The following is a 56,607-nucleotide window of genomic DNA, read 5'->3' as shown; positions in this document are numbered from 1 at the left end:
CGCCGGCCGCTGCCAGTTTGTTCAAGTAATCCTGCCACATGCCGTTTTGATATTTGCCGAGTTCGTGCAAATAATCCCAAGTGTACAAGCCGGTATCGTGACCATCGTCGAAGATCAGTTTGAGAGCGTATTGGCCGACGGGTTCGATGCCGGTGAGCATTACATTCTTTTTCCCGGTTTGCAGTACTTCCTGACCGGGGCCGTGACCGCGCACTTCGGCGGAGGGCGAAAAAACACGCAGAAATTCGAACGGAAGCCGATAGCGGGCGCCGTTATCGAACGCGAGTTCAAGCACGCGGGATTGCTGGTGCAAGGTAATTTCGGTCGGATTCATAGCGATCTTATTTTCTTCAAAAGTGCAGTGGTGGAGCGTTCATGCAGGAACGGGATGCTGTGCACAGCACCGCCGCGGGCCAAAACCTCATCGCTGCCGACGATATTTTCAGGTTTCCAGTCGCCGCCTTTGACCAGTATGTCGGGATGGCAGGCGAGGATCAGATTCAGCGGCGTGTCTTCATCGAAGCAGACGACGAGGCTGACCGATTGCAATGCGGCAAGCACCGCCATGCGGTCGTTCTGCTGATTGATCGGGCGATCCTCTCCCTTGCCCTGCCGTTTTACCGATGCATCGCTGTTAACGCCGACGATCAGTGATGCACCCAGTGCGCGAGCTTGCGCAAGATAAGTGACGTGGCCGCGATGCAAGACATCGAAGCAGCCGTTAGTGAATACCAGCGGGCGCGGCAATCCGGCCAGTTTTATTGCCAGCTGCTCCGCGCTGCACAGCTTACTTTCAAAGTCGGGAGCCGGATACATCAGTCAGCGTATTCGAAGAGCTCGACGACACGAGACACACCGCTGCTGCCACTAGCAACAGTACCTGCGGCGGCAGCCTCGGCACGGTTGACGATACCCATCAGGTACACCGTGCCGTTTTCAGTGACGACCTTCAGATTGTTGGCGCTGAAGCGTTTGTCGCCGACGAAGCGTGCTTTCACGTTTGTGGTGATCAGGGCGTCGTTGCTGCGCGAGGTGAAAGAGCTGTTACCGGCGATAACCAGTTCGTTGTGGATTCTCCCCACATTCTGGATGTTGGCGATGATCCGTTCAACCTGGGCTTTGGTCGCTTCGTCGGGCACTTCGCCGGTGATCAGCACCTTGCGGTTGTAGCTGGTCACGTTGACGTGCACCGTATTCTTGTATTGCTTGCCGATGCGGTCGAAGGATTTGTTTTCGATGGCCTCATCTTCAACGTAGGCGCCGCTGGTGCGGCGATCCTGCGCCATCAGTGCGCCAGCGCCAGCTCCTGCCGCAATCACCGGAAAACATCCCTGCAAGGATGCTGAAATAAGTAAAACAAACAAGATATTGCGCACGGCTATTCTCCCATCAATTGGTAGTCAATAATGTCGCAGATGCAATGCAAGACGAGCAAATGGACTTCCTGTATTCTCGCGGTGCTGCGTCCGTCCACGCAGATCGACACATCGCCTTCTTTCAAAATGCTGGCCATTTCGCCGCCATCGCGACCCGTCACGGCTACCACGCGCATATTGCGGTCGTGTGCCGCATGGATGGCCGCCACGACATTGGGCGAGTGACCGCTGGTCGATATGGCGAGCAGGCTATCGCGGGGCAGGCCCAGCGCGCGTACCTGTTTGGAAAAAATCAGACTGAAATCGTAGTCGTTGGCGATTGAGGTCAGCACCGAACTGTCTGTGGTTAGTGCAACCGCAGCTAAACCCGGGCGTTCGATTTCGAAGCGATTGAGCAATTCTGCGGCGAAGTGTTGCGCGTCGGCCGCTGAGCCGCCATTGCCGCAACATAAAATTTTGCCGTCGTTGGTGACGCAATCGAAAAACAGTTGCGCGGCGGCGGCGATAGGCGCTGCCAGCGTGTCTTTGACTTTGAGCTTGAGCTCGGCGCTGTCGGTGAAGTGTTTGATGATACGTTTATTGATGTCCATATCCGGTGCAGTATGAGTTCTGAAGTGAGATATTAACCGAATCAGGCGTCGAACGCATTTTTCAGCCATTGAACATGGTGGCCGTCGCGGTCATCAATGAGCAGCGCATCAAAGCGACAGGGCGGCATGTGGTGCAGCTGCGCCAGATAATGCTGTGCGGTGCGGATCAGCTTCTGTTGTTTGCGGGCATCGATGCTGGCAGCAGCGCCTCCGTAATCCGCCCGGCTGCGCTGCCTGACTTCGACGAAAACCAATACGCTGCCGTCCTGCATGATCAAATCGATCTCGCCAAAACGGCTGCGATAGTTATGCGCGACCAGCTGCAATCCCTGGCGCTGCAAAAATTCCGCAGCCAGCTTTTCCGCATCTGGCCCCTTCACGGTTTGAAGGTCACCGGGGCTTCCACAGACGAAGCATTTTTGAACTGATCCGGAAAGAGTTGCGCCGATTGAATCAGCGGTGCATCCGCCGCTTGTGCGTGCCCCTGATAAAACAGGGACGGTAGGGCTGTACGGGTAAAGGTTTGTCCATTCAGGTGTATCTGACCTGTCACCCCGTCGAGCGCCTGTTTTGCGCGGTTTGCGATCAGATTGTTTATCAATCGCCACGCGTCTATTCCCAGCGCGTAGAGTCGTTCCTGATCAGTGGTGAGTGGCGGATAGGCGCGCGGGAAAGCCGCCACGACGGGCAGGTCGGTTTGCATCAGCCAGGGCATGTCGACAAAACGAATGCCGTCAAAATCGAAGTTGAGCAGGGTGTCTTTGTTGCCGCTGAACAGTTGCGAAGTCGCGTAGGCGGCTAGATTGTTCGGCAGGTAGGGGCGTATGGTGCGCGATTTTTCGATATCGGTCGCAAAAAAGGCCATCGTCGAAGGGTCGGCTGCGATATCGGCAAACACCATGGTGTCGCCGGTGTATTCGATTTCGCGCAAAATCGCTCCGCCCGATGCGGTCCATTCTGCTTCGAAGGCAAATTGCAGGCGGCGGGCCAGCGGATCATTGGCCGTGACGATGATCGCCTGTTGCTTCCCTTGTTTTTTCGCTAACAGCGCTATCTGCCGCGCTTCAGCTTCAATTGCCAGCCCGAAAAAATACAGCTGGGGCGGTGCCGGGGTGTCGATGATGTTCAACGCAAGGGTGGGAACGGGAAGTGTTTTTTCGTCCGCCAGCTGGCGTATGCCGTTACGGGTCAGGGGGCCGATCACGGCAACTGCACCGCTGGCAACCGCGATTTTGTAGGCTGCAACGACGCTGCGTGTTTCGTCGTAATTGCTGTAGGCGCGCACTGGCAACGCTGAGTTTTGCACGGCCGCCAATATGCCCTGCTGCACGGTGCGGGCCGCAGAGCCTAAGCCCGGCGCATCCAAGGGCAGCAGTAAAGCGATATGCGGCACGGGCGATTGAACAGTCTCGGCGGTGGCGCTGGTAAATCCGCTCACGTATAGTGCGAGCAGGGCACAAAACCACCGGAGAGGAAAAATACGTTGCATATCGAACATCCGCAAAAGTTAGAACCCGCATTATATGTAGTTGCCACCCCGATAGGGAATTTGCGCGACATTACCCTGCGCGCACTCGACGTGCTGGCGGGGGCCGATGTCGTTGCCGCTGAGGACACGCGCAACACCTCTCATCTATTGAAGCATCATGGCATTCATGCAAAACAACTGATCGCGGTGCATCAGCACAATGAACGCGGTGCGGCAGAAAAGATGGTCGCCTCGATTCAGTCCGGACAGAGCATCGCGTTTGTCAGCGATGCAGGCACACCGGCGGTCAGCGATCCAGGCGCGTTATTGGTGAAAGCGGTGCTGGCCGCCGGCCTGCGGGTGATTCCGATTCCCGGGCCGAGCGCGGTAGTGGCCGCGTTATCCGCATCCGGCCTTGCGGCAGCGCATTTTCTGTTTTACGGCTTTTTGCCCAACAAGTCGGCTGCGCGCCGCGCGGTGATGCAGGGGCTGATCAGTCATCCCTATACGCTGGTGTTTTATGAAGCGCCGCACCGCATTGTCGAATGTGTCGCCGATTTGCAGGCGGTGTTGGGCGGTGAGCGGCAAATCGTGCTGGCGCGCGAAGTCACCAAACTGTTTGAGACGATCAAGACTTGCAAGTTATCTGACGCCGAAAGCTGGCTGTTGTCGGATGCCAACCAGCAGCGCGGTGAATTTGTCGTGCTGGTCTCTGCCGCACAGCCGCAAGAAGGTTTGTCAGCCGAAACGCTGAGCACCTTGTCCCTGCTGCTGGAAGAATTGCCGCTCAAGCAGGCCGTGCAACTGGCAACCAAAATTACCGGCGCCAATCGCAGCGAGTTGTATCAGCTGGCGCTGGAGATGAAAGACGCGGGCTAAGCTATGCTGCCGCCGCTGATTAGTGCGCTGCTTGTCGATGCGGCCTGTTACGATCATCCGGTTAAAAAGCTGGCGCTGATCGAGACGCATATTTCCTGGGTCGTGTTGACGGGGGATTATGCTTACAAAATTAAAAAGCCCGTCAATTTGGGTTTCCTTGATTTTTCCACGCTGGCACAACGCCGGCAGGATTGCCTTGATGAATTGCGTCTGAACCGCAGGCTGGCGGCGGATTATTATCTGGCTGTGGTGGCGATCAACGGTGGCGCGACGCCCCGCATCAATGGATCGGGCGAGGCCATCGAATACGCGGTGAAGATGCGGCAGTTTCCGAGTGATGCAACGCTGGATAAATTGGCAGAACGCGGCGAGTTAGGGCAACAGCCGATCGATGCGCTGGCAGCCCGTCTGGCGCAATTTCACTCGGTTGAATGTGATCGCGCCGCTGCCGGCAGTCCGTGGGGCGAGCCGGAAGAAATAGCTAGGCCGGTGGATGAAAATTTTAAAGTCTTGGCGGCCAGATTGGACGATCCTGCGGCCATTCAGCGTCTGTCGGTATTGCAGGTTTGGTGCGCGACTGAGCATGGGCGTCTTACTCCCTTGATGAGGGAGCGCAAGAAAAACGGCTGGGTGCGGGAGTGTCACGGCGATCTGCATCTGGCTAATCTGGCCTGGGTGGACGGCCAACTGGTGATTTTCGATTGTCTGGAATTTAGTCCGGCATTGCGCTGGCTGGATGTCATCTCTGAGGTGGCTTTTTGCTACATGGATTTGCTGCACCGCAAGCTGCCTGCGCTGGCTGCGCGCTTTCTCAATGGCTGGTTAGAAGCGGTTGGTGACTATCAGGGGGTGGCGCTGCTGCGCTATTACGCGGTTTACCGTGCGCTGGTACGCGCTAAAGTGGCTGCGCTACGCATGGATCAAGGCTGCTTTGCCAGTCGTACTGAGATGAACGATTGCCTGCATTTAGCCGAACAGCTTTCCCTACTCCCCAATCACCTGTCGCTGACGATTACCCATGGATATTCGGGTTCCGGCAAAACCACCTATTCGCAACGTTGGCTTGAGCGGTACGGCATGATACGGCTGCGTTCCGATGTCGAGCGCAAGCGGCAGGCGGGCCTGCGGGCGCTGGACAAGAGCGGTGCCGGATTGTACAGCCGGGAATCGAGCCTGGCTACTTACCACCATCTGGCGACACTGGCTGAAGGGTTGCTTGCAGCTGGCTGGCCTGTGATTGTCGATGCCGCCTTTCTCAAGCGCGATCAGCGCGACCTGTTCCGCGATCTGGCTGCGGGCTGCGCCGTGCCGTTTCAGATTCTGGATTGTCAGGCGGACCCTGCCATTCTGCGTGAGAGGATCAGGCAGCGCGCCGCAGAAGGTCTTGATGCGTCGGAGGCTGATTTATGCGTGCTGCAATATCAGATGGATACCGCGCAGCCGCTGGGTGTGGACGAGTTGGCTGCCGTGCTGAAGCCATTGCAGGCAGGTTAAGCTATTTAGCGAGACTCGCTTCAGCTTGGCCGCTTGCAAAAGTGTCGCTGATCTCAAAAACATAATTTTCTCCCGCCGAATTGATGGTCAGCTTCATCGGGAAACTAAGGCTGCTGCTGCTGTGATACATGAGCTCACCGATTTCGATCCCGTTGGGGGGGATGGTAAATTTATTTTTCAGCCAGTACGAATTGGCCCAGCTTATTCTTTCATTGACGGTGTTGCGGCTGGTTGTGCCTGCGGAAGCGTTCATGCGCGCAGTCAGTTTTAAAAAACCATTTTTAGTATAAGGCTGGATAACGCGCCCCTTATGATCTGTGAGGCGGATTTTCGGTTGTATGCGAACTGCTTTGTCTTTCATATTTCTGAAAACCATCGACACCTGTATCAGATGGCCGGTTTTTTCAGTGATGAATTTCATGCTGTAGCTGACGAATAACTTGTTTTTCTCGATGCTGTCCTGAGGCGTCATCATGCGCTGCTTCTGAAAGGCGCTTTGCGCCGCTGATTGCTGTGCGCTGGCTTCACTTGGCTGTTCTGGCGTCGTGTGTGCCGCCTGTTGTGTTTGCGGGAGCGAGGCAGGTTTAGTGGCGCAAGCGGACAGCAGCAAGGCTAACAGGGTCATTGCGGCTAAATATATGGTGCTTTGAGTCGTGGTTCTTTTAATCACTTGGCAGCTTCCCTGAATCTCAACAGCGCGCATTGTAAAAGCAATGCGACATATTACGTTTAATTTTTTGCGACGGGCTGGTTTGAATTCGGTTACCCGATCATTTTACTTTACTTTCAAACAAGCGTTTGATATGTTGCGAACTTCGAATTTACCTATTCGTTATCACGGACGCCGGATAACGCGTTACTTTCTCATCATGGGACACACATGAACTCATCTTTCAAACCCTTTGCTCCTGCACTTTTGTTAATGACTTTGCTGGCGGGGTGCGGTGATAAACCGGCTGCCGGACCTGGAGCCGCGATGCCGCCCCCTGAGGTCGATGTGATTACCGTCGGGCGTGGGAATGTGACCCTCACGCAGGATTTGCCGGGGCGCTTGCAGGCTTACCGCACAGCACAAGTGCGGGCGCGGGTTGAGGGCGTGATCGAAAAACGCTTGTTTGTTGAAGGTAGCGATGTGCGTGCCGGTGCGCCGTTGTTCCAGATTGATGCGCATACCTATAAGGCAACCGCAGCATCAGCCGAGGCCGATGTTGCCATCGCGCGACAAACGGTCGAACGCTACAAGCCTTTGTTGCCCGTGAAGGCCGTCAGTCAGCAGGAGTACGATTTGGCGGTCGCCCGTGTTAAACAGACTGAGGCGGTGCTTGCCCGTGCCCAGGAAGATTTGGCGAACGCCCGTGTGCCTGCGGCGATATCCGGGCACATAGGCCGTGCTCTGGTGAGCGAAGGCACGCTGGTCGGTAAGGGGGAGGCTACCTTGCTTGCCACCATCGAGCAGATTGATCCGATTTATGTCAATTTCACTCAACCGGGTGCTGACCTGTTGCGTTTGCGCCAAGCGATCAGGAGCGGCAAGTATAAACATGCCGAATCCGCGCGCGTCGAACTAATTCTCGAAGACGGTACCGTATATCCTAATACGGGGAAAATTTTCTTCACCGATATGGCGGTTGATCCGACAACCGGTTCCGTCTCCTTACGTGCTGAGTTTGCCAACCCGCAGCATGACCTGCTGCCCGGGATGTTCGCGCGCATCCGTTTCCCTGAGGCCATACAGGATAATGCGATACGCGTACCGCAGCGTGCCGTGCAATCAGGTCCGCAGGGGCAGTTTGTGATGATCGTGGGCGAAGAGTCCAAGGCGGTGCCCGTTCCTGTTAAGACGGGCGGCATGGCGGGTGGCGATTTTGTGATCGCTGACGGATTGAAGGGCGGCGAGCAGCTCATCGTGAATGGCCTACAAAAAGCGCGTCCCGGTACGGTCGTGAAAGCCGTGCCTTGGGATAAATCCGCACCGCTGATCGCGGGCAAGCCGGCAGAACCTAGTGCAAAACCTGCTGCAAAGGCTGATCATGTTCGCTAAATTTTTTATCGACCGGCCCATTTTTGCGTGGGTCATCGCGCTGATTATCCTGTTGGGCGGCGCGCTGGCATTGAAGAATCTGCCGATTTCCCAGTATCCGTCGGTGGCGCCCCCCGCGTTGACGATCACTGTTAATTATCCGGGTGCCTCGGCGCAGGTGATCGAGGAGACGGCGGTCGCATTGCTCGAACAGGAGATGAACGGCATTGAGCATCTGCTGTATATGGAGTCGGCCTCTGAACTTGGCACCGGCAGCATTACGCTGACCTTTGAAGCGGGATCAAATTTGGATCTGGCCTCGGTTGAGGCGCAAAACCGCATCAAGCGTGCCGAGGCGCGATTGCCTGAAGATGTTCGCCGCTTAGGGATCGTTGTGACCAAAACGGCGCGAAATTTTGTGATGTTTGTCGCGCTGTTCTCGCCCGATAAGTCGCTCGACAATGTCGCGCTAGGCAGTTATGCGACATCGAGCGTGATCGACAGTCTGCGCCGTGTACCGGGGGTCGGCGAGGTGTTGATGTTTGGTACCGAATATTCAATGCGGTTGTGGCTCAAACCGGAACGGTTGCAGCATTTTAATTTGTCTCCGGCGGATGTGTCCGCTGCGGTGCGGGCACAGAATTCACAGCTGGCAACGGGTGAACTGGGGCAGTTGCCTTCCGCGCCCGACCAGGAACTCAATGCGGTCATCGTCACCCGCAGCCGGTTATCTACACCGGAAGAGTTCGGCAACATCATCGTACGGACTAATCCGGATGGTTCCACCTTGCGCGTGAAAGATGTGGCGCGCGTCGAGTTGGGTGCACAGGACTATTCGCGTACCGCCCGCATCGATGGCAACCCGACAGCCGCCATCGCGATTCGTTTGTCGCCGGGCGCCAATGCCCTCGATACGGTGAAGGCGGTCAATGTAAAAATGACTGAATTGGCCAAGTTTTTCCCTAAATCCATCGACTGGGTGGTGCCTTATGACACCTCAAAATTCATCGATGTCTCCATCGGTGAGGTATTGAAGAGTCTGGCTGAGGCGCTGGTGCTGGTGGTGCTGGTGATGTACCTGTTCTTGGAAAACTGGCGCGCGACGCTGATCCCGACTATCGTGATTCCCATTGCGCTAGTCGGTGCCTTGGTCGGACTGTATCTGCTGGGCTATTCCATCAACGTACTGACCCTGTTCGCGATGGTACTGGCGATCGGTATTGTGGTGGACGATGCCATCGTGGTGGTGGAGAACGTCGAGCGCATCATGACCACCGAGGGGCTGTCGCCGAGGGCGGCTACCCGTAAAGCCATGGATCAGATCGTCGGTGCAATTATTGCAATCACGCTGGTGCTGATGGCGGTGTTCATTCCGATGGCCTTTTTTCCCGGTTCGACCGGTGCGATTTACCGCCAGTTTTCCGTGACGCTGGTGCTGACGATGATGTTCTCGGCGCTGATGGCGCTGACTTTGACGCCTGCGCTGTGCGCTACCTTGCTCAAACATGAGCCGGGCCGCGAGATGATGCCGAGCCGCGGATTTTTCGGCTGGTTCAACCGCTTTTTTGCGCGCACGACACAGGGCTATACCGCTAACGTTAGTAAAAACATCAGGAAGACCTCGCGTTATCTGCTGGTCTATGCGGTGGTATTGATCGCGATGGGCTGGTTGTTTACCAAGCTGCCGGGCAGTTTTCTGCCCGAAGAAGATCAGGGGTATTTTATCAACATGGTTCAGTTGCCATCGGGTGCGACTCAGGCGCGTACGCTGGACGTGTTGAGTCAGGTCGAACAGTTCTATGTCAAACAGCCTGAAGTTGAGCACGTGATCGGCGTTGCAGGGTTTTCATTTTTTGGACGCGGACAGAACGCGGCGCTGGTGTTTGTCAGGCTGAAGAGCTGGGATGAACGTCCCGATGCGGCCAGTGCTGCACCGGCGATGGTCAAAAAAGCCAATATGCTGTTCTTCCGCATCAAGCAGGCGATGATCTTTGCGATCAACCCGCCGCCTATCCCTGAATTGGCGGCCGTCGGCGGTTTCGACTTCCGTTTGCAGGACAGGGGGGGGGTGGGGCGCGAAAAGCTGCTTGAGGCGCGCAATATGGCGCTAGGTCTGGCCATGCAAAATCCGGTGCTGGCCGGGGTGCGTCCTGAAGGTCAGGAAGCCGGTCCTCAGTTGCTGATCGATGTCGACCGGGTCAAAGCGGAAAGCATGGGTGTGTCGATCGCCAGCCTGAACGAGACCTTGCAATCGGCGTTAGGCGTCGCCTATATCAATGACTTCGTGCGGCAGGGGCGGATTTTGCGTGTGCAGATGCAGGCCGATGCCGATATGCGGCGTACCCCCGCAGACATCATGAAGCTCACGGTGCGCAACAACAAGGGTGCGATGGTGCCTTTGTCGGAACTTGCGACCCCCCGATGGATCGCAGGTTCGCCTAAACTGGATCGTTATAACGGACAGCCTGCGATGAAGATTTCCGGCGGCCCGGCACCGGGCAGGAGTTCGGGCGAAGCGGTGGCCGCAATGGAAGAGGTTGCTAAAAAACTGCCGCCGGGCTTTGGTTTTGAGTGGTCAGGCACCTCGTTTGAAGAGCGGCAATCCGGTGCGCAGGCGCCGCTATTGTTCGGTATCTCGCTGATTGTGGTGTTCTTGTGTCTGGCCGCACTGTATGAGAGCTGGTCGATTCCGTTCGCAGTGCTGCTGGTTGTGCCGCTGGGCGTGTTTGGCGCGGTGCTGGCCGTCACACTGCGCGGACTGCCGAACGATGTGTATTTCAAGGTGGGTCTGATTGCGATTATCGGCCTGTCTTCGAAAAATGCCATCTTGATCATCGAATTCGCTCGTAAATTGCAGGACGATGGCATGAGCCTGATCGATGCGACGTTAGAGGCCTGCCGTCTGCGTTTTAGGCCGATTCTGATGACATCGATTGCCTTTATCGTCGGCGTATTGCCGTTGGCTATTTCAACCGGTGCGGGTGCGCAGAGTCGTCATGCGATCGGCACGGGTGTGATGGGTGGAATGATTGCAGCGACCTTGCTTGCGGTGTTTTTGGTGCCGGTATTTTTTGTCGTGGTGCGCAAAATTTTCCCCGGGCACACGCGCAAACATATTGAGGGCGAGGAGAATCATCATGATTAAAAATTCAGCGCTTATCGTCATGCTGGCCGCATTGTCGGGCTGTTCACTGGCGCCAACTTATCAGCGTCCCGCAGCCCCTTTGCCTGCCGCGTGGCCCGTGTCTGCCGCCGTAAAGCCCGGTGCGGCAAGCCATATGCCGGATTGGCAGACCTATTTCACCGATCCTCGCCTGCAGGCGCTGATATCGGCGTCGCTGGAACACAACCGTGACTTGCGTATCGCCACGGCACGCATCAGTGAAGCGCGGGCGCAATACGGCATTGTGCAGGCGGATCGCTTGCCGAACGTGAGTCTGGGGGCGCAGCGCGCAGCGTCCCTTTCACCTGCGAACACCTCGTTCACCGGCAATCCATTTCGTGTACAACGTTATGATGTCAGTGCAAACCTGGTGTCTTTTGAAATCGATTTCTGGGGACGGGTTGCGAGTCTTAATGAGGCCGCCCGTGCCAGCTTTCTGGCGACCGAGGCTGCACAGCGCGCGTTTCGCCTGTCGTTGATTTCCGATGTGGCGAATGCCTATTTGACGGTGCTGGAATTAAATGAACGGTCTGCTCTGGCTCAGGCGACGGCGACAGGACGCAGCGATATGGTGAGCCTGATCAGGCAGCGTCGTGATGTCGGGATTGCCGGCGATTTGGATGTGTTGCAGGCGGAGGGGAGTTATCAGGCGGCCCTGGCTGATCAGGCAAATCTGCAGCGACAATTGGCGGCTGCGGAAAATTTGCTTGACTCGCTGGTGGGAAAAACGCCCGCACAGTTACCGGCAGGTCGCAGCCTCGCATTGCAGGCTATTCCGGCGGATTGGATTGCAGATGTACCCAGCGAAGTGTTATTGCAGCGTCCTGATGTGATTGCCGCTGAGCAGCGTCTGATTGCATCGAATGCCAGCATTGGGGCGGCGCGTGCCGCCTTTTTGCCGCGTATCAGCCTGACGGGCGCTTTGGGCACGGCCAGTCGTCAGTTAGGCGGCCTGTTTGGTGCGGGCAGCCAGGCGTGGAGTTTTCAGCCGGCGCTCACCTTGCCTTTGTTCGATGCGGGGCGCAATTCGGCCAATCTTGATGTGAGCCGGGCGCGCAATGTGATTGCGGTTGCTGAATATGAAAAAACCATCCAGCAGGCGTTTCGCGAAGTAGCCGATTTGCTCAGTGCGCGCGACAGTCTGACCCGTCAGCTAAGCGCGCAGCAGGCGAATTCGTATACCCAGCAGCAGCGCTTAAAGCTGGTTGATGTCCGCTACAGGGCGGGGATTGCCAATCATTTGGAGTTGCTCGATGCCGAGCGTGATGCCTATGCCGCAGAGCAGGGCGAATTGCAGGTGCGGCGTGCGCAACTGACAGCGTTCACTCAATTATATAAAGCGCTTGCCGGCGACACGAAGGTTAACTGATGACGGCGCCCTCAGCCTCTGATCAGACCCGCGGCCGTTTGCTGGATGCCGCGCGCGAGGTGTTTTCGCAATGCGGTTTTCAAGGCGCAACGGTACGGGAAATTTGCCGTCGCGCGGATGCTAACGTGGCCGCCGTGAATTATCACTTTGGCAGCAAGGATGGCCTGCTGGCCGAAGCGTTGAATTTTTCTGCGCTCAAGGCGCTGCAGTCGGCCAATATTGCGGCTGACCGGTGTCCTGAGATGCGCATGAGATTGTTTATCAAGTCTTTTATGTTGCTGCTGCTCGATGAAAACGGTGCGTCACGTCAATGTCAGATGATGGCACGCGAGATGGCTGATCCGACCCCTGCGCTGGACAAGATTGTTTCCGAAGCGATTGCTCCGTTACACGAATTTCTGGCCAGATTGATCAGTGAAATTATTGGGGGGGATGCGGATGAGGCCGAGGTGCGCCGCTGTGTGTACAGTCTGATCGGTCAGTGTGTGTTTTATCGCAACTCGCATCCGGTGTTGCAGCGTCTGCGCCCGGAATTGCGCTATGACAGGCAGGAAATTGAGTCCATCGCAGCGCATATCGCCGATTTTACCCTGGCAGCCTTGCGAATCAAAAGGCTGGCATGAAACGTGTCAGTTGTAGAACAGCTCTAATCGGTAGCCTAATGGCTTGAGGTCGGCGGTATTCAAATTCAGCCGGACACTGACTTCATGGCTGGCGGGAAATCCGGCAAGTTTATTTTCAGTTGCGGGCAAATAATCGGCCGGCATTAGTAAACGGCGTGCCAGCGTTTTGTCCTGATTGTCATTGAGCGTCAAAGCCAGCACGGGGAATTCCAGTGCGTAACTTGCTCGGTTGCGCAGCAAGGCACTCAAGGTGATGATATTTTCGTGTTCGGGATCCGCTTCCAGGCCTGATGACTCGATACTGATCGACTCGGCATGGCGCGGTAGCGACACCTGACAGCCCAGCAAGTCGCAGTATCCTACCAGTACAGGTTTCAATGCAGGCAGGTTTGATGCGATTCCGATGCGGAAAAAATAGGCCGCTTGCGCTATCAACAGTACAGCGAGCAGGCAACTGCCGGCTATCCAAGTCCAACGCGGTTGTTTAGGGGGTAATGTTGCCGAGTCTTGCTCGGCGTCTATTTCCGTTAACGTTAAGCTCGCGGGTGCGGCGTCCGGTATGACAGATTCATTGGGCGGAGAGGACGTCTCAGCCATCTGACTGAAATCAAGGCTATCAACGCTTTCTGTTTTTAGAAAAAATTTGATATCAGTTTTGTCATGGGGGATAGGTTCAATCTCTAAGGAAACCGCCGGCATGACAATTTCTGACGCCAGTTCCTCCGGTTCAATTTTTTCGGGATCGAGATTTTCAGGATCGAGAAGAGGAGGAAGCTCTAGCGGGGGTTCGACGCCCTCTTCAACGGCCGGTTCAACGGGTAAACCATCGGGCAAGTCAGCATTGACGGTCAGCTCATCTGGCGTGGCCGGTGCGGCGATAAAGTCCGGTCTGGCATCGAATGCCTTTAAGCAGCTGCCGCAGCGCACCATGCCATGATGCGCGTTGAGCTGAGCTTCGACAATTTTGAAGCGCGTCTCGCAATGCGGGCAGCGTGTTGTGCCGTTCATTCGTCCTCAGCGTTTTCGGCCGGACAGGCATGACCAGCCGTCTTCGAATACCGGCGTATTGAGGTCAAACCACTGTTGATAAATAGCCATTACATCCTGAGCCTGCGCCTCGAGGATGCCCGAGAGCACAATCTGCCCGCCGGTGCGCGTAGCACCCGCCAGTAAGGGTGCCAGCAGGCGTAGCGGGTTGGTCAGAATATTGGCGACCACGAGGTCGTATTGACCTCCAGGCGCCTGATTGGGCAGATAAAACGCGACTTCATGAACGTCATTGGCCGTGGCATTGTCGCGGCTGGCGGTGACGGCCTGCGCATCGACATCGACCCCAACGGCATGGGCTGCGCCCAGCTTGATGGCGGCAATTGCCAGGATTCCCGAACCGCAACCGTAATCGAGCACTCGTTCGCCGCCTTGCAAATGGCTGTCTAGCCAGCGCAGACAAAGACGCGTGGTGGGATGGCTGCCCGTGCCAAATGCCAAGCCCGGATCGAGCACGATATTGATCGCATCAGGATCTGCTGCGGTGTGCCAGGTCGGCACGATCCACAATCTGTTCGAGATCGGGATGGGCTCAAATTGCGACTGGGTCAGACGCACCCAGTCATTGTCGGCGAGTGTTTCAATGCGGTGTTCAGGTAGGCCGGTCAAGCCCACTATTTGTGCCGCCGTGCTAAGGATGCCCGCGACATCCGCATCTGCGTCAAACAAAGCGCTGACGCGGTTATGTTGCCAGACACCGGGTGGCGGTTCGCCGGGTTCTCCGAAGATGGCCTGTTCGTCCGGGGTGTCGGCATCGGCATCGAGTAAATCTACCGACAAGGCGCCGTGTTCGAGTAAAGCATCGCTCAGGGCTTCGGCGTATTTTGCGTCCGTATCGACGATCAGGGTGAGCCAGGCCATTACTTGTCCTTGTTGCGTTCAGCCAGACGCTCTTCCAGATAGTGAATGCTGGTGCCGCCGCCCATGAATGCTGCATCAAGCAGCAGGTCGCGATGCAACGCGATATTGGTTTCAATTCCTTCTACGGCCATTTCCGACAATGCGGTGCGCATCCGCGCCATTGCCTGATCGCGGGTATCGCCATAGGCGATCACTTTGCCGATCATCGAGTCGTAATGCGGCGGCACGTAGTAATTGTTGTAGGCATGCGAATCAACCCGGATGCCGGGGCCGCCTGGCGCGTGCCATGACGTGATGCGACCGGGGGAGGGGGTAAATTTATAGGGATGCTCCGCATTGATACGGCATTCGATAGCATGTCCTTTAAATTGAATATCGCGCTGACGGAAAGGCAGTTTTTCGCCTGCTGCAATGCGGATTTGCTGCTGCACAATGTCGATGCCGGTAATCATTTCGGTGACCGGATGTTCGACCTGCACGCGCGTGTTCATCTCGATAAAGAAGAATTCACCGTTTTCATAGAGAAACTCGAACGTACCCGCACCGCGATAACCGATTTTCCGGCACGCTTCAGCGCAGCGTTCGCCTATCTTGTTGCGCAGACGAGGATTGAGCAGTGGTGCCGGCGCTTCTTCCATGACCTTCTGGTTGCGGCGTTGCATCGAGCAATCGCGCTCACCCAGATACACGGCATTGCCATGCTGATCGGCCAGCACCTGAAACTCGATGTGGCGCGGATTTTCCAGGTACTTTTCCATGTACACGGTCGGATTGTTAAAGGCGGCTTGCGCTTCTGCGCGGGTCATGGTGACCGCGCCTAACAGTGCCGCTTCCGTGTGCACCACGCGCATGCCGCGTCCGCCACCACCACCGGAGGCTTTGATGATCACCGGATAGCCGATGCTGCGCGCGATCTTGATGATTTCGGCAGGGTTTTCAGGCAGTGCACCTTCTACACCTGGAACGCAAGGCACGCCCGCTTTTTTCATCGCGATTTTCGCGCTGACTTTATCGCCCATCAGGCGGATTGTTTCTGCACGCGGGCCGATGAAAACGAAGCCGCACTTTTCCACGCGTTCAGAAAAATCGGCATTTTCGGAAAGGAATCCGTAGCCCGGATGTATGGCCTGTGCATCGGTGACTTCCGCCGCGCTGATGATGGCCGGGATATTCAAGTAGCTCAGGTTGGAAGGCGCAGGGCCTATGCAGACAGATTCGTCGGCCAGTTTGACGTACTTGGCATCCGCATCCGCTTCGGAGTGCACGACAACCGTTTTAATGCCCATTTCGCGACAGGCGCGCTGGATACGCAAGGCGATTTCACCGCGGTTAGCGATCAGTATTTTTTCAAACATTTTTTATCTCCGCGATGAAATCGCCTTTTCGGCCTACGGCCGCCATGCAATTTGCCTGCGCCGCTGCGTTGCCTGATGGCAACTGGTCACTGCGATTAGCGATCAGTATTTTCTCAAACATGTGATATCTCCGAATTTTATTGGAGTGTCCTGACGCGTCACCGCTTGTGTAGCGGCGCACGTCCTGGCGGCTTTAGCCGATAACGAACAATGGCTGACCAAACTCAACAGGCTGACCGTTTTCAACAAGGATCGCCTTGATCACACCGGTGTGGTCTGCATCGATTTCGTTAAGCAGCTTCATCGCTTCAATGATGCATAAGGTATCGCCTGCATTGACATTCTGTCCTACATCGACGAATTGCTTGGAGCCGGGAGAAGGGGAGCGATAGAAAGTACCGACCATCGGGGATTTAACGACGTGTCCTTCGGCGACCGCCGGTGCATCAGGCACGGTTGCGACCGCTGCGATTGGCGCTACTGCTACGGGCGCTGCCATATAGTGTTGCTGCTGCGGGGCCGGTGCGAACAATTGCTGTCCGGCAGCGACGGTGCGCGTGATACGTACGCGCTCTTCGCCTTCGCTGATTTCCAGTTCGGCAATGCCGGATGCTTCAACGAGTTCAATCAGAGTCTTGAGTTTGCGTAAATCCATAATATCCTCCTGGCTTAGTTTTTATAATTCAGTGCGTATTGCACGGCGTATTCATATCCTGTTGCACCGAGACCACAAATCACGCCCACCGCGAGATCGGAAAAGAACGATTCACGGCGAAAGGCTTCTCTCGCATGCACGTTGGACAAGTGTATTTCAATAAAGGGGATGGCGACGGCAGCCAGCGCATCGCGCAAGGCGACGCTGGTATGTGTGAATGCGGCCGGGTTGATGACAATAAATTCGGTGCCATCGCTTCTTGCCTGATGGATGCGGTCGATCAGCGTTGCTTCCGAGTTGCTTTGCATACACGATAATTTTCCGCCATTTTCCGCGGCAAATGCGATTAAACCTGCGTTAATTTCATCTAACGTAGTGTTACCGTAAACCTCAGGTTCACGGCTGCCGAGCAGATTCAAGTTCGGGCCATGTAGTACTAAAATAGCTTTCATAGTTACAGTTTGCCGTAAATTCAGGTGAATTGTCTATATTTTTTACACAAATGAGCAAAAAAGCCTAAAGTCCGACGCTTTGCAATGTGCTGATAAATTGCGCGGCATCCTGATAACCGACTAGGCGAAAATCAGTCATTTCTTGTCTATTTTTATCGAAAAACAGGATGCCGGGAGGGCCATACAGGCCAAATTTTTTCAATAAATCTTTGTGTGCCTGATTGTTTTCGGTTACGTCTGCTTGCAGCACAATGGCTGATTTGAGTTTGGCCTGTATTTTCGGGTCAGAAAAGGTAAATCGCTCCATCTCTTTACAAGATACGCACCAATCCGCATAAAAATCGAGCATGACGATTTTGCCATCAGCCTGTTTTAGTCGTGCATCCAGCTCGGAGAGACTTTTGATACGCGAGAAGGTCAGCGTCGTTTGGGTATCTGCTTTACACACAGCGCAAACGGCATCCAGTGGCCTGAGCACATCGCGTGCGCCGGACAAGGCGCCGATCAGGTAGGCCGCACCGAGCAATAATGAGAGTAGGCCGAGTCCTTTGATGAGTTTCTGGCCGCCGTGTGCATTAGTCGGCAAGCGCTCCAGTACGCGTAAATAGCTGGCTGATAACACCAGGAGCACGCCCCAAAGCAGCATTTGAACCGGGACGGGCAGCAGGGGCTGGATAATCCAGATCGCCAGTGCTAGTAGTAAAACACCGAAAATGCGCTTTACGCTATCCATCCATGCACCGGCTTTCGGTAAAAGTGCGCCTGCCGAGGTTCCTATCGCTAATAGGGGGGCGCCCATGCCCATTGCCAGCGCAAACAACGCAACACCGCCCAGCACCGCATCGTGAGTTTGTCCGATATACAGCAAGGCGCCCGCCAGCGGTGCCGCGACACAGGGGCCCATGATGACGGCGGAGAGTGCACCCATCACAAATACGCCGGACAGATGGCCGCCATGCAGCCGGTTGCTGGTGTCGGACAGTTTGCTTTGCCATGCGCTGGGCAATTGCAACTCATAAAAACCGAACATGGAGAGCGATAACAGTACAAATATTGCCGCGAAGCTGCCCAGCACCCACGGCGTTTGCAGTGCATTCGAAATCAGGTCGCCGGAGAGGCCCGCTGCGATACCGGCTGCCGCATAGGTGAGGGCCATGCCGAGTACATAAGCGAGCGACAGAATAAATGCGTGGGTTTTGGTGATCTTGTGGCCGCGCCCGACGATGATGCCGGACAAAATGGGTATCATCGGAAATACGCAGGGGGTGAGCGCGAGCAATAATCCTGCACCGAAGAAAAACGACACAATCAGCCAGAAGCTGCCCTGTTTGAACAAACCGGCAATTTTGGCATTTTCGTTTTGCGGAGTAACATTTTCGTTGTCCGTTGGTTTGTTTGCGTCCGCCGTATTGATACCGAATGCACCCGCATCCGTTAAGTCGATTTCCAGTACCTTGTCTTGGCTTGGATAGCACAGCCCCTGTTCGCTGCAGCCTTGATACGAGGCATTGAGCGTCAGGTGCGTGGCGGAGGGGTTGTCCAGTTCGATTTCAGCCTGAAAGGGCCGGTGGAAAACACGCGTCTCACCGAAATTCGGGTCGTGCTTGAGTTCTCCTTCGGGTAGGGTGAGCGCGGTGATTTTCGGCGATTCTCCGGCTACCGTAAAACTGACCTTGTCCCGGTACAGGTAATATCCGGGGGTGATCTTGAAATTCGCTTGCAGCCTATGTTTGTCGAGCGCGACCAGTTCGAGCCCAAACGCCTGGTCCGGCGGCAAAAAACTGGGTTTGCTGCCAAACGCAGGCAATTTATCCAGCAAATTGTCGGCCAGAGTGACCGGGGTAATGAGACAGAACAACAGCATCAAGACATAACGCATGATCTATTCCTCGCGTAAATTGGGGTGTGTTGCCTGACTTACCCAGTTCAGATAGGCGGGTAAGCCCGCCGTGACGGGAATGGCGATAATTTCAGGCAGTTCATAAGGATGGGATGCCAGAATCAAAGCCTCAAGTCTGGGATAGGCATCTCGGGTCGTTTTGATCAGCAGCGGCACTTCGCAGGCCGTTTCGATTTTGTCCTGCCAGCGGTAGGTTGAGGTGGCGGGCGCGAGTTGGGTTACGCAGGCAGCCGTGCCTGATTCGATAAGCTGGCGTGTTAGTTTTAGCGCCGAGGCCGCATCGGGCAGGTTTGTCATGACTAACAGTATCTCACTCATTGGATGCGAAGTCCGAGTTGCAGTAATTCATCCCATACGTCGCCCGTACGCAAGCCTTTGATGGTTTTATCCAGTTTCGCTGCGTGGTGGATAGCGCGTTCGATGTGTGGAAATTTCAGGCGCCGCGCTGCACTTTCAATCAGATTTTGCTTGTCGCGGCGTACCCGCACATCGCGCATGGCATCGCGTAAATTTACGCCGTGCTGCATCGCTTGCAATAGTTTTCCGAGGGTGCGGATTTCTTCGCTGATCGCCCACAGTATCAGTACGGTTGCAGTGCCTTCGGCGCGCAGTCCATCTAAGATATGTGCGTAGCGTGCCCCATCGCCTTTTAGCATGGCCTCTGACAGTTTGAAAATATCGTAGCGCGCAACGTCCATCACGGCTTCTTTAACCTGTTCAAACGACAGTACGCCGGCCGGGAACAGCAGCCCTAGCTTTTGAATTTCCTGAAAGGCCGCGAGCAGATTTCCCTCGCATCGGTCGGCCAGAAAATCCAGTGTCGCTGTGTCTGTCGATTGCGATTGGCGCCGGAGTCGGTCGGCAAGCCAGTCTGGCAGCTGGTTACGTGGAATATCGTCGGCGCAGATCATCACGCCGTGACGGTCTAGTGCGCTGAACCATTGGGTTTTTTGTGCAGTCCAGTCCAGTTTGGGCAGAGTGATCAGCGTCAGCACATCGTCATTCATGTCAGAGACGTAATCCTGTAACGCCAGCCCTCCTTCTGTGCCGGGCTTACCGGTCGGGATGCGTAGATCCACTACACGACGTTCGGCGAACAAGGACATGCTTTGTGCGCAGTTTTTCAATTCATTCCATTTGAAATGCTGTTCGGCAATGAGCGTGTCGCGCTCGGTAAATCCGGCGAGACGGGCGGCGGCGCGTATGCTGTCAGCCGCTTCATTGACCAGCAGCAGCGCATCGCCATACACGACATAGAGCGGTTTAAGCCCTGAGGACAGGTGGCGCGGCAATGCTTCGCTCGGCAGTTGCATTATTTTTCCGGCAAAGCCCGCGGCTTGGCATGGCTCAGGCGACGCACGATTTGCTGCACCATATCGCTGCGCATGCTTTGATACAGCAGCGTTTCTTCGGCTTCCTTGGCTAAGATCTGCGCGTCATCATATTTGTAGTCGCGACTGAGCATGAGTTCATCCGTCGGCAGCCATTCGCGCTGTTCCTGATCATAAGCCCGTATCGACACGCGATAGCGCAGTTGAAATTCACTTACGCGACCATTGCTGCCCATCGTCAAAATCTGTTTTTCCGGAATATCTGAAGTGATATTTAGCACCACGTCGGCTTTGCCGGCTGATTTCGTAAGCTCGATATGATTGGCGAGCAGGTTCTGGCGCAGTTCCTCGATCAGCGGGGATGCCGGATTGGCCGCTTCAATGTAGAGCGAGGCAAAGGGCATGGTGGCCTCGCCGCGCAGATGAAAGCCGCATGCGGCAAGCAATACAGCAAGGGCCAGCATAATCGGTAGATTCATCAAGCGCATTGCGATTCTCCTAGGCAACAATGTTGATCAAGCGGCCCGGCACGACGATGATCTTCGTAGGCGCTGCGCCCGCCAGCTGTTTTTGCACCGCTTCATGCGCCAGCGCTAACTGTTCCAGCGTTGCCTTGTCGGTCGTCTTGGCAACGGTCAGACTGCCGCGTAATTTACCATTGATCTGGATCATCAGCTCTATCTCGTCCTGAGCCAGGGCGGCGGGGTCGACGGCGGGGTAGCTCTGATCCAGCATATCGCTGCCAGGCCGCAAACCTGCCCACAATGCCTGACAGGTGTGAGGCACGATAGGGTTGAGCATCAGCGCGATGGCTTCCAGAATTTCCTGAGCCACGGCGCGGCCGTTATCTGACTTGTCGTCAAATTTCACCAGCGCATTGAGCAGCTCCATATTGGCTGCAATCGCGGTATTGAAGGTCTTGCGACGGCCAATGTCGTCATCCACTTTCTGGATCGTCTGATGCAACTGGCGGCGCAGCGTTTTGGCCGCAGCGGTCAATTCGCCACTGCTAAAGGCTGTCACCACCCCCTGTTCGACGTGATCATGAGTCGCTTTCCAGACGCGTTTGAGGAAACGGAATGAGCCTTCTACGCCCGCATCTGACCACTCCAAGGATTGCTCAGGCGGAGCCGCGAACATCATGAACAGGCGGGCAGTATCTGCACCGTATTCGTCGATGATCGCCTGCGGATCGACGCCGTTATTTTTAGACTTCGACATCTTTTCCGTGCCGCCGATGATGACAGGCTGCCCATCAGCCCGCAAGGTCGCACCAACGGGGCGGCCGCGCTCATCATTCACGACATCGACCTCAGCCGGATTGATCCACAGCTTTTTACCATTGGCTTCAAGACGGAAGAAGGTCGGTGCAATCACCATGCCCTGCGTGATCAGATTTTTGAATGGTTCGGCCAGATGCTCGGTGCCTTCGCCGAACACCCCGACATCGCGCATCAGCTTTTGGAAGAAGCGCGCATACAAGAGGTGCAAAATGGCGTGCTCAATGCCGCCGATGTATTGATCGACCGGCAGCCAGTGGCGGGCGCGTTCATCGACCAGGCCGGTGGTGCAACCGGGGCTGGTGTAGCGCGCGTAATACCACGATGACTCGACGAAGGTATCCATGGTGTCGGTTTCGCGCCTCGCCTCGCCGCCGCACTTCGGGCAGGTCGTTTCATAGAATTCGGGCATTTTCGCCAACGGAGAACCCGCGCCGTCCGGCACGACGTTTTCCGGCAATACGACGGGCAGCTGATCATCCGGTACCGGCACGTCGCCGCAGGTCTTGCAGTGGATGATGGGGATCGGGCAGCCCCAGTATCGCTGACGGGAAATACCCCAGTCGCGCAGACGGAACTGCACTTTTTTCTCGCCCAGCCCTTTTGCGGCCAAATCGGCGGCAATCGCATCCACTGCTTGATCGTAAGCCAGGCCGTTGTATTTGCCGGAGTTTGTGCAGACGCCTTCCTTGGTGCCATACCATTCCTGCCATGCGTCGGTGGAAAAGTGGTGAGTGGTGAGTGGTGAGTTGGAAATCTCCGCGACTCCCTTTGCCGCAATAGATTGCTTAATCGGCAAGTTATATTTCTTGGCGAAACCGAAGTCACGTTCATCGTGCGCAGGAACCGCCATGACCGCGCCTTCGCCGTAGCCCATCAGCACATAGTTGCCGACCCAGACCGGCACTTGTTCGCCCGTTAGCGGATGGGTGACTTTCAGTCCGGTGTCCATGCCCTTCTTTTCCATCGTCGCCATATCGGCTTCGGCAGTGCCGCCGTGTTTGCAGTCTTCGATGAAGGCGGTAAGTGCAGCATTGTTCTGCGCGGCGTAAGTTGCCAGCGGATGTTCTGCGGCGACGGCGACGAAGGTCACACCCATCAGGGTGTCGGCACGGGTGGTATAAACCTTAAGAACCGGATTGAGGATAGCGGATTGAGGATCGGCTGCCGCGCTGCTCAATACTCGATCCTCGATCCTAAATCCTATTTCACAGCCGAAACTCTTGCCTATCCAGTTGGCCTGCATGGTTTTCACCTGCTCAGGCCAGCCGCTCAAGGTGTCCAGGTCGTTCAACAGCTCGTCGGCGTATTGGGTAATACGGAAAAAATACATCGGGATTTCGCGTTTTTCCACCAGCGCGCCGGAGCGCCAGCCGCGACCATCGATGACTTGCTCATTGGCCAGCACAGTGTGATCCACTGGGTCCCAGTTAACGGAAGAGGTCTTCTTGTAGATGATGCCTTTTTCGAATAAACGGGTGAACAGCCACTGTTCCCAGCGATAATATTCCGGTGTGCAGGTGGTAACTTCGCGCGACCAGTCAATCCCTAAACCCAGACTCTGCAACTGACGGCGCATGTAGTTGATGTTATCGTACGTCCAGGCGGCCGGCGGCACGTTATGCGCCTGAGCGGCATTTTCCGCAGGCAGTCCGAATGCATCCCAGCCCATCGGCTGCATTACGTTAAACCCCTTCATGCGGTGATAGCGGGAGAGCACATCCCCGATGGTGTAATTGCGCACATGACCCATATGCAGCTTGCCGGACGGATAGGGGAACATCGACAGGCAGTAATACTTGGGTTTGTCGCTCGATTCGGTGGCGGTAAACGCACCGGAATCATCCCAGTGTTTCTGGGCTTCTTGTTCGAGGGAGGCTGGGTGGTAATTGGATTGCATGGTTTAACAAATTGCAGCATGAATTTTCGGATTCAGCATTATAGCGGCATCAGGCGGCTCCCGCGAATTGCACGCTGTCTTATCCGGCTATTCAGGTCAAAACGCGCTGAGGATGGGCCGGTAAATTGAAATGTGCAAAATATTTATTGCATTAATTAGTCGCGCCTAGTAGTGGTGAGTGTGAGTTTGATATAAAATCACCACCCACAAAATTTTAATCATATTGTTCAGGAGAGGTCATTATGTCGAGCAAGCATCCCGTTATTGCGGTTACCGGTTCTTCCGGCGCAGGCACCACCACTGTTAAACGTGCTTTCGAAAATATTTTCCGCCGTGAAAAAATTTCCGCCGCAGTGATCGAGGGTGACAGCCTTCACAGTCTGGATCGTATGGCATTTCGCGCGGCTGCCGCTGAAGCTGCCAAGGCAGGTCACAACACATTCAGTCATTTCGGCCCTGAAGCTAACCATTTCGACAAGATTGAAGAAATGTTCAAAGCATACGGCGAAACAGGCACGTGCAAGCGTCGTTACTATGTGCATAGCGAACCTGAGGCCGTCGAACACAACAAGCATTTTGGTCTGACGGACCTGACGCCGGGCGTATTTACACCGTGGGAAGACATCGAAGCGAATTCCGATCTGTTGTTCTACGAAGGTTTGCACGGTCTTGCTAAAGATGAAACGAAGGGAATCGACGCGGGTCGTTACGTTGATCTGGGTATCGGCGTTGTGCCGGTCGTCAATCTGGAATGGATCCAGAAGATCCACCGCGACAAAGCAGAACGCGGTTACTCGGCTGAAGCAACAGTGGATACCATCATGCGTCGCATGCCGGACTACATCAAGTTTATCACGCCGCAATTCACGCATACCGACATCAACTTCCAGCGCGTAGCGACGGTGGATACGTCCAATCCGTTCATCGCACGCGACATTCCGACACCGGATGAAAGTTTTGTCGTGGTTCGTTTCCGCGAACCTAAGGGCGTGGATTTCCCATACATGCTGGCGATGATCCCAGGCTCCTTTATGTCTCGCGCCAACACGCTCGTTGTGCCCGGCGGCAAGATGAGTCATGCGATGGAAGTGATTTTGGCACCGGTCATGCACGACATGATCGCCAACAAAAAGAAGTAATGACGATTGCCGGAGGAATCCGGTAACGGCTCAGGCGGGGAATCGGACGAAAGTCGGGTTCCCCGTTTTTTTCATTATTCAGGAGGTGATATGGAGACGGTCGCGGTCATCGACTTTGAAACCACCGGCATGTCGCCCGAGTTGGGCGACCGCGCGACAGAGGTGGCGGTTGTCATCGTGTCGGACGGAAAAATTTCCAGCCGTTATCAAAGTTTGATGAATACCGGCGCTTACATTCCTCCCTTTATCGAGGACTTGACGGGAATCAGCAATGAAATGATCCGTCAGGCACCACCGGCCGCACAGGTCATGAAGGAATTGGCTGACTTTGTCGGGGCGGCTCCCTGGGTGGCGCACAACGCCTCATTCGACAGCCGGTTTCTGGATGCCGAATGGTCGAGAATGGGTCATCGTCGTGAGCAGGCGTTCGCCTGTTCGATGTTGCTGGCAAGAAGGCTATATCCTGATTCACCGAATCACAAACTGGGCACGTTGGTGAGATTTCTCGGCTTGCCGGATACGGCGCGCCACCACCGTGCGCTGGCCGATGCCGAAATGACCGCGCATCTGTGGCTGAGGATGGTATCTGACCTTAAAAACAGGCAGGGTCTTGATGTCGTCACGCATGAATTTTTGCGCGCGCTGCAAAAAGTGCCCAAAGCGAAGCTACCCGCTTATATCGCGAAGTTTGCGCACGCGGCGTGATAAGTTAATCTGGCCAGACGGGTTGAGAAAACCGTCTGCGACATCAGTTACAATTACGTCTGTCTAACTTGCCGGAAAAGCCCATGCAACAGCTCACAATGACTCGCCCCGATGACTGGCATCTGCACCTGCGCGACGGGGCACTTATGCAGTCGGTGCTGCCCGATACGGCGCGCCAGTTTGCACGCGCGATCGTGATGCCTAATCTCAGGCCGCCTGTCACAACGCTGCGGCAGGCGATGGAATACCGGCAGCGAATTTTAGCCGCCATCCCTCGCGGGGTGTCGTTTGAGCCTTTGATGACGCTGTATCTGACGGACAATACGAGCGCGGCGGAAATTTATGAGGCCAAAGCCAGCGGTATCGTGCATGCCGTCAAATTGTATCCGGCGGGTGCGACGACTAATTCCGATGCGGGCGTGAGCGATATCCGTAAAACCTATGCCGCGCTGGAGGCGATGCAGCGCTGCGGCATGCCGCTCCTGGTGCACGGCGAGGTGACTGATAGCGCGATCGATATTTTCGACCGCGAGGCGATTTTCATCGAGCGTGTGATGCAACCGCTGCTTTTGGATATGCCTGATCTGCGCGTGGTGTTCGAACATATCACCACCAAAGAGGCCGCGCAGTTTGTCGCCAGTGCGCCTGAGACCATCGCCGCGACGCTCACGCCGCAGCATCTGCTCTACAACCGTAACGCGATGCTGGCAGGCGGCATCCGACCTCACTTTTATTGTCTGCCGATCTTAAAACGCGAGACGCACCGCGAGGCGTTGGTTAAAGCGGCGATCAGCGGCAGCCCAAAATTTTTCTTAGGCACGGACAGCGCGCCGCATGCACAACACACCAAAGAGAATGCCTGCGGCTGCGCCGGTTGCTACTCCGCCCACACCGCCATTGAGCTGTATGTAGAAGCGTTTGAAGCCGCCGGTGCGTTGGACAAACTGGAAGGTTTTGCCAGTTTTTACGGTGCCGATTACTACCGCCTGCCGCGCAACACCGCTACGGTTACCTTGCGCCGCGAAGACTGGCAAGTTCCATCCAGTGTAGGCTTTGGTGAGCATCAACTCGTGCCGTTGCGAGCGGGCGAGACGATGAAATGGAAGCTTAACGAAGTGGCGCAGGAAAACTAGTATGACGACCTCTGCGTATCTCGAAACGTCGCCGCTTGTCGGCAGCCGTGTTTACCTTCACCCTTCCTGTCAGGTGATCGGCGAAGTCACGATAGGCGAGGACAGTTCCGTCTGGTGCAATACGGTGCTGCGGGGCGATGTGAACCGCATCGTGATCGGTCGCGGCTCCAATGTGCAGGATCTGACGATGGGTCATGTGTCGCACAAGACGGCAGATAAACCGGAAGGTTCGCCGCTGATCATAGGCGACTATGTGACGGTCGGTCATGCGGTGATATTGCACGGCTGCACTATCGGCAACGAATGTCTGATCGGCATGGGTTCCATCGTGATGGACGACGTGGTGATTCCCAATCAGGTGATGATAGGCGCAGGTAGTCTGGTCTCACCCGGCAAAGTGCTGGAGAGCGGTATGCTCTACATGGGGCGTCCCGCGAAGGCGGTGCGTGCGCTGACAGCGGATGAGCTTGTCCATTTGCGTTACTCGGCTGAACACTATATCGAGGTAAAGAATCATTACCTGACCGGTTTACTCCCTTAAATTGAAAGAAATAATGACTAATCCAAAAGAAATATTACGCGCCAAGGTGAATCTGGAAACGGCGCAAATGCAATGGCGCGAGATGCAGCGCTATTTCGCCAGTGGGGCTGCTATTTTTGTCGCACCTGAACTGGATCTGGTCGAGACCGCATACCAGATGTCTGAGGACAATGCACCGCTGATCAGTCAGTGGATGGCGGCCGGTCAGTTCGGTAAAGTCACGGATGAGCAGGCGCAAGTCTGGTGGGATGCGGATGCCGTGCTGTGGGCGGTGGTGGTCAGCCCGTGGGTGCTGGTGCAACCGGCAGGCGACGATAACTAGCTCACATGATCGCCCTGTTTGCCGTGAATTTCTTAGGCGAGCGTCGGGTGTGCGGTGGGATTTTGCGGGTCACCGGCGCACATTGGGCGGATTACACATGTAGCATGGTGCGTTCGCCATCGGCGTGACGCAGGCGGTGTGCGAGGGTGCGGGAAATTGCGGTGATCAGCAAAAAGGCCAGTTTTTTGTGATCTTCAGCCAGCTGGTTGAACTGCTCCAGCGGTAGAACGAACAAGTCGATATCGGTGTGGGCGATGGCATTGTCTCCGCGCGCATGATCATCCAGAAACGCCAGTCCGCCGAAAAAATCTCCGCGTCCGAAGGTGGCGATGTGGTGCAATTGCCGGCTGCCGCCTATCGGTGCCAGAATACGCACCACGCCGCGGCGGATCAGATAGAGCTCTCTTTCCTGATCGCCGATCGAGTAGATGGAATCGCCGGCTTTCACCGTTCTTTGTTCCATGCGCGCTTCGAGATCGGTGAGGGTTTCTACTTTTCTCCCCTGAAACAGATTCATCTCTTGCAAATTAAGGGCCACTTCAGTCTCGACCGGCAGTTCGATATCACCGATCAGTTTGTGCTCCACCCATTCGATTGCAGATTCGATGGTCTGGAATACGCGCACCGCATCGGTGGCATCGATCAGTTCGGTCTGTTTGAAAAATTCCAGCAGATTATTGCCATTAGGCAGATGTTCGCGCACATTGCTCATCAAAAGCGGCATGCCGCGATCTCTCATCATGTCGCGCACCTGATTGAGCATGTGGGCGGCGGTGATATCGACCGACAGCACGCGTCTCAGGTCGAGAATGATGTAATCGCGGGTCTTGATTTCCGCTTCGAGCACCGAGTAGAGCTCATAAGTTGTGCCGAAAAACAGGCTGCCCTGCAGTTCGAAGATGACGGCTTTGTCACCTTTTTGTGCGATGAGTCGCATCTCGGCTTCCGGGCGATACCAGGTCGAGGAGCGTTGACTGACGAAAGTTTTGTGCCTGATCACTGAACCGCCGACTTGTTCTCTCAGGAACAGCAAAATGGACAAGGCGACACCGGCAGCAGAAGCGGCGATCAATCCCACCGTCAGCGCAAAGCCGATCACGACGGCGACGACAGCGAAATCGAAGACGGTCGCACGCGACTCTAGAAAATTTAGCGGCTTGGTGTCTATCATGCGCAGGCCAATCACAATTAAGATGCCGGCGAGCGTGGCAACAGGAATCCAGGCGATAAAGTTGCTCAGCACCAGTGCGACGATCAGTACCAGCAGCCCCTCGATGATGCCGGAAACGCGGGTTTGTGCGCCGCTGGACAGATTGACCATGGTGGGGCCCATAATGCCGGCGCCTGGGATGCCGCCGATAGCGGAGGACGCGATATTGGCCAGTCCCTGTGCGAAGAGTTCCCGATTGGGATCATGGCGCGTGCGGGTCATCTGGTCGATGACGACGCAGGTCTTCAGCGTGTCGATAGACAAGAGTGCGGCCAGGGTGAGTGCGCTGCCGAACAGTGCGGCGACTTGCGATAGTTTCAGTTCTCCGATGTCGTACCAGCGTCCGATAATCGTGCCGATGTAGCCTTCGCTTGATGCGCCGAGGGAACCTAAGACCAGTGGATTGTCGGTCAGCGTCATCATGGTTGCATCGGTGTTAGCCAGAACAAAGTAGGCGATGATGCCGGCTGTAATGCCGAGTATCGTGCTGGGGATAGCCTTGGTTATTTTCGGCGCGAGCAGTGCAACCAGCACGGTTGCGGCACCGATGGCGATGCTGCGCGTATCCCACAGCGCGGGGTTGACGGCGGCACGCCACCACGCGGTATTGGCGGAAGTGCCGACAAAACGGGGGATCTGGCTGCCGATGATGATGAGGCCCACGCCGCTCAGATATCCGCTCACCACTGTGTAGGGAATATAGCGGATCAGCCGGCCGACACCGAGAAAACCGATCAGTATTTGTATCAGTCCGGTCAGTATGCCGAGCACCGTCAGCATCAGGACGATGCTGGCCGGGGCCACGCCCTGATTGACCAGTTCGATGGCGAACGCGGACAGTACCGCAGCTGCCGGTGCGCAGGGTGCGCTGATCAGCCGGTCGGTGCCGCCAAAGGTCGAGGCAATCAGCCCCAGTGCGGTGGCGCCCAGAATGCCGGCCAGCGCACCGAAAACTGCATACTGGGGGCTGATCGCCGAATAGATGGTGACGCCGAAGGCAACCGCTGCCGGCAGGGCGACCAGTGTTGAGGCCAGTCCTCCCCAGAAATCGCCGGGGACTTTTAGTTTGTCTGATAGCGTGCTCATGATGGTTTTTACCCGGGTAGATGGGATTGAGCGCTTTTTACGGTTCTTTTTTCTGCATCGCCGCTTCAATTTGTGCACAAAGCGTCTTGAGAATTTTAATGCGCGCGAAATTTTTGTCGTTGGCTTCGACCAGTGTCCAGGGGGCGATTTCGGTGCTGGTCCTGTCTACCATGTCACAGACCGCCTGCTCGTATTCAGTCCACTTTTCACGATTTCGCCAGTCATCCGGCGTGATTTTGAAGTGCTTGAAGGCGATGGCTTCGCGTTCTTTGAACCGCCTGAGTTGTTCTTCCTGACTGATGGTCAGCCAGAATTTGACCACCACGATGTTGTGCCGTACCAGTTGAGCCTCGAAATCGTTGATTTCGCTGTAGGCACGCATCCAGTCGGCCTCCGAGCAGTATTTTTCGACGCGTTCGACCAGTACCCGTCCATACCAGGAGCGATCGAAAATCGTCACTCTGCCGCGTCTGGGGATATGTCGCCAGAAACGCCACAGGTAGGGCTGTGCCCGTTCTTCTTCCGTTGGGGCTGCCACCGGAATGACATTGTAATAGCGCGCGTCGAGAGCGCCGGTAATGCGCCGGATCGCGCCGCCTTTGCCCGCGGCATCGTTGCCTTCGAACATCGCGATGACGGTGATCTTTTTGAATTTCGGATTACGCGTCAGCAAGGCTAACTTGCCTTGATATTTTTCCAGTTCATCCTGATAGGTTTTTTTGTCGAGCTTCTGTTTTAAGTCGAGCGATTTGATAATATTCAGGTTGTCGATCGAGGGCAACGGCGGCGGGGCGGATACGTCAGATATTTTCTGATCGGCGTCATCGAGGCGTTTGCGGATGGCATCGAGGATGATTTTGCCGATCGTCAGGCTGCGGTAATGCGGATCGTACCCCTCGATAATAGTCCAAGGTGCTTCTGCCGTGCTGGTGTGACGAATGACACTCTCGCCTACAGTGCGGAATTTGTCGTACTTCTTATAGTGTTCCCAGTCGCGTTCGGTCACGCGCCAGCGGGTTTTCGGATCTTTTTCGAGCACTTTAAGTCGCTTTTCCTGTTTTTCGCGCGACAAGTGCATCCAGAATTTGAGTATCAGCGCGCCTTCATCGGCCAGCATGGTTTCGAGGCGGCGGGCGCGCTCCAGACTCTGGTCCAGATCCGCTGTCTTGCTGATTCCCTGCACGCGGTTGATGATGGGCCAGGTGTACCAGGAGCCCAGAAAAATTCCGATCTGGCCTTTGGGTGGCAGCTCGCGCCAGAACCGCCACATCATCGGGCGATCAAGCTCTTCATCGGACGGATCTCCCATGCCGTGCGTCTGCAAGTAGCGAGGATCCATCCATTCGTTGAGCAGGTTGACGGTCTCGCCCCGCCCCGCCCCGTCAACGCCGCCGACCAAAATGATGACCGGAAATTTGGCAAGTTTGGCCATGTCCATCTGTGCGTCGAGCAGGGCTGCACGCAGTGGCGGAACTTCCCTGTCGTAAGTCTCTTTATCTATTTTGTGACCGAGTTCTGCAGATTCAAACATGACAACCTCACAGCTGAGCTGATTATAAATAGTCCGGTGTGATGACTAGGCGCAAGGTGGTCGCCATCGAGCCCTCTCGCCGGGAGAACCACCATAGGCCGCTTTTTTTGATGCGCAAGGACTCCTGTCCGCAACCGAGTAATTGCGCCGCGACGGAGCCCAGTGTCGGTTGATGTCCGATGATCAGCACGGTGCCGCCGGCGTTGGGCCAGCGGGCGGCTTGCAACACGGCGTGCGGAGAGGCATCCGGCGCGATGGAGGGTGTCGTGATGAAATCTTTGCTGAGAGCGGAAGCAGTTTGCTGTGTGCGCACGGCGGGGCTTACCAGTATGCGGGTGTCAACAGGCAAATAACGATGTAAAAATTCTGCCATTTGTGCGGCTTGTTTACGTCCTTTCTCTGTTAATTGACGTGCAAGATCGTTCGATCCGTCTTCTGCCTCGGCATGTCGCCATAAGATTATGTCCATCTGGGCTCCAAATATTACTGTTTACACCCGCAAAATATAGCGTATATACTGTATACACGCTATCTTAATCCAAGGAGAATCAAATGAATACAAAAAAATCAGACAAGGACGTTGTTGCTAAGCCGGTTGCTGCCAAGCCGCTCACTGCGGCCGCAAAGGTCGTCAAGCCGGTTGCCAAGGTGGCAGCTGTTAAAAAAGCCGAACCTGTTGCAGTGAAAGTTGCGAAGGAAGTAAAGAAAGTTCCGGAAGTGAAGGAAGTCAAAGCTGCTAAGGCGGTTAAAGAAGTTAAGGTTGCCAAAAAGCCTAAGCCAAAAGTCGTGCGCGACAGTTTTACGATGCCGCAAAGCGAATATCAGAAGATCGCCGATATCAAGGAAATTGGCCTGAAATCCGGGCTGCAGGTTAAGAAGAGTGAAGTGCTGCGCGCTGGCGTGCTGGCATTGTGTGCGATGAACGAAGCGCAGTTAATTGCGGCGTTGAGCGGTCTCGATAAAATCAAGACCGGTCGCCCGAACAAGCACTAAGCTATGCTGTTATTTTGACGGTCGGGCTTGCGAGCAAGGTAAGCAATTCGTTTTGCGCGCACTTTTTAGCGGCTAAACGAGGTTGTTTATGGCGGTATTGGCCATTGCCATCCATATCCCAAGCCTGAGAGTTGTCCTGCAGATACGCTTTTAAGCCTTCATCGATCACGCGCTTTTTGAGCTTTTTGTCGAGGATAGGGAAACATACCTCGATGCGGCGGAAGAAGTTCCGATCCATCCAGTCGGCAGAGGCGAGATAGGTGTTGTGCGCTAGATCGTTGCGGAAATAGAAGATGCGGGTGTGCTCCAGAAAGCGGCCGATGATGGAGCGTACGCGAATATTTTCCGAGAGTCCGGCAACACCGGGGCGCAGCGCACAAACGCCGCGCACGATCAGATCGACTTTAACGCCGGCCTGCGAGGCTTCATAGAGTGCGGCGATGGTGTCAGGTTCAAGCAGCGCATTCATCTTGGCGATGATATGCGCCTTCTTGCCTTCTTTGGCTAGACGTGTTTCGTTGTGGATCGCGCGCAACACTTCCGGATGCAGTGAAAAAGGCGACTGCCACAGGTGGTTGAGCGTACGTGCGCGTCCCAGACTGGTCAGCTGGCTGAACACTTCGTTGGCATCGGCGCAGATTTCTTCATTGCAGGTGAACAGGCCGAAATCGGTGTAAAGACGCGCGGTGCGCGGATGATAATTGCCGGTACCCAGATGCACGTAGCGTTTGAGTTTACCTTCTTCGCGGCGCACCACCATCAGCATCTTGGCGTGGGTCTTGTGTCCGACGACGCCGTACACCACATGAGCGCCGACTTCTTCCAGACGGTTCGCCCAGTTGATATTGGCTTCTTCGTCAAAGCGGGCCAGCAATTCCACCACCACGGTGACTTCCTTGCCGCGCTGCGCTGCTGCGATGAGTGCCTCCATCAGCGCCGAATCCGCACCGGTGCGGTATACGGTCTGTTTGATGGCGACGACGGCAGGATCGCTGGCTGCCTGCTGGATGAAATCGATCACCGGCTTGAAAGACTGATAAGGGTGGTGCAGCAGCACATCGCTCTTGCGGATCACTTTGAACATGTCCGCGCCCTTTTTTTGCAGGACACCGGGCACGCCCGGCACAAATTCTGCAAATTTCAGGTCGGCGCGCTCGACCATGCCGGGAATTTCCATCAGGCGAACCAGGTTGACCGGGCCGTGCACGCGATATAAGTCGGCCGGCGTCAGTTTGAATTCCTTGAGCAGCAAGGCTTCGATCTGTTCCGAGCAGTTGTCGGCAATTTCCAGACGTACCGCGTCACCGAAATGGCGCTGCGGCAATTCGCCTTGCAAGCTCAGGCGCAAGTTTTTGACTTCTTCCTCATCGACAAACAGATTGCTGTTACGCGTCACGCGGAACTGGAAGCACCCCAATACTTCCATGCCGCTGAACAGCTCGCCGACATGCGCGTGCAGAATGGACGACAGGAAGACGAAGCCGTGCGGGCAGCCGCTGATTTCCGGCGGTAGTAAAATCGTGCGCGGCAATACGCGCGGGGCTTGCACGATGGCGCGGGTCGAATTGCGCCCGAACGCATCCTTGCCCTGCAGCTCGACTGCAAAATTTAAGCTCTTGTTCAGTACGCGGGGAAACGGGTGGGCAGGATCGAGCCCGATCGGGGTGAGCACCGGCATGACTTCGCGAAAAAAGTACGCTTTTAGCCATGCCTGCTGTGCCTCGTTCCAGTGGGTGCGGCGCAGGAATTTAATACCCTGGGCTGCCAGCGCCGGCGTAATTTCGGTATTGAACAGGTGATACTGGTGTTCGATGAGCTGATGCGCCTGTTCGCGTACCAGTTTGAGGGTGTGGTGGGCACTCATGCCATCCGCCCCGGTCGAAATTCCCCCCAGTTTGATTTGCTCCATCAAACCGGCCACGCGGATTTCGAAAAACTCGTCGAGATTGCTGCTGCCGATACACAGGTATTTTAAGCGTTCGAGCAGCGGAATCGTCGCATCTTCCGCCTGAGCGAGCACGCGCCGGTTGAATTCGAGCTGACCGAGTTCGCGGTTGAGAAATTGCTGCGGAGCGAATGTATTAGGCAAGTTGTGACACCTTATTTGGGCGGTACAAAACCTTCCGGCATTTGCGTACCTTCACCGAAGAAGTAGCTGTCCATCTGTGCGGCAAGATATTTGCGCGCGGCCAGATCAGCCAGATTCAGGCGATTTTCATTGACCAGCATGGTTTGGAATTTGATCCATCCGGCCCATGCTTCCTTGGAGACATTTTCAAAAATTCGCTGACCCAACGGGCCTGGATACGGCTGGCGATCGAGGGCTTCGGCTTCGCGGCCCAGTTTTACGCATTGAACCATTCTTGTCATGATGTATCTCCGTGATAGTGATTATGTGACGTAATTATGACATTAAGATGACAGGCTGTCCGGCGGGCGTTACGGGTTAAACCGTCCAGCTGACCAGCCCGCTGTAGGAGGTTCCCAGCACGATCAGGCCGAAAGCGATGCGATACCAGGCAAAAATCGTAAAATCGTGGCGGCTGATGTAGCGCAACAGGCCGCGCACCGCGATGAACGCGCTAATGAACGAGGCGATGGAGCCGGCCAGAAAAATGCCCAGATCGTCGGCGTGAAACTGGTCGCGGTATTTGACGACTTCGTAGAGTGTCGCCATGGTAAGGGTGGGAATCGCCAGAAAGAATGAGAACTCGGTGGCGGCGCGTCGGGACAGGCCGAAGAACAGGCCGCCGATGATGGTAGCACCTGAACGCGAGGTGCCGGGAATCAGCGCCAGCGCCTGCGCCAGTCCCATTTTTAACGCATCGCGCCAGTGCATTTCATCGACACTGCCGATCGATTCGGTGTGAGTGCGTTTCTCCGCCCACAGGATGATGAAACCGCCGATGATGAAGGCCAGCGCGACGGGCACGGGGGCGAACAGATGCGCCTTGATGGCTTTGCCGAACAGCAGTCCCAAAATCGCCAGCGGCAAAAAGGCGATAAACAGGTTCAGCGTGAAGCGCTGCGCTGCCTCCTGTTTTTGCAACAAGCCTGTGGTGACCGATTGCAATTTTGCGCGGTATTCCCAGCACACGGCCAAAATTGCCGCAAATTGAATGACGATCTCGAAGACCTTGCCGCGATCGTCGTTGAAATTGAGCAGGTCGCCGACCAGAATCAGGTGGCCGGTCGAGGAGACTGGCAAAAATTCGGTCAGGCCTTCGACGACGCCTAAGATGACCGCTTTGAGCAAAAGTATAATATCCATTGTTTTCCCCGCGTATGCGGGAATCCAGTAGTTGCAATCAGGCTTAACCCGCCATCAAATCGTTGATGCGCTGATTGACTGCACAGCGCGCTTCATCGCTCATCTCCACCCAACGGGTGATTTCATCGAATGTCCGCAAGCAGCTGCGGCACACGTCGTCGCCCAAAACGGTCGTGCAATAGCCGACGCACGGACTTTGTGCAGTGACCGGTTTGGTGGACGCGGACATCAGGATTTGCTGTAGAGCTGGCTGCCTTTAGTGACGAATTCGATGGATTTGACTTCCATGCCCTTCTCCAGCGCCGCTTGTTCCGAGATGCCCTCCTTTGCCGCGAAGTCGCGCACGTCTTGCGAGATTTTCATCGAGCAGAAATGCGGGCCGCACATCGAGCAGAAGTGAGCGACCTTGGCGGACTCTTTCGGCAGTGTCTCGTCATGGAATTCACGCGCACGATCAGGATCCAAGCCCAGATTGAACTGGTCGTCCCAGCGGAATTCGAAACGCGCTTTTGACAGTGCATTGTCACGAACCTGTGCGCCCGGATGTCCCTTGGCCAGATCCGCCGCATGCGCTGCGATCTTGTAGGTGATGATGCCTTCTTTGACGTCCGCTTTGTTCGGCAAGCCTAAGTGTTCTTTAGGCGTGACGTAGCACAGCATAGCGGTACCGAACCAGCCTATCATCGCAGCGCCAATGGCGCTGGTGATGTGATCGTAGCCCGGCGCGATGTCCATGGTCAGAGGGCCTAATGTATAGAACGGCGCGTCGTTGCACCACTTGGCTTGCAAGTCCATGTTCTCTTTGATCAGATGCATAGGCACGTGGCCCGGGCCTTCGATCATCACCTGAACGTCGTGGCGCCAGGCAACTTGGGTGAGTTCGCCCAGGGTCTTCAATTCGCCCAATTGCGCTTCGTCGTTTGCATCGTAAATCGAACCGGGGCGCAGACCGTCGCCCAAGCTGAAGGTCACGTCATAGGCCTTCATGATTTCGCAGATGTCTTCGAAATGGGTGTAAAGGAAGTTTTCCTTATGGTGCGCCAGACACCATTTTGCCATGATAGAACCGCCGCGCGAGACGATGCCGGTCATGCGATTCGCGGTCATCGGCACGTAGCGCAGCAAGACGCCTGCGTGAATGGTGAAGTAATCCACACCTTGTTCGGCCTGTTCGATCAGCGTGTCGCGGAAGATTTCCCAGGTCAGGTCTTCGGCTTTACCGTTGACCTTTTCCAGCGCCTGATAAATCGGCACGGTGCCGATCGGCACGGGAGAATTGCGCATGATCCATTCGCGCGTCTCGTGGATGTGTTTGCCGGTGGACAGATCCATCACCGTGTCGCCGCCCCAGCGAATCGCCCAGGTCATCTTTTCGACTTCTTCCTGGATGCTGGAACCCAGTGCTGAATTGCCGATATTGGCGTTGATCTTGACCAGAAACTTGCGGCCGATGATCATCGGTTCGATTTCCGGATGGTTGATGTTGGCGGTGATGACCGCGCGGCCGGCAGCGACTTCATCGCGCACGAATTCAGGCGTGATTTTTTTTGGCATCGAATTGCCGAAATTTTCCCCGGGATGCTGGCGCAGCATCATCTCGTTCATGCCGTCGACTTTTTGATTTTCGCGAATCGCGATGTATTCCATTTCAGGCGTGATGATGCCCTGACGTGCGTAGTGCATCTGGGTGACATTCTTGCCCGGTTTGGCACGGCGCGGCGCGCGACTCAGGTTAAAACGCATCTCGGCGAGCTCCGGATCATCCAGGCGTTTCTGGCCGTAATCGGAAGTCAGTTTAGGCAACACTTCGGTGTCGTCGCGCTCGACGATCCATGCTTCGCGCATCAGTGCTAAGCCTGAGCGGATGTCGATTTTGACGGCAGGATCGGTATAGGGGCCTGAGCAATCGTATACGTAAATCGGCGCATTGATTTCAGCGCCCATGCCATCGGGTGTGTCGGCTTGAGAGATTTCGCGCATCGGCACGCGGATATCCGGGCGGCTGCCTTCGACATAAATTTTGCGGGAATTGGGGAGTGGCTTGATCGCGGCGGCATCGACATGCGCGGCGTCAGCGGTGAATTTAGTGTTGGCGTTCATCTGATGCTCCTAAAAAGAAGGGAAGCATCGTGCTTCCCTACGACGGCATTATCCGTACAGGTTCAAAGGGTGTTTCTCACTTTGCTGAAAAAAACAGACAAAGACCCCCAGCGAGTCGTGCAAGTTACTGGAAAAATGAAGGAAAAGCAACCCTGCGCGCGTAGTTGTGTTGAGCCAGACGGGGTGTGTTGCTATACTGCCGGGATAAAATCAAACGCAATGCGAGTTTTACCTTAATTACTCAGGGATGGAGATCAAAATGCAGAATCTGGAACAGGCACGCTTCAATATGATTGAACAGCAAATTCGCCCGTGTGATGTGTTGGAAGCGCGGATTCTCGAGTTGCTCCATCACGTCAGGCGTGAACAGTTCGTGCCTGACGGTAAAAAAGCGATGGCCTTTATGGATATGGAAATTCCGTTAGGCTACGGCGTCTCGATGTGGCAGCCTAAACTCGAAGCGCGTGCGTTGCAGGAGTTACATATCGGGCGCTCGGATAAAGTGCTGGAAGTCGGTACCGGCAGCGGCTATCTGACGGCGTTGCTGTCCGCATTTGCAGGTCACGTCACCTCGGTCGAAATCGTGCCTGAATTGAGTGAAATTGCGCGCACCCATTTGCTGCACCGTGAAAATGTGACGCTGGCGGTCGGCGACGCATCGCATGGCTGGGGCAGCGAAAAATATGACGTCATCGTATTGACGGGTTCGACGCCGGTGTTGCCGCTGGTGTTTCAAAGTAGTCTGAATGTCGGCGGACGCCTGTTTGCCATCGTCGGCGATGCCCCGGTCATGGAAGCCCGGCTGATCACGCGCGTTGCGGCCGATGTTTTTGAAACGGTCAACATCATGGAAACGTCCGTTGCCGCGCTGCAAAATGCGCAACAGCCTAAACGGTTTGTATTTTAAGCGGCGTTTGATTTTTTCAGGCCTGATGCGAGCTGTGACCCGATGAGCGATATGAAGCTTATGTCGCCGCTTGCAATGGTTTTGCTGGTAACGCTGGCGATCAAGTTTTATCTTGCTTGGCTGATTCCGCTGTCCGGTGATGAGGCTTATTTCGTCGTCTGGGCGCATCACCCCGATTTTGGTTATTACGATCACCCGCCCATGGCGGGCTGGTTTTTGCAGCTGATGTTGTGTCTGGGCAACTCGGAAGTCGTGTTGCGCCTGCCGGCGATTTTGCTCTCGACGCTGATCGGCATCGGAATCTACCGGCTGATCAGGCCGTTCGACGAAACCCGTGCGCAGCTGGCCGCGATGCTGTATCTGGTCTCCCCGCTGAATGTGCTGAACGTGCTGGTCACGACAGACACCCCTTTGATTTTGTTCGCTTTCCTGTCAGCCTGGGCGCTCTCTCGTGCCTTGCAGAAAAACAGCCTGCGCTGGTATGGGTTAGCCGGTGCCTTGTTCGGCATGGCTTTTCTGTCCAAATATTTCGCGGTGCTGCTGGGTCTGGCGTATCTGGCCTATTTTGTTTTTTCGGCTAAGTCGCTGCAAAAGACCAAAGGCTTCGCGCTGCTCTATCTTGCCGCGCTGCCGTTTGCGCTGGTCAATTTGTACTGGAACTACACCCATTGCTGGGACAACATCCTGTTCAACCTGTATAACCGCAACGAAAATGAGCACTTCTCGCCGGATAAGATCGCGACTTTCCTCGCGGTGCAGCTGTATCTGATGACGCCGCCGGTGATTTACTATGTGTTTAAACACCGTGCGCAATGGCGGCTAACCTTCAGCCATCCGGAGTTTCGCCTGTTTGCCTGGCTGTTCTGCCTGCCGCTCACCTTGTTGGCTTTGTTGTCGCTCAAGCGGGATATCGGTCTGCACTGGGTGCTGGCGTTCTATCCTTTCTTGTATGTGATGCTCGGCATGATGCTAAGCGGGCAGGCGCTGCGCTCGACCTTTAAATTCACCCTGTGGTTTACGGGCGCGCATCTGGCGGTTGTCGCGGTGATCGCTTTGATGCCGATGGAGAGTTGGAAGGGCACGAACCTGTACGACGGCATCGTGTTCATGTTCAGGAATGACGAGATCGTCGATAAGGTGCGCCCCTATGAGCAACAGGGCTTTGTGCTGTCATCGGACGGCTATACGTCGGCGGCGATCATCTCCTACCATTACGGCAAGAACTTTTCGGTGTTCGGCAGCGGTTCGACTTTTGCGCGGCAGGACGACATGCTGACCGATTTTCGTCAGTTGAACGGGCGCAATGTGCTGGTGATCATTAAATCCGCGCCGGATCTGGCGTTGTACGCGCCTTATTTTAGCCGCGTGGAGGTTGTGACGTTTGAGTTGCGCGGCGTGCCTTTCTATTTTGTGCTGGGCTATGATTTTGATTACCGTGCTTATAAAGAGAAGATATTGAGACCCATTTTGAGCCGGCACTATAAAATCCCCGCATTTTTACCGCATGCGCCGTGTTATTTCTGCGAAAAATATTTTCCGGAACAGGTGAACTAGATGGGAACTTTAACAACTGCGATCAGTGGCTGGGGGCGCTATCCGGTGCAGGTCTGTGAGCTTGCTCGCCCCGAGCGTTATGCAGCGTTGCTCCCCGATACGGCTAACCTGATCGTGCGCGGTCAGGGGCGCAGCTACGGGGATGCCTCGCTCAACGAAAACGGGCGCGTGTTGCTCACCGAACGCGTGAACCGGCTGCTTGAATTCGATACGGCACAGGGCATCCTGCGCGCGGAAGCCGGTGTGACACTGGGCGAGATTTTGGCGGTCATCGTGCCCAAAGGCTGGTTTTTGCCGGTCACGCCAGGTACTAAATTTGTCTCGCTGGGCGGTTGCGTGGCGGCGGATGTGCACGGCAAGAATCACCACCACGACGGCGCCTTTGGCGATCATGTGCTGTCCATCGAGCTCGTGCTGGCGGATGGCAGTCGCATGACCTGCTCGGCTGAGCAAAATGCGCCGCTGTTCTGGGCGACGGTCGGGGGGATGGGGCTGACCGGCATTATCGCTGAGGTGACGATTAAGCTCATCGCGATTAAGCATTCGCAGATGACAGTGCGGCACCATGCGGCCGCGAATCTCGAGCAGTTATTCGCGCTGATGCAGGCCATCGACGATCGTTACACCGTGGCGTGGATAGACAGCATGGCGACCGGCGCGCAGCTGGGGCGCGGCATCCTGATGTGCGGTCATCATGCGGAAGAGGCAACCTCCGTGCCGCAAACGGGCGCTCAGCGTCGCATCCCGTTCGACTTTCCCGACTGGGCACTCAATTCGATCAGCATAGGCGCATTCAATGCACAGTATTTCCGCCGCGAGTCGGGCAAGCCCGAGGCTTTCGCGAGCGGCTGGGATGCGTATTTTTATCCCTTGGACGCGCTGGAAAACTGGAACCGGATGTACGGCAAGCGCGGTTTCGTGCAATACCAGTGCGTGATTCCGGACGCGGCGGCCTATGAGGGGATACAAAAATTGCTGCAAACACTGTCAGCGAGTCGCCGGCCGTCGTTTTTGGCTGTTTTGAAACGCTTCGGCGCCGAAGGGCGCGGGCTGCTGTCCTTTCCGATGAAGGGTTACACGCTGGCGCTCGATTTGCCGATCCGCGACGCGGGGCTGTTTAGCCTCTTGAACACGCTTGATGAAATCGTGCTGCACTACGGCGGCCGGGTGTATCTGGCCAAGGATGCGCGCTTATCAGCTGAGACCTTTGCTCTGATGTATCCGCGCTATCAGGAATGGTTGGCCGAAAAAGATTCGGTTGATCCTGAGCAGCGCTTCAGTTCCAGCTTGTCACGGCGTTTGGGCATCACGGCGCACAAGGAGGCTTGATGAGTGAATGCATACTGATACTGGGTGCGACCTCCGCCATTGCGCGCGGGGTCGCGTCAGCGTTTGCCGCGCGGGGCGATAACCTGTATCTGGCTTCTCGCGATGAGGACGAATTGCGGCGCAGCGCCTTGGATCTTCAATTGCGCTATGGGGTGACGGTGCACTATCGCGTTTTCGACGCGGAAGCGACCGAAACACACGAGGCCTTTTTTAATGCGGTGCAGGCGGATACGCCCGAGTTGTCGGGGGTGGTACTGGCCTTCGGCTATCTGGGCGATCAGCTGGCGGCGCGTGATTTTGCCGTGGCCGCCAAAGTCATCGCCAGCAATTTTACCGGTGCGGTCTCAATCCTCGGCCTGTGCGCGAATTATTTCGAGCCCTTGCAGCGCGGCTTTATCATCGGCATTTCTTCGGTGGCAGGGGATCGCGGCCGGCAGAGTAATTATGTGTACGGCGCGGCCAAGGGGGCGCTCAGCCTGTACCTGCAGGGGCTGCGCAACCGGCTCTATCCTCACGGGGTGCGCGTCATCACTGTGAAGCCCGGTTTCGTGGATACGGCGATGACCTATGGTTTGCCCGGCCTGTTTCTGGTCGCCACCCCGCAGCAGATCGGTCAGCGCATCGTCGCGACGCTGGGAAAATCGGCCGATGTGGTGTATCTGCCGGGATTTTGGCGCTATATCATGCTGATCATCAAGCATATCCCCGAGTTTGTCTTTAAACGGATGAAGATGTGAGTCAGAGCGAGGTCGTGGCGGCATTCGATTTCGACGGCACGTTAACGCGTCGCGATACGCTGTTGCCTTTTTTGCTGCACACGCTGGGGGTATGGGCGGTGATGGTTCAGGCCTTGCGTTTATCCCGCACGCTGGCGGCCTATGCCTTGGGGCTGATCGATAACGGCATCGCGAAGGAGCGGGTCTTTGTCGCATGTCTAGGGGCCAAAAATATCGATGCGTTGCAACAGGAGGCTGACCTGTTCGCAGCTCAGGTGGTGCCGGCGCTGTTGCGGCCGGATGCGATGCGGCGGCTCGCGTGGCACAAACAGCAGGGGCATCGCTGTGTGCTGATCAGCGCATCGCTTGAGTTATACGTCAGACCCTGGGCGAAAATCGCCGGCTTTGATGAGGTGATCGCCACGCAACTGGAAATACGCGATGATCGCACCCTGACAGGCAGGATGTCAGGGGTGAACTGTTTTGGCGCAGAAAAGCTCAGGCGCCTTGCGGCGTTGCTGGGCGAGCGCAGCACTTATACTTTGTATGCCTACGGCGACAGTCGGGGGGATCGCGAATTGCTGGCGAGCGCGGATTTCTCCTATTACCGGCAATTTCCAGAATCGAGATGATGAAAACATTGTTACCGCTGCTGCGTCTGATGCGCCCTTATCAGTGGGTGAAAAATACCTTCGTGTTTGCCGGCCTGTTGTTCGGCCACGCCTGGCATGATCAGGCGGCAGTGATAGAGGTCATGATGGCCTTTGCGGCATTTTGTCTGGTGTCGAGCGCGATTTATACGCTCAACGATCTGGTCGATGTGGAGCAGGACAAACAGCATCCGAAGAAGCGCTTGCGGCCGCTGGCCTCAGGCGAGGTGTCGGTTTTTTCCGCCATCCTGCTCGCCGTGTCGCTGGGAACGGCGGGGCTGCTGCTGGCGTATCTCGCCTCCCCCGTCGTGCTGCTGATACTGGCAGGCTATGCGCTGATGAACATTGCCTATTCGTTGCGGCTCAAGCATGTGGTGATACTGGATGTGTTCATCATCGCCACCGGATTCATGTTGCGCCTGCTCGCCGGCACGCTGGGGGTGGGCATTCCGCCATCGCAATGGCTGCTGCTGTGCGGTCTGATGGTGACGCTGTTTCTGGGGTTTGCCAAACGCCGCGCGGAAATCATCGCGCTGACCGAAGACAAGGCCGCGCATCGCCGCGTGCTGGCGCATTACAGTCCGGTGCTGCTCGATAAGATGATAGGCATCACCGCCTCAGGGGTGATCATGAGCTACAGCCTGTACACCATGAACGCCGACACGATACGCATCCACGGCACGAATAATCTGATCTACACCGTACCGTTCGTGATGTACGGGATGTTCCGTTACATCTACCTGCTGCATCACCAGAGCCGCGGGGGCGACCCGTCGCATGATCTGGTACGCGACCCCCACCTGTTTATTTCGCTGGGCGCCTGGCTGCTCGCGACGATGCTGCTGATTTCATGACGGGCACTGTGTTGTCCGGCTGGCGGTTTCGCGCGCTGTTGCTGGTGATTTTACTGAGCGCCGCAGGCTATCTGGCCTTTTCGCTGTGGGGTGGCTGGCACGAGGTGGTGGCGGCAATCGTGCGGGTCGGATTTGTCGGCACCGCCATTGCGCTGCTGCTCTCGCTGGTTAACTACGGCGTGCGATTTGTGCGCTGGCAGAAATTTTTAGCGTTGCTGGGCCACCGTGTGTATGCGCCCGAGAGCCTGCGAATTTACATTGCGGGCTTTGGTCTGACGATACTGCCGGGTAAGGCGGGTGAGGCGATACGCAGCGTGTTTCTGAAAAAGCATGGCGTGCCCTATCCTGAGAGTCTGGCGGCTTTTTTTTCCGAGCATTTGTCAAATTTAATCAGTATGTTGATGCTGGTTGCCATCGGCATGGCGATTTATCCCAAGGCGCTGCCTGTGGTGCTGATCCTGGCCGTGCTGATCGTTGTTATTCTGGTGGTGCTCCAGCAGGCAAAGTGGCTTGAAGTGCTAAAATCTTTCGCGCAGCGGCGACTGCCTGCCCGTTTGGGGAATCTTGCCGGGCATGCCGTTGACGTCGTGCTGCATTCGCGGCATTGTTTTAGTCTGCCTATGCTGTTGTACGGCATCGCGCTGGGGCTGGTGGCGTGGGGTGCGGAAGGGCTGGCGTTTTATTACATCATGCATTGGTTGGGCAGCGATTTGTCGCTTCAGGTCGCGCTGTTCATCTATGCGTTTTCCATGCTGATCGGGGCGCTCAGTTTTCTGCCGGGGGGCTTGGGCGGGGCGGAAGCGACCATGGTTGCGCTGCTGATGTTGAACAGCGTCGCGCAACCGCAGGCGGTAGCGGCAACGGTGCTGATTCGGCTTGTGACTCTGTGGTTTGCGGTGGCGCTGGGCGTGATGGCGCTGTCGATGTCCGAGCGCCGTTTGAAAAAGGGTTGAGGGTATTGTGCCGGCAGCGAATGCTTGGTACTGTTGCCGGCACTTCAAGTATCGTTTGCGCATTAGGGCGGCAAGCGATAATATTAGCAAAATCTAATAAACTATGCGCGAATCCGATGAAAACTAAGCTATTCACCTCACGTCTGGCACTGGCGATTGTCCTCGGTGCTCCTCTTTTTGCACAGGCCGCCGACTTGCTCGACATCTTCCGCAGCGCGCAAAGCAATGATCCTGTGTTTGCCGCGGCGCGTGCCGCGCAACAGGCGGGACAGGAAAAATTGCCGCAAGGCCGCGCACTGCTGATGCCGAGCGTCAATCTGTCGGCCAACAGCACCTTTAACGATTTAACGACGCAGTACAAGGGCGCGACCCTGTTTCCAGGCGGTAATCAGCGTTACAACAGCCATGGTTACGGCGTGACGCTGGTGCAGCCTCTGCTCCGTCAGCAAAACTGGCTGGCTTACAGCGAATCCGAACTGCAGGTCGCCCAAAGTGAAGCGCAATTTAAAGTGGCCGAGCAGGATTTACTGCTGCGCACCGCTCAAGCCTACTTCGATGTGCTGATCGCGCAGGACAGCGTGCAGTTGGCCGAGGCGCAAAAGACGGCAATTTCTGAGCAACTGGCGCAGGCCAAACGCAATTTCGAAGTCGGCAGCGCGACCATTACCGATACCCACGAGGCGCAAGCGCGTTTTGATCTGACCTCCTCGCAACAAATTGCCGCGCAGAATAATCTGGAAATCAAGCGCAGCGCGTTGCAGCAGCTGATCAATGCACAGCCCAAGGAACTCAAATCCTTAGGCAAACAGTTCAGTCTGGATGCACCGCAACCTGCCGATATGGAAAAATGGGTGGGCGATGCTCAGATTAACAGCCCTCAGATCGCCATCGCGCAGGCCGGCGCTCAGCTTGCCGAAAAGGAAGTCGCGAGAAATCGCGGCGGTCATTATCCGACGATAGATCTGGTAGCGAACTATTCTAAAAACTACGCTAACGGCAGCAGTTTCGGCGTCGGCAGCGACAGCACTAATAAAAGCGTCGGCGTGCAATTGAATCTGCCGATCTTTCAGGGCGGCGCGACCAACTCGAAGTGGCGTGAGGCGAATGCAAACAGCGAACGGGCGCGGCAGGAGCTGGAAAACGCGCGCCGCAGCGTTGCATCACAAACCCGTCAGGCGTACTTGGGTGTCGTGAGCGGTATCTCGCAGGTGCAGGCGCTGCAACAGGCGCTCACCTCCAGTGAAAGCGTGCTGGAGGCCAGCCGTCTGGGGCAGGAAGTGGGCGTTCGTACCAATCTTGACGTACTCAATGCCCAGCAGCAGCTCTATGCTACCCGCCGCGACCTGTATCAGGCGGAATACAATTATCTGCTGAGTCAGTTGCGACTGAAAGCTGCAGTCGGTTCGCTGGGCGAGGCGGAATTGACCAAGGTCAACGAGGCACTGAAGTAGTTCACAGCTTGACATCACATCCTCCGATCTGTTTAATGTGCGCTGTTCACCTAATGAACGCACCGCATGTTCGACGATACCACTAGTTACGGATTACTAAAGACATTGGCCGATGAGCCCAACCTTTCCCAGAGAGATTTGGCGAAGCGGTTGGGCGTTAGTCTTGGCAAGGTAAATTTTTGCTTGAATGCATTGATCGCTAAAGGTTGCTTGAAAGCAGATAATTTCCGCAACAGCGACAATAAACTGGCGTACGCTTACCTGCTGACGCCGCGCGGTGTGGAGCAGAAGGCGCACCTCACTTTAGAATTTTTGCAAATTAAGGTTGAGGAATACGAGCGATTGCGGATGGAGATTGCAGAACTGAAGCGTGAAACTGAACAAATAGTGAGAAATTTTCCGTGAATAAATACATTGTCGTCAGGGTTTGTTTATGAAAGCAGTCATTCTTGCAGGTGGTTTGGGAACTCGGATCAGCGAAGAAACGTCAACGCGACCCAAGCCTATGGTGGAGATCGGTGGAAAGCCAATTTTGTGGCATATCCTTAAAAGTTATTCTGCGCACGGGATTAATGAGTTCGTTATTTGCTGCGGTTACAAGGGCTATGTAATCAAAGAGTACTTTGCCAATTATTTTCTGCATACATCGGATGTCACTTTCGATATGCAGAATAATCACATGGAAGTGCATCAGCGTTTCGCTGAACCTTGGAAAGTAACTCTAGTAGACACCGGAGAAGAAACCATGACCGGTGGTCGTTTAAAGCGCGTAGCCGAATATGTTAAGGATGAAGAAGCATTCTGTCTTACCTATGGAGATGGCGTGAGTGACGTTAATATTACTGAATTGATCGCATTTCACAAAGCTCAGAAAGTTAAGGCGACATTGACCGCGACATTGCCGCCGGGCCGTTTTGGCGCGCTCGACATGCAGGGAAATAAGGTCAATAGCTTTCGGGAAAAGCCTCAAGGCGATGGTGCCATGATAAATGGTGGATTTTTTGTGCTATCACCAAAAGTCCTCGATTATATCTCCGACGATAAAACAATTTGGGAGCGCGAACCTATGGAGCGTCTCGCCGAAGAAGGTGATCTGGCGGCGTTTCATCACACCGGTTTTTGGCAGCCCATGGATACTCTGCGCGACAAGATGCATCTCGAAGAGTTGTGGCAATCAGGCAAAGCGCCCTGGAAAGTATGGGCATGAACGCTGATTTTTGGCGCGGCAAGCGCGTCCTGTTGACGGGTCATACCGGTTTTAAGGGAAGCTGGCTGTCGCTTTGGTTGCAGTCTATGGGCGCGCAAGTGGTGGGTTTTGCGCTCGCTCCGCCGACCAAACCGAGTTTGTTTGAAGTCGCCGGTATTGAACAAGGCATGACCAGCATCATCGGTGATATTCGTGACTTAGTGCATTTGCGTTCGGTATTGACTGAGCATCAGCCTGAGATTGTGATTCATATGGCGGCACAGCCGCTGGTGCGCTATTCCTATATTGAACCGGTTGAAACCTATTCCACTAACGTGATGGGTGTGGTGAATTTGCTGGAAGCGGTGCGCAGCACGCGGAGTGTTAAGGCTGTGGTCAATGTTACGACCGACAAATGTTACGAAAATCGCGAATGGGCGTGGGGCTATCGTGAAAATGAAGCAATGGGCGGTTACGATCCTTATTCCAGCAGTAAAGGCTGCGCGGAACTGGTCACCGCGGCTTACCGTAACTCTTATTTTCACCCCGCAAAATATCACGAGCATGGCGTTGCAATCGCATCAGCCAGAGCGGGAAACGTCATCGGTGGCGGCGACTGGGCAGAAGATCGTCTCATTCCCGATATCATGCGCGCGATAACGGAAGGTCGCGCGGTCAATATACGCAATCCGCATGCGATCCGTCCCTGGCAGCATGTGCTGGAGCCGTTATCCGGTTATCTGTTGCTGGCACAAAAACTCTATGAAGACGGCGCAGCGTTCGCAGAAGGCTGGAACTTCGGCCCCAACGATGAAGATGCCAAGCCTGTGCAATGGATTGTTGAGCGATTGACCCAATCCTGGGGAGAGGGTGCGAGCTGGGTGGTTGATGGCGGCGAACATCCGCATGAAGCGCATTACCTGAAGCTCGATTGCTCCAAAGCCAAAGGCCAGTTGAACTGGCATCCGAGATGGCATCTGGATGAAGCGCTGGTAAAAATTGTGGACTGGCATCAGGCCTACCGGGATGAAAAAGATATGCGTGAAATCACGCTCCAGCAGATCAGCGCGTATTGCGCATCATCTGTACGATGAATTTGAATTGAATATAAGCCGAGGTTAGCGTGGATAAAGAAATTATCAAGCAACAAATATTGGGTTTGGTCGAGCAATACAGTGCGCTGCAATATGCAGAAAAAACCTTTACGGCGGGTACGTCAATCGTTCCGCCTTCCGGCAAAGTGATCGGCGCACCTGAACTCAAAAATATGGTTGAAGCCTCGCTGGATGGTTGGTTGACGACCGGGCGTTTCAACGAAGCCTTCGAGAAGCGCTTTGCCGAATTTGTCGGCGTGCCTTACGCATTGACGACCACTTCAGGTTCGTCGGCGAATCTGCTGGCCTTCACTGCATTGACATCGCATAAGTTGGGCGCGCGCGCGCTGAAACCGGGCGATGAAGTGATCACCGTAGCGGCAGGTTTCCCGACTACCGTTAATCCTATCTTGCAAAATGGCATGGTTCCGGTGTTTGTCGATGTGGACATTCCTACCTACAACATTGATCCTGCCAAACTTGAAGCGGCCGTGACGGATCGTACCCGTGCCATCATGGTAGCGCATACGCTGGGCAATCCGTTTGATCTGGATAGCGTGATGGCGCTGGCCAAAAAGCACAATCTTTGGGTTATCGAAGATTGCTGTGATGCGCTCGGTTCTCGCTACAAAGGCCAGCACGTCGGTACCTTCGGTCATATCGCGACCTGTAGTTTTTACCCGGCGCACCACATTACCATGGGCGAGGGCGGCATGATCTTTACCAAAGACCGTGACTTGCGCACCATCATCGAGTCCTTCCGTGACTGGGGCCGTGATTGCTACTGTGGTCCTGGTTGCGACAATACCTGCGGCAAGCGTTTTGGCCAGCAGTTGGGATCACTGCCGATGGGATACGATCATAAGTACACCTACTCACACTTGGGTTACAACCTCAAAATCACCGATATGCAGGCCGCGTGTGCACTGGCGCAGATGGATCGTTTGCCAGGATTTATCGAGGCACGGAAACAGAACTTTATCTTCTTGAAAGAGCGTCTGAAGTCGTGTGAGGAATTCATGATTCTGCCCGAAGCCACCGCAGGCAGCGAGCCCTCGTGGTTCGGTTTTCCGATCACGCTGCGTGAATCGTCAGGAATTAATCGTGTTGAACTGTTGAAATATCTGGATCAATACAAGATAGGCACGCGTTTGTTGTTCGCGGGTAATTTGACTCGCCAGCCATATTTCGAAGGTCGCGCATATCGCATCAGCGGTGAACTCACAAATACCGATAGCGTTATGAACAACACCTTTTGGATTGGCGTATATCCTGGTCTGAACGAAGAGATGTTAAGTTTTATCGTCGAGAAAATCGAAGCGTTTTTTGGTGTGAATTTCTAGCATAACGAGAATCAGGATACGCATTGAAAGCCTCTGACGCCGTAGCAAAATTTCTGATCGCCCATCAGGTTCAAACTTGTTTTGAACTGGTGGGTGGCATGATCACGCACCTGTTGGACAGTTTCGCCGAATCCGGGCAATTCAACATCGTCTCGATGCACCACGAGCAATCGGCGGCTTTTGCGGCGGAAGGCGTAGCGAGACATACCCGGGGTAAAACCATTGCAGTTGCCATGGGAACCAGTGGGCCGGGGGCGACTAATTTGCTGACGGGTATCGGCAGCTGTTGGTTCGATTCGGTCCCGTGCCTATTTATCACCGGGCAAGTCAATACGCGGGAGCTCAAGGGTGACCGGGCTATCCGGCAGCAAGGCTTTCAGGAACTCGATATTGTGGCTGTCGCTCAATCGCTGACAAAATATGCGCTGAGAGTTGATGAGGCAGGCGATTTGTTGCCGCAATTGCACAAGGCGCTCTCGCTGGCGTTGAGCGGAAGACAAGGCCCGGTGTTACTGGATATTCCCAACGATGTTCAGCGCGCTGAGATTCCTGATGAACTGGTTGAGCAGTGGTTGAGTACACCATTGGCAATCAGCGCGGGATCAGAAATTACCTCCGCCCAATTGCAACAATTGTCATCCTTATGCCAAGCTGCGCAGCGACCCTTGATCTGCGTCGGTGGCGGGGCACGCTGGGCAGATTCTATGGATGAGTGGCTGCTGGCGGCAAATGCGCTGGGCATCCCCTATGTGGCAACACTGATGGGGCATGAGCGGGTGGTCGCGCGTCAAAATTACTTCAACATGATCGGCAGCTACGGCAATCGCGAAGCCAATTGGGCGGTGCAGAACTGCGACCTGTTGATCGTCATCGGTGCGCGTCTTGATGTACGGCAAACCGGTTCCGATGTGGACGACTTCGCCCGGCAGGCCCGCGTGGTGCAGATCGACATTGACCCTGCTCAATTGGAAAACCGGGTTCAGGCTGATCTGAGTATCTGTGCAGCGGCAGAAAGTGTGTTTAAAGCTTTTTTGCTGCAGGCCGATACCTTTCAGAATTTGGACCAGAACTGGCTGCTCGATTTAACAGAACAACGTGAACGTGCTGAAACCAATGAGTATGCAGACTGGAAAATAAGTCCGAGTGAGCTGTTCAAAAAGCTAAATGTCAGCTTGGCAACCCAGCCTGTCGATTACGTCTGCGACGTGGGTAATCACCAGATGTGGGCGGCGCAAAGCCTGCGTCTAGCGCCGAGTCAGGCGGTTCATTACAGTGGCGGGATGGGTGCGATGGGCTTTGCCCTGCCCGCCGCGCTGGGTATTGCGGTTCAGTCGCGGAGCAAGGTTGTCGTGATTACTGGCGACGGCAGCATGCAAATCAACATTCAGGAACTGGATACCTTAAATCGCCTAGGGCTGGATCTGACCATTATCGTGATGAACAACTCGGTGCTGGGCATGGTCAAAAATTTCCAGGACATGTATTTTGACGGGCGCGACCAGTCGACTAAAAAGGGCTATAGCAGTCCTTCATTCACGGATATTGCTATCGCCTACGGTATTGAGGCGCATCGCGCCGAAACTGCGGATGACATGACTCGTGTTGTGGATATGATCGCTGACCATAAGGGCGCGCTGCTGATTGAACTGATGATGGAAGGTGCTACCGAGTGCCGTCCGCGTCTGGCCTTCGGCTCGAAGCTGGATGAGCAGTTTCCCAAACTGAATGACTAATTGAGCATCGATATGATGAAAATTGCCATCTTAGGAGCGACCAGCCAGATAGCTAGAGATTTGATTGTCTCGTTCTCAGCCGAGGCAGACAAAAAACTGCACCTATTTGCGCGCCGCCCGGATGAAGTGGCGAAATGGCTGGCATCCGCAGGGCTTTCAGGGTGTTATCCGGTAGATGATTTTGCGGAGTTTGTCGGACACGAGTTTGATGCCGTCATCAACTTCGTCGGGGTCGGTAATCCGGCACAGGCGCTAGCGATGGGAAGTTCCATTTTCGACATTACACTGCGTTTCGATGAAATGGTGCTGGATTACCTGAAGACGCATCCGGCTTGTCGCTATTTGTTTTTGAGCAGCGGCGCTGCCTACGGATCAAGTTTTAACGAGCCTGCCACGCGCGATACAGCAGCCACAGTGGCGATCAATAATTTGGCGCCGCACGAATGGTATGGCGTGGCGAAGTTGCATGCCGAATGCAGGCATCGTGCGCATCCTGAATTAAATATTATCGATATCCGTGTATTCAACTATTTCAGTCGTACGCAGGATATTGATGCAAGATTTCTGATCACCGATATACTGCGCGCCATACGTGACAAAACGGTGCTGAAGACCTCATCCGACTATATCGTGCGAGATTTTTTGCATCCGTCCGATTTCTACAGCCTGGTCTGTGTGTTGCTTGCAGCCCCACCTGCCAATGCGGCAGTCGATTGTTACAGCCGTGCGCCGATCGATAAACCGGCGCTGTTGGCAGCCATGCAAAAGGAATTCGTATTGCAGTATGAAATAACCGGGAATGACGCCGGCGTCAATGCAACGGGTGGCAAGTCGCATTACTACTCGCTGAATACTCGTGCTGCCGACTTCGGATATCAGCCTAGTTTGACATCATTGGAATGTATACTGATTGAGGCTAAGAAAATTATAACTCCGTTGGTTGTAGGCTAAATTGATGAATCGAAAATGCATGAAAAAAAGAATATTGCTTACAGGAGTGACTGGATTTTTAGGGAGTCACTTGGCCAAAGAATTATTGGCTGCGGGTAATGAGGTAGTAGCATTAAAAAGAAAATCTTCTTCTTTGCACAGGGTTGAGTCCATCATTTCCGAAATTGATTTTTTTGATATTGAGGGGCTCGATTTTGATCAGTTTTTTCGTGATTGTGGAAAGATAGACACGATCATTCATACGGCTACCTGTTATGGGCGGAATAACGAATCTGTAACTGAAATATTTGCGGCCAACACCGAATTCCCATTGCGATTATTGGATGCGGGGAGTCGTGCGGGAGTTGAAGCATTTCTTAATACCGATACGATTCTGGATAAATATCTGAACCTATATGCCCTTTCAAAGAATCAGCTTCTGCAGTGGGGGAAATTCTTTTCGATACATGAAAAGATGCGATTTGCGAATATCAGGCTTGAGCATTTTTATGGGCCAGACGACGACCCAACAAAATTTTCGGCCTACGTAATCAATAGCTGTCTTGGCAATGTCCCAGAATTGAGGCTAACCAAAGGCGAGCAAAGAAGAGATTTTATTTATATCGATGATGTCGTATCTGCATACATGGTATTGCTGGAGAAAATGGACAGCTTCAACAGCGTATTTGTGGAGTTCGATGTGGGGAGCGGGCGCTCAGTTTCGATCAGAGAATTTGTCGAAACTGTACATCGTATTACTGCCTCCAAAACTTACTTGGATTTTGGTGCGTTGCCCTATCGCGAAGGAGAGGTGATGCATTCTGAAGCGGACATAACGAAATTGGCCGCATTGGGGTGGCGATGCCAGTACGATCTTGAAACTGGGCTGAAAAAAGTGATTGAACAAGAAAGAACAAAATTATGAAATTATTGATTACGGGTGGATGTGGGTTTCTGGGGAGTAACTTGGCATCCGACGCATTATTGCGTGGTGATGAGATCGTTGTATTCGACAATCTTTATCGAAACGGCTCACGTGAGAATTTGCCTTGGCTGCAAGCGCAAGGGAAATTTACCTTTGAGCATGGAGATATACGCAACCATAACGACATTGCCCGGATTGTTCAATCATTCAAGCCCGACGCAATATTTCACTTGGCCGGTCAGGTGGCGATGACTACCTCGATTGCCAATCCGCGTATGGACTTTGAAGTCAATGTGATGGGGACGCATAACCTGCTGGAAGCGGTGCGGCAACACGCACCGGAAGCTACAGTCGTGTATTCCTCTACCAACAAGGTGTATGGTGACTTGGAGCAATACACTTATAGCGAAAATGAGACCCGCTATCTGTGCAAGGAACAACCCAACGGTTTCAATGAACAAACTCAGCTCGACTTTCATTCTCCTTATGGATGTTCCAAAGGGGCTGCGGATCAGTACATGTTGGATTACGCCAGAATCTTCGGTCTAAAGACAGTGGTATTCCGTCATTCCTCGATGTACGGCGGTCGACAATTCGCCAGCTATGATCAAGGCTGGATCGGTTGGTTCTGTCAGAAAGCGGTAGAATCCAGCAAAGGCTTGCTCAAGGAGCCCTTCACGATCTCCGGCACAGGCAAACAAGTGCGAGATGTACTCCATGCGGATGACATGAAGCGACTGTATATGGCTGCAGTTAGCAATATTGATAAAGCCAAAGGGCAAGCATTTAACATCGGTGGAGGCATTGAAAACAGTTTGTCTTTGCTGGAGCTCTTTACTCTGTTGGAAAAAATATCGAATACAAAATTGAATTACACCCGATTGCCTGTACGAGAAAGCGATCAGCGCGTATTCGTGGCTGACCTTGCCAAAGCCAGACAATTGCTAAATTGGCAACCGATGGTTTCCGCACAGGATGGTGTGGCGCGTATGGTTGAATGGGTAAGCCAACAGCAATGAGTGCGGCCAACTAAAAATAATTAAATCATACAAACCTTGAGTGTTCTCATGAACCTGACGCAGCCAATCACCCAACTCATTAGCCGATTATGGCATCACATCGGCTCGCGCCGGCGCGGGCAGTTCTGGATTTTGCTGGTTTTGATGACGCTCTCCTCGTTTGCTGAAATTCTCAGCATCGGGGCGGTGCTGCCTTTCCTCGGTGCGTTGACTGCACCGAGTCGCATTTTTCAACACCCTGCCGCGCAGCCTTTTATTCAAGCGCTGGGGCTGACCTCGGTCGAGCAGTTACTGCTCCCGTTAACCATAACCTTTGGATTGGCCGCACTCGTGGCTAGTGAGCTGCGCGTGTTTCTGCTATGGGCCTCTATACGACTATCCTTTGCAGTCGGTGCCGATCTTAGCAACGGCATATACCGCCGCACACTGTATCAACCTTATGCAGTCCACATTGCTCGCAACAGTAGCGAAGTGATCAACGGGATCTCGACAAAAGTCGGCGAAGTCATCTTTTATATTCTGATGCCCACCTTGAATCTCATCAGTGCGAGTGTCATGTTGGTTGCGATACTTTTAGCACTGCTGTCGATTATTCCTGGTATCGCGTTAGCAGCATTTGCCGGATTTGGCCTTATTTATGCCTTCATAATCAGATTAGCCCGTAACAGACTTAAGATCGATAGTCAGCACATTGCACGTGAATCCACTAATGTCATCAAATCACTTCAAGAGGGGTTGGGTGGTATACGAGATGTTCTGATCGATGGTTCTCAGGAGATTTTTTGTACTAACTACCGCAATGCCGATCAGACCTTGCGCCGCGCTCAAGGGAGCAACCAATTTATCAGCAATAGCCCTCGTTACGGTATGGAAGCATTGGCTATGCTGCTTATCGCCACGTTGGCTTATCTGCTTGCCAAGCAGCCTGATGGTCTTGCTATGGCCATCCCAATGCTGGCTGCAATGGCGCTAGGCTTGCAGCGCTTGTTACCGGCTTTGCAGCAAGCATATGGGGCGTGGTCTACCATTCATGGCGCCCAGGCGTCATTGCAAGATGCGCTGGAATTACTTGACCAGCCATTGCCTGATCATGCCGAAAAGTCCTCCGCCTCACCGCTGCCATTCCAGCAACAGATCAGATTGCATCAGATCTCGTTTCGTTATGGTCCGCAAACGCCGTGGGTCCTTAAGGACATCGATCTCAGCCTTGTCAAAGGCAGCCGAGTTGGCTTCATCGGAACAACTGGAAGCGGCAAGAGCACACTTCTCGATATTATCATGGGGCTGCTTCAGCCAACCGAGGGGACCATCGAGATCGATGGAGCGGTGATTACTGTTGAAAACCATCGTTCCTGGCAAGCCCATATCGCGCATGTTCCTCAAGCCATTTTTCTTGCCGACAGCAATATAGAAGAAAATATCGCCTTCGGCGTACCTAGAGATCAGATAGATCACGAGCGTGTCAGGCAGGCTGCACGACAAGCGCAAATTGCTGACATCATCGAGACTTGGCCTAGCCAATATCAGACCAATGTTGGAGAACGTGGAGTTCAACTCTCAGGTGGTCAACGCCAGCGCATCGGCATTGCTCGCGCCTTATATAAACGTGCCGATGTGATCATCTTCGACGAATCGACGAGTGCCTTGGATAATGAAACAGAGTTGGCTGTAATGCAGGCGATTGAGGCTCTCAGTGACGACCTCACCGTTCTGATAATAGCCCACCGCCTCTCTACCTTAAAAAACTGTACGCAGATCATCGAGATTGCCAACGGTAGCATTCAAAAAAGAAAAAATCTGACCGATGAATAATATTGAATTGAGTTTTTGCATACCTACTTACAATCGCGCCGAGATTGTAAGTAGGCTGGTTACGAATATTTTATCGTGTACCGATCCGACCATAGAAGTTGTTGTCTTGGACAATGGATCAACTGATGGCACTCTCGATATTTTACGAACTGTTAAAGACGAAAGGCTGTGTGTCTACAGCAATGGAGAGAACAAAGGTGCTTTGTTCAATATGGTTAATGTATTGAACAAAGGCAGAGGAAAATTCCTTGTGTATTCCACTGACCAAGATCATGTCGATAGTGCAAAGATAAGCGATTTAAAATCGTTTTTAGCGCAGCATCCTAGTTTGGCTGGTGGGTATTGTGCGTTTGATTC

56 protein-coding genes and 1 riboswitch (2 of these 57 only partly in view) are annotated in these 56,607 nt (G+C 54.7%); of the genes, 30 read left to right on the top strand and 26 right to left on the bottom strand.

The features are described 5' to 3' along the window. The 6 genes in view from GALF_RS14445 to GALF_RS14420 are tightly spaced (at most 41 nt apart) and all read right to left on the bottom strand, a layout consistent with a single transcriptional unit that may run on beyond the window. A protein-coding gene (locus GALF_RS14445) for a gamma-butyrobetaine hydroxylase-like domain-containing protein (RefSeq protein ID WP_013294791.1) crosses the window boundary here: on the bottom strand, positions 1-334 show its 5' portion. It extends 20 nt beyond the left edge of the window; only the first 334 of its 354 coding nucleotides appear in the window; the start codon lies at positions 332-334; the stop codon falls past the left edge of the window. Continuing rightward, positions 331-816 (bottom strand): D-glycero-beta-D-manno-heptose 1-phosphate adenylyltransferase, encoded by a 486-nt coding sequence (rfaE2, locus tag GALF_RS14440; RefSeq protein ID WP_013294790.1) that lies wholly within the window; start codon positions 814-816, stop codon positions 331-333. The genes GALF_RS14445 and rfaE2 overlap by 4 nt, the downstream gene beginning before the upstream one ends. Next, complete coding sequence (locus tag GALF_RS14435) at positions 816-1,376, bottom strand: BON domain-containing protein (protein ID WP_013294789.1); 561 nt, start codon at positions 1,374-1,376, stop codon at positions 816-818. The genes rfaE2 and GALF_RS14435 overlap by 1 nt, the downstream gene beginning before the upstream one ends. A gap of 2 nt (positions 1,377-1,378) precedes the next feature. Beyond that, positions 1,379-1,966: a phosphoheptose isomerase gene (locus GALF_RS14430; protein WP_013294788.1), complete on the bottom strand. Its 588-nt coding sequence runs from the start codon at positions 1,964-1,966 to the stop codon at positions 1,379-1,381. Positions 1,967-2,007: 41 nt separating this feature from the next. After that, positions 2,008-2,346: a YraN family protein gene (locus GALF_RS14425; RefSeq protein ID WP_013294787.1), complete on the bottom strand. Its 339-nt coding sequence runs from the start codon at positions 2,344-2,346 to the stop codon at positions 2,008-2,010. Then, positions 2,343-3,455, bottom strand: coding sequence for a penicillin-binding protein activator (locus GALF_RS14420; protein ID WP_050752559.1), 1,113 nt, complete (start codon positions 3,453-3,455; stop codon positions 2,343-2,345). Before GALF_RS14420 ends, GALF_RS14425 begins: the two co-directional genes overlap by 4 nt. Between GALF_RS14420 and rsmI the strand changes: the two genes are divergently transcribed. Both rsmI and GALF_RS14410 read left to right on the top strand, forming a co-directional pair. Then, positions 3,450-4,313, top strand: coding sequence for a 16S rRNA (cytidine(1402)-2'-O)-methyltransferase (gene rsmI, locus GALF_RS14415; RefSeq protein WP_013294785.1), 864 nt, complete (start codon positions 3,450-3,452; stop codon positions 4,311-4,313). The genes GALF_RS14420 and rsmI overlap by 6 nt on opposite strands. Before the next feature lie 3 nt (positions 4,314-4,316). Then, positions 4,317-5,807, top strand: coding sequence for a bifunctional aminoglycoside phosphotransferase/ATP-binding protein (locus tag GALF_RS14410; RefSeq protein WP_013294784.1), 1,491 nt, complete (start codon positions 4,317-4,319; stop codon positions 5,805-5,807). Position 5,808: 1 nt separating this feature from the next. On the opposite strand, the gene GALF_RS14405 is transcribed toward GALF_RS14410, so the two are convergent. Continuing rightward, entirely contained in the window at positions 5,809-6,477 is a 669-nt protein-coding gene (locus tag GALF_RS14405; RefSeq protein WP_150102628.1) for a hypothetical protein, read from the bottom strand. 210 nt (positions 6,478-6,687) lie between these two features. On the opposite strand from GALF_RS14405, the gene GALF_RS14400 reads away from it, so the two are divergent. From GALF_RS14400 to GALF_RS14385, 4 genes are read left to right on the top strand one after another with little or no spacing between them, the layout of a single operon-like run. Further along, positions 6,688-7,848, top strand: a complete 1,161-nt coding sequence (locus tag GALF_RS14400; RefSeq protein WP_013294782.1) for an efflux RND transporter periplasmic adaptor subunit — start codon at positions 6,688-6,690, stop codon at positions 7,846-7,848. After that, positions 7,838-10,972 (top strand): efflux RND transporter permease subunit, encoded by a 3,135-nt coding sequence (locus GALF_RS14395; protein WP_013294781.1) that lies wholly within the window; start codon positions 7,838-7,840, stop codon positions 10,970-10,972. The genes GALF_RS14400 and GALF_RS14395 overlap by 11 nt, the downstream gene beginning before the upstream one ends. Further along, a complete protein-coding gene (locus tag GALF_RS14390) occupies positions 10,965-12,359 on the top strand; it encodes an efflux transporter outer membrane subunit (protein WP_013294780.1) in 1,395 nt (464 codons plus the stop codon). Before GALF_RS14395 ends, GALF_RS14390 begins: the two co-directional genes overlap by 8 nt. Then, positions 12,359-12,982, top strand: coding sequence for a CerR family C-terminal domain-containing protein (locus GALF_RS14385; protein WP_013294779.1), 624 nt, complete (start codon positions 12,359-12,361; stop codon positions 12,980-12,982). The genes GALF_RS14390 and GALF_RS14385 overlap by 1 nt, the downstream gene beginning before the upstream one ends. A gap of 6 nt (positions 12,983-12,988) precedes the next feature. Here the strand turns inward: GALF_RS14385 and GALF_RS14380 are convergent, their stop codons facing one another. From GALF_RS14380 to leuS, 11 genes are all read right to left on the bottom strand, one after another. Further along, positions 12,989-13,990 (bottom strand): DUF3426 domain-containing protein, encoded by a 1,002-nt coding sequence (locus GALF_RS14380; RefSeq protein ID WP_013294778.1) that lies wholly within the window; start codon positions 13,988-13,990, stop codon positions 12,989-12,991. Positions 13,991-13,996: 6 nt separating this feature from the next. Beyond that, positions 13,997-14,890, bottom strand: a complete 894-nt coding sequence (prmA, locus tag GALF_RS14375; protein WP_013294777.1) for a 50S ribosomal protein L11 methyltransferase — start codon at positions 14,888-14,890, stop codon at positions 13,997-13,999. Next, a complete protein-coding gene (gene accC, locus GALF_RS14370) occupies positions 14,890-16,245 on the bottom strand; it encodes an acetyl-CoA carboxylase biotin carboxylase subunit (RefSeq protein ID WP_013294776.1) in 1,356 nt (451 codons plus the stop codon). The genes prmA and accC overlap by 1 nt, the downstream gene beginning before the upstream one ends. Beyond that, positions 16,238-16,366, bottom strand: a complete 129-nt coding sequence (locus GALF_RS16045; protein ID WP_013294775.1) for a hypothetical protein — start codon at positions 16,364-16,366, stop codon at positions 16,238-16,240. Before GALF_RS16045 ends, accC begins: the two co-directional genes overlap by 8 nt. A 72-nt stretch (positions 16,367-16,438) precedes the next feature. Continuing rightward, a complete protein-coding gene (gene accB / locus GALF_RS14365; RefSeq protein WP_013294774.1) occupies positions 16,439-16,900 on the bottom strand; it encodes an acetyl-CoA carboxylase biotin carboxyl carrier protein in 462 nt (153 codons plus the stop codon). A gap of 14 nt (positions 16,901-16,914) precedes the next feature. Beyond that, on the bottom strand, positions 16,915-17,352 hold the full coding sequence (gene aroQ, locus GALF_RS14360) for a type II 3-dehydroquinate dehydratase (protein ID WP_013294773.1): 438 nt from the start codon (positions 17,350-17,352) through the stop codon (positions 16,915-16,917). A 64-nt stretch (positions 17,353-17,416) separates the two neighbouring features. Beyond that, positions 17,417-19,231: a protein-disulfide reductase DsbD gene (gene dsbD / locus GALF_RS14355; protein WP_013294772.1), complete on the bottom strand. Its 1,815-nt coding sequence runs from the start codon at positions 19,229-19,231 to the stop codon at positions 17,417-17,419. A gap of 3 nt (positions 19,232-19,234) precedes the next feature. Beyond that, on the bottom strand, positions 19,235-19,570 hold the full coding sequence (gene cutA, locus GALF_RS14350) for a divalent-cation tolerance protein CutA (protein ID WP_013294771.1): 336 nt from the start codon (positions 19,568-19,570) through the stop codon (positions 19,235-19,237). Further along, positions 19,567-20,565: a DNA polymerase III subunit delta gene (gene holA / locus GALF_RS14345; RefSeq protein WP_013294770.1), complete on the bottom strand. Its 999-nt coding sequence runs from the start codon at positions 20,563-20,565 to the stop codon at positions 19,567-19,569. Before holA ends, cutA begins: the two co-directional genes overlap by 4 nt. After that, positions 20,565-21,071, bottom strand: coding sequence for an LPS-assembly lipoprotein LptE (locus tag GALF_RS14340; RefSeq protein ID WP_013294769.1), 507 nt, complete (start codon positions 21,069-21,071; stop codon positions 20,565-20,567). Before GALF_RS14340 ends, holA begins: the two co-directional genes overlap by 1 nt. Positions 21,072-21,081: 10 nt before the next feature. Continuing rightward, the gene (gene leuS / locus GALF_RS14335; protein WP_013294768.1) at positions 21,082-23,763 is read right to left on the bottom strand and encodes a leucine--tRNA ligase; all 2,682 of its coding nucleotides are present in this window, start codon (positions 23,761-23,763) and stop codon (positions 21,082-21,084) included. Positions 23,764-24,005: 242 nt separating this feature from the next. Between leuS and GALF_RS14330 the strand changes: the two genes are divergently transcribed. The 5 genes from GALF_RS14330 (at position 24,006) to GALF_RS14310 (ending at position 27,603) form a co-directional block, all read left to right on the top strand. Further along, positions 24,006-24,902, top strand: coding sequence for a phosphoribulokinase (locus GALF_RS14330; RefSeq protein WP_013294767.1), 897 nt, complete (start codon positions 24,006-24,008; stop codon positions 24,900-24,902). A 90-nt stretch (positions 24,903-24,992) separates the two neighbouring features. Next, positions 24,993-25,607 (top strand): 3'-5' exonuclease, encoded by a 615-nt coding sequence (locus GALF_RS14325; RefSeq protein ID WP_013294766.1) that lies wholly within the window; start codon positions 24,993-24,995, stop codon positions 25,605-25,607. A gap of 83 nt (positions 25,608-25,690) precedes the next feature. Continuing rightward, the gene (gene pyrC, locus GALF_RS14320) at positions 25,691-26,740 is read left to right on the top strand and encodes a dihydroorotase (protein ID WP_013294765.1); all 1,050 of its coding nucleotides are present in this window, start codon (positions 25,691-25,693) and stop codon (positions 26,738-26,740) included. A gap of 1 nt (position 26,741) precedes the next feature. After that, positions 26,742-27,281 carry a gamma carbonic anhydrase family protein gene (locus tag GALF_RS14315; protein ID WP_013294764.1) on the top strand — a complete coding sequence of 180 codons (540 nt, stop codon included), beginning with the start codon at positions 26,742-26,744 and terminating at the stop codon, positions 27,279-27,281. A 13-nt stretch (positions 27,282-27,294) separates the two neighbouring features. Beyond that, the gene (locus tag GALF_RS14310) at positions 27,295-27,603 is read left to right on the top strand and encodes a DUF2288 domain-containing protein (RefSeq protein ID WP_013294763.1); all 309 of its coding nucleotides are present in this window, start codon (positions 27,295-27,297) and stop codon (positions 27,601-27,603) included. Between the two features lie 91 nt (positions 27,604-27,694). On the opposite strand, the gene GALF_RS14305 is transcribed toward GALF_RS14310, so the two are convergent. Genes GALF_RS14305 through GALF_RS14295 form a run of 3 tightly spaced genes read right to left on the bottom strand, consistent with a single transcriptional unit; the run spans position 27,695 to position 31,899 of the window. Further along, on the bottom strand, positions 27,695-29,899 hold the full coding sequence (locus GALF_RS14305; protein ID WP_013294762.1) for a SulP family inorganic anion transporter: 2,205 nt from the start codon (positions 29,897-29,899) through the stop codon (positions 27,695-27,697). 37 nt (positions 29,900-29,936) lie between these two features. Beyond that, positions 29,937-31,430, bottom strand: a complete 1,494-nt coding sequence (pap, locus tag GALF_RS14300) for a polyphosphate:AMP phosphotransferase (protein ID WP_013294761.1) — start codon at positions 31,428-31,430, stop codon at positions 29,937-29,939. 22 nt (positions 31,431-31,452) lie between these two features. Beyond that, positions 31,453-31,899, bottom strand: a complete 447-nt coding sequence (locus tag GALF_RS14295; protein WP_013294760.1) for a SixA phosphatase family protein — start codon at positions 31,897-31,899, stop codon at positions 31,453-31,455. A gap of 83 nt (positions 31,900-31,982) precedes the next feature. On the opposite strand from GALF_RS14295, the gene GALF_RS14290 reads away from it, so the two are divergent. Then, the gene (locus GALF_RS14290) at positions 31,983-32,423 is read left to right on the top strand and encodes a hypothetical protein (protein ID WP_013294759.1); all 441 of its coding nucleotides are present in this window, start codon (positions 31,983-31,985) and stop codon (positions 32,421-32,423) included. Position 32,424: 1 nt separating this feature from the next. Here the strand turns inward: GALF_RS14290 and ppk1 are convergent, their stop codons facing one another. From ppk1 to thiC, 5 genes are all read right to left on the bottom strand, one after another. Further along, a complete protein-coding gene (gene ppk1, locus GALF_RS14285) occupies positions 32,425-34,512 on the bottom strand; it encodes a polyphosphate kinase 1 (RefSeq protein ID WP_013294758.1) in 2,088 nt (695 codons plus the stop codon). Positions 34,513-34,523: 11 nt separating this feature from the next. Then, positions 34,524-34,793 (bottom strand): oxidative damage protection protein, encoded by a 270-nt coding sequence (locus GALF_RS14280; protein WP_013294757.1) that lies wholly within the window; start codon positions 34,791-34,793, stop codon positions 34,524-34,526. Between the two features lie 76 nt (positions 34,794-34,869). Further along, positions 34,870-35,694: an undecaprenyl-diphosphate phosphatase gene (locus GALF_RS14275; RefSeq protein ID WP_013294756.1), complete on the bottom strand. Its 825-nt coding sequence runs from the start codon at positions 35,692-35,694 to the stop codon at positions 34,870-34,872. Positions 35,695-35,737: 43 nt separating this feature from the next. Beyond that, positions 35,738-35,923, bottom strand: coding sequence for a DUF1289 domain-containing protein (locus tag GALF_RS14270; protein WP_013294755.1), 186 nt, complete (start codon positions 35,921-35,923; stop codon positions 35,738-35,740). After that, a complete protein-coding gene (gene thiC, locus GALF_RS14265; protein WP_013294754.1) occupies positions 35,923-37,794 on the bottom strand; it encodes a phosphomethylpyrimidine synthase ThiC in 1,872 nt (623 codons plus the stop codon). Before thiC ends, GALF_RS14270 begins: the two co-directional genes overlap by 1 nt. 17 nt (positions 37,795-37,811) lie before the next feature. Then, positions 37,812-37,913: riboswitch (TPP riboswitch) on the bottom strand. Positions 37,914-38,053: 140 nt separating this feature from the next. Here thiC and GALF_RS14260 point away from each other — a divergent pair. The 18 genes from GALF_RS14260 to GALF_RS14175 all read left to right on the top strand — a co-directional run. Next, positions 38,054-38,701, top strand: a complete 648-nt coding sequence (locus tag GALF_RS14260; protein WP_013294753.1) for a protein-L-isoaspartate O-methyltransferase family protein — start codon at positions 38,054-38,056, stop codon at positions 38,699-38,701. Between the two features lie 51 nt (positions 38,702-38,752). Then, positions 38,753-40,255, top strand: a complete 1,503-nt coding sequence (locus GALF_RS14255) for a glycosyltransferase family 39 protein (protein WP_190274086.1) — start codon at positions 38,753-38,755, stop codon at positions 40,253-40,255. Beyond that, the gene (locus GALF_RS14250) at positions 40,256-41,584 is read left to right on the top strand and encodes an FAD-binding oxidoreductase (protein ID WP_013294751.1); all 1,329 of its coding nucleotides are present in this window, start codon (positions 40,256-40,258) and stop codon (positions 41,582-41,584) included. It abuts the gene before it with no gap. Continuing rightward, positions 41,584-42,321: an SDR family oxidoreductase gene (locus tag GALF_RS14245; RefSeq protein WP_013294750.1), complete on the top strand. Its 738-nt coding sequence runs from the start codon at positions 41,584-41,586 to the stop codon at positions 42,319-42,321. The genes GALF_RS14250 and GALF_RS14245 overlap by 1 nt, the downstream gene beginning before the upstream one ends. Then, positions 42,318-42,932 (top strand): HAD-IB family hydrolase, encoded by a 615-nt coding sequence (locus GALF_RS14240; RefSeq protein WP_013294749.1) that lies wholly within the window; start codon positions 42,318-42,320, stop codon positions 42,930-42,932. Before GALF_RS14245 ends, GALF_RS14240 begins: the two co-directional genes overlap by 4 nt. Continuing rightward, entirely contained in the window at positions 42,929-43,804 is an 876-nt protein-coding gene (locus GALF_RS14235; RefSeq protein WP_013294748.1) for a decaprenyl-phosphate phosphoribosyltransferase, read from the top strand. Before GALF_RS14240 ends, GALF_RS14235 begins: the two co-directional genes overlap by 4 nt. Beyond that, positions 43,801-44,757 (top strand): lysylphosphatidylglycerol synthase transmembrane domain-containing protein, encoded by a 957-nt coding sequence (locus tag GALF_RS14230; protein WP_013294747.1) that lies wholly within the window; start codon positions 43,801-43,803, stop codon positions 44,755-44,757. The genes GALF_RS14235 and GALF_RS14230 overlap by 4 nt, the downstream gene beginning before the upstream one ends. A gap of 116 nt (positions 44,758-44,873) precedes the next feature. After that, positions 44,874-46,208 (top strand): TolC family outer membrane protein, encoded by a 1,335-nt coding sequence (locus GALF_RS14225; RefSeq protein WP_013294746.1) that lies wholly within the window; start codon positions 44,874-44,876, stop codon positions 46,206-46,208. A gap of 66 nt (positions 46,209-46,274) precedes the next feature. Continuing rightward, positions 46,275-46,613 (top strand): MarR family EPS-associated transcriptional regulator, encoded by a 339-nt coding sequence (locus GALF_RS14220; RefSeq protein ID WP_013294745.1) that lies wholly within the window; start codon positions 46,275-46,277, stop codon positions 46,611-46,613. 28 nt (positions 46,614-46,641) lie between these two features. After that, on the top strand, positions 46,642-47,415 hold the full coding sequence (rfbF, locus tag GALF_RS14215) for a glucose-1-phosphate cytidylyltransferase (RefSeq protein ID WP_013294744.1): 774 nt from the start codon (positions 46,642-46,644) through the stop codon (positions 47,413-47,415). After that, the gene (rfbG, locus tag GALF_RS14210) at positions 47,412-48,488 is read left to right on the top strand and encodes a CDP-glucose 4,6-dehydratase (protein WP_013294743.1); all 1,077 of its coding nucleotides are present in this window, start codon (positions 47,412-47,414) and stop codon (positions 48,486-48,488) included. The genes rfbF and rfbG overlap by 4 nt, the downstream gene beginning before the upstream one ends. A 29-nt stretch (positions 48,489-48,517) precedes the next feature. Then, positions 48,518-49,831, top strand: coding sequence for a lipopolysaccharide biosynthesis protein RfbH (rfbH, locus tag GALF_RS14205; protein WP_013294742.1), 1,314 nt, complete (start codon positions 48,518-48,520; stop codon positions 49,829-49,831). Between the two features lie 23 nt (positions 49,832-49,854). Continuing rightward, a complete protein-coding gene (locus tag GALF_RS14200) occupies positions 49,855-51,564 on the top strand; it encodes a thiamine pyrophosphate-binding protein (protein ID WP_013294741.1) in 1,710 nt (569 codons plus the stop codon). A 12-nt stretch (positions 51,565-51,576) separates the two neighbouring features. Next, entirely contained in the window at positions 51,577-52,515 is a 939-nt protein-coding gene (locus GALF_RS14195) for an NAD-dependent epimerase/dehydratase family protein (RefSeq protein WP_013294740.1), read from the top strand. Between the two features lie 19 nt (positions 52,516-52,534). Next, complete coding sequence (locus GALF_RS14190) at positions 52,535-53,419, top strand: NAD-dependent epimerase/dehydratase family protein (protein ID WP_150102627.1); 885 nt, start codon at positions 52,535-52,537, stop codon at positions 53,417-53,419. Continuing rightward, positions 53,416-54,438 (top strand): GDP-mannose 4,6-dehydratase, encoded by a 1,023-nt coding sequence (locus tag GALF_RS14185; protein ID WP_013294738.1) that lies wholly within the window; start codon positions 53,416-53,418, stop codon positions 54,436-54,438. Before GALF_RS14190 ends, GALF_RS14185 begins: the two co-directional genes overlap by 4 nt. A 48-nt stretch (positions 54,439-54,486) precedes the next feature. Next, a complete protein-coding gene (locus tag GALF_RS14180; RefSeq protein WP_013294737.1) occupies positions 54,487-56,250 on the top strand; it encodes an ABC transporter ATP-binding protein in 1,764 nt (587 codons plus the stop codon). Continuing rightward, positions 56,243-56,607, top strand: the beginning of a protein-coding gene (locus tag GALF_RS14175; RefSeq protein ID WP_013294736.1) for a glycosyltransferase family 2 protein. It continues 667 nt past the right edge of the window; the window shows 365 of its 1,032 coding nt (coding positions 1-365); its start codon is at positions 56,243-56,245; its stop codon lies beyond the right edge, outside the window. The genes GALF_RS14180 and GALF_RS14175 overlap by 8 nt, the downstream gene beginning before the upstream one ends.

It is taken from the genome of Gallionella capsiferriformans ES-2, assembly GCF_000145255.1.
Taxonomy (GTDB): domain Bacteria; phylum Pseudomonadota; class Gammaproteobacteria; order Burkholderiales; family Gallionellaceae; genus Gallionella; species Gallionella capsiferriformans.
This window is presented reverse-complemented; position numbering and strand designations above follow the sequence as displayed.

Bases quoted from the DNA above. Each gene is read 5' to 3' on its own strand.
- rfaE2 (WP_013294790.1), bottom strand. From the start codon at position 816: ATGTATCCGGCTCCCGACTTTGAAAGTAAGCTGTGCAGCGCGGAGCAG.
- GALF_RS14430 (WP_013294788.1), bottom strand. From the start codon at position 1,966: ATGGACATCAATAAACGTATCATCAAACACTTCACCGACAGCGCCGAG.
- GALF_RS14420 (WP_050752559.1), bottom strand. From the start codon at position 3,455: ATGCAACGTATTTTTCCTCTCCGGTGGTTTTGTGCCCTGCTCGCACTA.
- GALF_RS14410 (WP_013294784.1), top strand. From the start codon at position 4,317: ATGCTGCCGCCGCTGATTAGTGCGCTGCTTGTCGATGCGGCCTGTTAC.
- GALF_RS14400 (WP_013294782.1), top strand. From the start codon at position 6,688: ATGAACTCATCTTTCAAACCCTTTGCTCCTGCACTTTTGTTAATGACT.
- GALF_RS14395 (WP_013294781.1), top strand. From the start codon at position 7,838: ATGTTCGCTAAATTTTTTATCGACCGGCCCATTTTTGCGTGGGTCATC.
- GALF_RS14390 (WP_013294780.1), top strand. From the start codon at position 10,965: ATGATTAAAAATTCAGCGCTTATCGTCATGCTGGCCGCATTGTCGGGC.
- GALF_RS14385 (WP_013294779.1), top strand. From the start codon at position 12,359: ATGACGGCGCCCTCAGCCTCTGATCAGACCCGCGGCCGTTTGCTGGAT.
- GALF_RS14380 (WP_013294778.1), bottom strand. From the start codon at position 13,990: ATGAACGGCACAACACGCTGCCCGCATTGCGAGACGCGCTTCAAAATT.
- prmA (WP_013294777.1), bottom strand. From the start codon at position 14,890: ATGGCCTGGCTCACCCTGATCGTCGATACGGACGCAAAATACGCCGAA.
- accC (WP_013294776.1), bottom strand. From the start codon at position 16,245: ATGTTTGAAAAAATACTGATCGCTAACCGCGGTGAAATCGCCTTGCGT.
- GALF_RS16045 (WP_013294775.1), bottom strand. From the start codon at position 16,366: ATGTTTGAGAAAATACTGATCGCTAATCGCAGTGACCAGTTGCCATCA.
- accB (WP_013294774.1), bottom strand. From the start codon at position 16,900: ATGGATTTACGCAAACTCAAGACTCTGATTGAACTCGTTGAAGCATCC.
- aroQ (WP_013294773.1), bottom strand. From the start codon at position 17,352: ATGAAAGCTATTTTAGTACTACATGGCCCGAACTTGAATCTGCTCGGC.
- dsbD (WP_013294772.1), bottom strand. From the start codon at position 19,231: ATGCGTTATGTCTTGATGCTGTTGTTCTGTCTCATTACCCCGGTCACT.
- cutA (WP_013294771.1), bottom strand. From the start codon at position 19,570: ATGAGTGAGATACTGTTAGTCATGACAAACCTGCCCGATGCGGCCTCG.
- holA (WP_013294770.1), bottom strand. From the start codon at position 20,565: ATGCAACTGCCGAGCGAAGCATTGCCGCGCCACCTGTCCTCAGGGCTT.
- GALF_RS14340 (WP_013294769.1), bottom strand. From the start codon at position 21,071: ATGCGCTTGATGAATCTACCGATTATGCTGGCCCTTGCTGTATTGCTT.
- leuS (WP_013294768.1), bottom strand. From the start codon at position 23,763: ATGCAATCCAATTACCACCCAGCCTCCCTCGAACAAGAAGCCCAGAAA.
- GALF_RS14330 (WP_013294767.1), top strand. From the start codon at position 24,006: ATGTCGAGCAAGCATCCCGTTATTGCGGTTACCGGTTCTTCCGGCGCA.
- GALF_RS14325 (WP_013294766.1), top strand. From the start codon at position 24,993: ATGGAGACGGTCGCGGTCATCGACTTTGAAACCACCGGCATGTCGCCC.
- pyrC (WP_013294765.1), top strand. From the start codon at position 25,691: ATGCAACAGCTCACAATGACTCGCCCCGATGACTGGCATCTGCACCTG.
- GALF_RS14315 (WP_013294764.1), top strand. From the start codon at position 26,742: ATGACGACCTCTGCGTATCTCGAAACGTCGCCGCTTGTCGGCAGCCGT.
- GALF_RS14310 (WP_013294763.1), top strand. From the start codon at position 27,295: ATGACTAATCCAAAAGAAATATTACGCGCCAAGGTGAATCTGGAAACG.
- GALF_RS14305 (WP_013294762.1), bottom strand. From the start codon at position 29,899: ATGAGCACGCTATCAGACAAACTAAAAGTCCCCGGCGATTTCTGGGGA.
- pap (WP_013294761.1), bottom strand. From the start codon at position 31,430: ATGTTTGAATCTGCAGAACTCGGTCACAAAATAGATAAAGAGACTTAC.
- GALF_RS14295 (WP_013294760.1), bottom strand. From the start codon at position 31,899: ATGGACATAATCTTATGGCGACATGCCGAGGCAGAAGACGGATCGAAC.
- GALF_RS14290 (WP_013294759.1), top strand. From the start codon at position 31,983: ATGAATACAAAAAAATCAGACAAGGACGTTGTTGCTAAGCCGGTTGCT.
- GALF_RS14280 (WP_013294757.1), bottom strand. From the start codon at position 34,793: ATGACAAGAATGGTTCAATGCGTAAAACTGGGCCGCGAAGCCGAAGCC.
- GALF_RS14275 (WP_013294756.1), bottom strand. From the start codon at position 35,694: ATGGATATTATACTTTTGCTCAAAGCGGTCATCTTAGGCGTCGTCGAA.
- GALF_RS14270 (WP_013294755.1), bottom strand. From the start codon at position 35,923: ATGTCCGCGTCCACCAAACCGGTCACTGCACAAAGTCCGTGCGTCGGC.
- thiC (WP_013294754.1), bottom strand. From the start codon at position 37,794: ATGAACGCCAACACTAAATTCACCGCTGACGCCGCGCATGTCGATGCC.
- GALF_RS14260 (WP_013294753.1), top strand. From the start codon at position 38,054: ATGCAGAATCTGGAACAGGCACGCTTCAATATGATTGAACAGCAAATT.
- GALF_RS14255 (WP_190274086.1), top strand. From the start codon at position 38,753: ATGAAGCTTATGTCGCCGCTTGCAATGGTTTTGCTGGTAACGCTGGCG.
- GALF_RS14250 (WP_013294751.1), top strand. From the start codon at position 40,256: ATGGGAACTTTAACAACTGCGATCAGTGGCTGGGGGCGCTATCCGGTG.
- GALF_RS14245 (WP_013294750.1), top strand. From the start codon at position 41,584: ATGAGTGAATGCATACTGATACTGGGTGCGACCTCCGCCATTGCGCGC.
- GALF_RS14235 (WP_013294748.1), top strand. From the start codon at position 42,929: ATGATGAAAACATTGTTACCGCTGCTGCGTCTGATGCGCCCTTATCAG.
- GALF_RS14230 (WP_013294747.1), top strand. From the start codon at position 43,801: ATGACGGGCACTGTGTTGTCCGGCTGGCGGTTTCGCGCGCTGTTGCTG.
- GALF_RS14225 (WP_013294746.1), top strand. From the start codon at position 44,874: ATGAAAACTAAGCTATTCACCTCACGTCTGGCACTGGCGATTGTCCTC.
- GALF_RS14220 (WP_013294745.1), top strand. From the start codon at position 46,275: ATGTTCGACGATACCACTAGTTACGGATTACTAAAGACATTGGCCGAT.
- rfbF (WP_013294744.1), top strand. From the start codon at position 46,642: ATGAAAGCAGTCATTCTTGCAGGTGGTTTGGGAACTCGGATCAGCGAA.
- rfbG (WP_013294743.1), top strand. From the start codon at position 47,412: ATGAACGCTGATTTTTGGCGCGGCAAGCGCGTCCTGTTGACGGGTCAT.
- GALF_RS14195 (WP_013294740.1), top strand. From the start codon at position 51,577: ATGATGAAAATTGCCATCTTAGGAGCGACCAGCCAGATAGCTAGAGAT.
- GALF_RS14190 (WP_150102627.1), top strand. From the start codon at position 52,535: ATGAAAAAAAGAATATTGCTTACAGGAGTGACTGGATTTTTAGGGAGT.
- GALF_RS14185 (WP_013294738.1), top strand. From the start codon at position 53,416: ATGAAATTATTGATTACGGGTGGATGTGGGTTTCTGGGGAGTAACTTG.
- GALF_RS14180 (WP_013294737.1), top strand. From the start codon at position 54,487: ATGAACCTGACGCAGCCAATCACCCAACTCATTAGCCGATTATGGCAT.